Source organism: Nocardioides marmoriginsengisoli, assembly GCF_003725695.1.
Classification (GTDB): domain Bacteria; phylum Actinomycetota; class Actinomycetes; order Propionibacteriales; family Nocardioidaceae; genus Marmoricola; species Marmoricola marmoriginsengisoli.
Genome location: NZ_RJSE01000006.1, coordinates 1 through 52,448, shown reverse-complemented (window position 1 = coordinate 52,448; position 52,448 = coordinate 1). Strand labels below are relative to the sequence as shown.

At 67.2% G+C, this 52,448-nt stretch carries 73 protein-coding genes, 2 tRNA genes and 1 pseudogene (1 of these 76 running past the window's edge); 27 read left to right on the top strand and 49 right to left on the bottom strand.

Annotation, left to right across the window (positions count from 1 at the left end; translation table 11 throughout):
- The 13 genes from aroH to EFK50_RS08010 form a co-directional block, all read left to right on the top strand.
- On the top strand, window positions 1-281 hold the 3' portion of the coding sequence (gene aroH, locus EFK50_RS08070) for a chorismate mutase (RefSeq protein ID WP_123227179.1). It extends 103 nt beyond the left edge of the window; the window shows 281 of its 384 coding nt (coding positions 104-384); its start codon lies off the left edge, out of view; the stop codon is at window positions 279-281.
- Window positions 274-1,356, top strand: a complete 1,083-nt coding sequence (locus EFK50_RS08065) for a prephenate dehydrogenase (protein WP_123227072.1) — start codon at window positions 274-276, stop codon at window positions 1,354-1,356. The genes aroH and EFK50_RS08065 overlap by 8 nt, the downstream gene beginning before the upstream one ends.
- Before the next feature lie 96 nt (window positions 1,357-1,452).
- Window positions 1,453-2,136, top strand: a complete 684-nt coding sequence (cmk, locus tag EFK50_RS08060; protein WP_123227071.1) for a (d)CMP kinase — start codon at window positions 1,453-1,455, stop codon at window positions 2,134-2,136.
- Window positions 2,133-2,891: a lysophospholipid acyltransferase family protein gene (locus EFK50_RS08055; RefSeq protein ID WP_123227070.1), complete on the top strand. Its 759-nt coding sequence runs from the start codon at window positions 2,133-2,135 to the stop codon at window positions 2,889-2,891. The genes cmk and EFK50_RS08055 overlap by 4 nt, the downstream gene beginning before the upstream one ends.
- Window positions 2,888-4,246, top strand: coding sequence for a ribosome biogenesis GTPase Der (gene der / locus EFK50_RS08050; protein WP_123227069.1), 1,359 nt, complete (start codon window positions 2,888-2,890; stop codon window positions 4,244-4,246). Before EFK50_RS08055 ends, der begins: the two co-directional genes overlap by 4 nt.
- A gap of 111 nt (window positions 4,247-4,357) precedes the next feature.
- Entirely contained in the window at window positions 4,358-5,470 is a 1,113-nt protein-coding gene (locus EFK50_RS08045; RefSeq protein ID WP_123227068.1) for a ScyD/ScyE family protein, read from the top strand.
- 137 nt (window positions 5,471-5,607) lie between these two features.
- Window positions 5,608-5,681, top strand: a tRNA-Pro gene (locus tag EFK50_RS08040).
- Between the two features lie 308 nt (window positions 5,682-5,989).
- On the top strand, window positions 5,990-6,835 hold the full coding sequence (locus tag EFK50_RS08035) for a class I SAM-dependent methyltransferase (protein WP_183407731.1): 846 nt from the start codon (window positions 5,990-5,992) through the stop codon (window positions 6,833-6,835).
- Window positions 6,836-6,903: 68 nt separating this feature from the next.
- Entirely contained in the window at window positions 6,904-7,851 is a 948-nt protein-coding gene (locus EFK50_RS08030; protein ID WP_123227066.1) for an ABC transporter ATP-binding protein, read from the top strand.
- Window positions 7,848-8,630 carry an ABC transporter permease gene (locus EFK50_RS08025; protein ID WP_123227065.1) on the top strand — a complete coding sequence of 261 codons (783 nt, stop codon included), beginning with the start codon at window positions 7,848-7,850 and terminating at the stop codon, window positions 8,628-8,630. The genes EFK50_RS08030 and EFK50_RS08025 overlap by 4 nt, the downstream gene beginning before the upstream one ends.
- A gap of 20 nt (window positions 8,631-8,650) precedes the next feature.
- Window positions 8,651-9,769: a sensor histidine kinase gene (locus EFK50_RS08020; RefSeq protein WP_123227064.1), complete on the top strand. Its 1,119-nt coding sequence runs from the start codon at window positions 8,651-8,653 to the stop codon at window positions 9,767-9,769.
- Window positions 9,769-10,377, top strand: a complete 609-nt coding sequence (locus EFK50_RS08015; RefSeq protein ID WP_123227063.1) for a response regulator transcription factor — start codon at window positions 9,769-9,771, stop codon at window positions 10,375-10,377. The genes EFK50_RS08020 and EFK50_RS08015 overlap by 1 nt, the downstream gene beginning before the upstream one ends.
- A gap of 103 nt (window positions 10,378-10,480) precedes the next feature.
- The gene (locus EFK50_RS08010) at window positions 10,481-11,728 is read left to right on the top strand and encodes a deoxyguanosinetriphosphate triphosphohydrolase (RefSeq protein WP_123227062.1); all 1,248 of its coding nucleotides are present in this window, start codon (window positions 10,481-10,483) and stop codon (window positions 11,726-11,728) included.
- Here the strand turns inward: EFK50_RS08010 and EFK50_RS08005 are convergent.
- The 4 genes from EFK50_RS08005 to EFK50_RS07990 all read right to left on the bottom strand — a co-directional run bounded on the left by EFK50_RS08005 (window position 11,725) and on the right by EFK50_RS07990 (window position 12,958).
- Window positions 11,725-11,988 (bottom strand): hypothetical protein, encoded by a 264-nt coding sequence (locus EFK50_RS08005; RefSeq protein WP_123227061.1) that lies wholly within the window; start codon window positions 11,986-11,988, stop codon window positions 11,725-11,727. The two genes, EFK50_RS08010 and EFK50_RS08005, sit on opposite strands and share 4 nt — an antisense overlap.
- A 10-nt stretch (window positions 11,989-11,998) precedes the next feature.
- Window positions 11,999-12,247, bottom strand: a complete 249-nt coding sequence (locus tag EFK50_RS08000; protein WP_123227060.1) for a DUF3618 domain-containing protein — start codon at window positions 12,245-12,247, stop codon at window positions 11,999-12,001.
- A 67-nt stretch (window positions 12,248-12,314) separates the two neighbouring features.
- The gene (locus EFK50_RS07995; protein WP_123227059.1) at window positions 12,315-12,689 is read right to left on the bottom strand and encodes a VOC family protein; all 375 of its coding nucleotides are present in this window, start codon (window positions 12,687-12,689) and stop codon (window positions 12,315-12,317) included.
- Complete coding sequence (locus EFK50_RS07990; protein ID WP_183407730.1) at window positions 12,686-12,958, bottom strand: ribosomal L7/L12 family protein; 273 nt, start codon at window positions 12,956-12,958, stop codon at window positions 12,686-12,688. Before EFK50_RS07990 ends, EFK50_RS07995 begins: the two co-directional genes overlap by 4 nt.
- Before the next feature lie 49 nt (window positions 12,959-13,007).
- Between EFK50_RS07990 and EFK50_RS22955 the strand changes: the two are divergent.
- The 4 genes and pseudogenes from EFK50_RS22955 to EFK50_RS07975 form a co-directional block, all read left to right on the top strand.
- Window positions 13,008-13,193, top strand: a pseudogene (locus EFK50_RS22955) (CHC2 zinc finger domain-containing protein); the annotation flags it as partial.
- A complete protein-coding gene (gene dnaG / locus EFK50_RS07985; protein ID WP_425454378.1) occupies window positions 13,182-15,803 on the top strand; it encodes a DNA primase in 2,622 nt (873 codons plus the stop codon). The pseudogene EFK50_RS22955 and the gene dnaG, both read left to right, overlap by 12 nt.
- Window positions 15,800-16,315: a hypothetical protein gene (locus EFK50_RS07980; RefSeq protein ID WP_123227057.1), complete on the top strand. Its 516-nt coding sequence runs from the start codon at window positions 15,800-15,802 to the stop codon at window positions 16,313-16,315. Before dnaG ends, EFK50_RS07980 begins: the two co-directional genes overlap by 4 nt.
- Before the next feature lie 47 nt (window positions 16,316-16,362).
- Window positions 16,363-16,438, top strand: a tRNA-Asn gene (locus EFK50_RS07975).
- 51 nt (window positions 16,439-16,489) lie between these two features.
- Here the strand turns inward: EFK50_RS07975 and EFK50_RS07970 are convergent.
- Window positions 16,490-16,666 (bottom strand): YegP family protein, encoded by a 177-nt coding sequence (locus EFK50_RS07970; protein ID WP_123227056.1) that lies wholly within the window; start codon window positions 16,664-16,666, stop codon window positions 16,490-16,492.
- A gap of 135 nt (window positions 16,667-16,801) precedes the next feature.
- On the opposite strand from EFK50_RS07970, the gene EFK50_RS07965 reads away from it, so the two are divergent.
- On the top strand, window positions 16,802-17,575 hold the full coding sequence (locus EFK50_RS07965) for a hypothetical protein (protein ID WP_123227055.1): 774 nt from the start codon (window positions 16,802-16,804) through the stop codon (window positions 17,573-17,575).
- Between the two features lie 26 nt (window positions 17,576-17,601).
- On the opposite strand, the gene EFK50_RS07960 is transcribed toward EFK50_RS07965, so the two are convergent.
- On the bottom strand, window positions 17,602-18,345 hold the full coding sequence (locus tag EFK50_RS07960; RefSeq protein ID WP_123227054.1) for a PIG-L deacetylase family protein: 744 nt from the start codon (window positions 18,343-18,345) through the stop codon (window positions 17,602-17,604).
- Between the two features lie 71 nt (window positions 18,346-18,416).
- Here EFK50_RS07960 and EFK50_RS07955 point away from each other — a divergent pair, with 71 nt between their 5' ends.
- From EFK50_RS07955 to EFK50_RS07945, 3 genes are all read left to right on the top strand, one after another.
- Window positions 18,417-20,165 (top strand): DEAD/DEAH box helicase, encoded by a 1,749-nt coding sequence (locus tag EFK50_RS07955; RefSeq protein ID WP_123227053.1) that lies wholly within the window; start codon window positions 18,417-18,419, stop codon window positions 20,163-20,165.
- Window positions 20,166-20,335: 170 nt separating this feature from the next.
- Complete coding sequence (locus EFK50_RS07950; protein ID WP_123227052.1) at window positions 20,336-22,621, top strand: right-handed parallel beta-helix repeat-containing protein; 2,286 nt, start codon at window positions 20,336-20,338, stop codon at window positions 22,619-22,621.
- A gap of 379 nt (window positions 22,622-23,000) precedes the next feature.
- Window positions 23,001-23,204 (top strand): hypothetical protein, encoded by a 204-nt coding sequence (locus EFK50_RS07945; RefSeq protein WP_123227051.1) that lies wholly within the window; start codon window positions 23,001-23,003, stop codon window positions 23,202-23,204.
- Window positions 23,205-23,208: 4 nt separating this feature from the next.
- Here the strand turns inward: EFK50_RS07945 and EFK50_RS22140 are convergent, their stop codons facing one another.
- Both EFK50_RS22140 and EFK50_RS07940 read right to left on the bottom strand, forming a co-directional pair.
- Window positions 23,209-23,361 carry a hypothetical protein gene (locus EFK50_RS22140; protein ID WP_183407729.1) on the bottom strand — a complete coding sequence of 51 codons (153 nt, stop codon included), beginning with the start codon at window positions 23,359-23,361 and terminating at the stop codon, window positions 23,209-23,211.
- A gap of 7 nt (window positions 23,362-23,368) precedes the next feature.
- Complete coding sequence (locus tag EFK50_RS07940) at window positions 23,369-24,043, bottom strand: NYN domain-containing protein (RefSeq protein WP_123227050.1); 675 nt, start codon at window positions 24,041-24,043, stop codon at window positions 23,369-23,371.
- Between the two features lie 177 nt (window positions 24,044-24,220).
- Between EFK50_RS07940 and EFK50_RS21855 the strand changes: the two genes are divergently transcribed.
- The 3 genes from EFK50_RS21855 (at window position 24,221) to EFK50_RS07930 (ending at window position 25,383) form a co-directional block, all read left to right on the top strand.
- A complete protein-coding gene (locus EFK50_RS21855; protein WP_148046103.1) occupies window positions 24,221-24,439 on the top strand; it encodes a hypothetical protein in 219 nt (72 codons plus the stop codon).
- A gap of 76 nt (window positions 24,440-24,515) precedes the next feature.
- Entirely contained in the window at window positions 24,516-24,980 is a 465-nt protein-coding gene (locus EFK50_RS07935) for a hypothetical protein (protein ID WP_123227049.1), read from the top strand.
- A 1-nt stretch (window position 24,981) separates the two neighbouring features.
- A complete protein-coding gene (locus EFK50_RS07930; RefSeq protein ID WP_148046102.1) occupies window positions 24,982-25,383 on the top strand; it encodes a hypothetical protein in 402 nt (133 codons plus the stop codon).
- A 206-nt stretch (window positions 25,384-25,589) separates the two neighbouring features.
- Here EFK50_RS07930 and EFK50_RS07925 read toward each other — a convergent pair whose 3' ends face one another.
- The 9 genes from EFK50_RS07925 to EFK50_RS07885 form a co-directional block, all read right to left on the bottom strand.
- Window positions 25,590-26,306 (bottom strand): hypothetical protein, encoded by a 717-nt coding sequence (locus tag EFK50_RS07925; protein ID WP_123227047.1) that lies wholly within the window; start codon window positions 26,304-26,306, stop codon window positions 25,590-25,592.
- A 23-nt stretch (window positions 26,307-26,329) separates the two neighbouring features.
- Window positions 26,330-26,524, bottom strand: coding sequence for a hypothetical protein (locus EFK50_RS07920; protein WP_123227046.1), 195 nt, complete (start codon window positions 26,522-26,524; stop codon window positions 26,330-26,332).
- A 9-nt stretch (window positions 26,525-26,533) separates the two neighbouring features.
- Window positions 26,534-27,097, bottom strand: a complete 564-nt coding sequence (locus EFK50_RS07915) for a hypothetical protein (protein ID WP_148046101.1) — start codon at window positions 27,095-27,097, stop codon at window positions 26,534-26,536.
- On the bottom strand, window positions 27,094-27,774 hold the full coding sequence (locus EFK50_RS07910) for a hypothetical protein (protein ID WP_123227044.1): 681 nt from the start codon (window positions 27,772-27,774) through the stop codon (window positions 27,094-27,096). The genes EFK50_RS07915 and EFK50_RS07910 overlap by 4 nt, the downstream gene beginning before the upstream one ends.
- Window position 27,775: 1 nt before the next feature.
- Window positions 27,776-27,928: a hypothetical protein gene (locus EFK50_RS22135; RefSeq protein ID WP_183407728.1), complete on the bottom strand. Its 153-nt coding sequence runs from the start codon at window positions 27,926-27,928 to the stop codon at window positions 27,776-27,778.
- A 108-nt stretch (window positions 27,929-28,036) separates the two neighbouring features.
- Window positions 28,037-28,483 carry a hypothetical protein gene (locus EFK50_RS07900; protein WP_123227042.1) on the bottom strand — a complete coding sequence of 149 codons (447 nt, stop codon included), beginning with the start codon at window positions 28,481-28,483 and terminating at the stop codon, window positions 28,037-28,039.
- Window positions 28,483-29,511 (bottom strand): hypothetical protein, encoded by a 1,029-nt coding sequence (locus EFK50_RS07895; protein WP_123227041.1) that lies wholly within the window; start codon window positions 29,509-29,511, stop codon window positions 28,483-28,485. The genes EFK50_RS07900 and EFK50_RS07895 overlap by 1 nt, the downstream gene beginning before the upstream one ends.
- Window positions 29,508-31,292 (bottom strand): hypothetical protein, encoded by a 1,785-nt coding sequence (locus EFK50_RS07890; RefSeq protein ID WP_123227040.1) that lies wholly within the window; start codon window positions 31,290-31,292, stop codon window positions 29,508-29,510. The genes EFK50_RS07895 and EFK50_RS07890 overlap by 4 nt, the downstream gene beginning before the upstream one ends.
- On the bottom strand, window positions 31,289-34,312 hold the full coding sequence (locus EFK50_RS07885) for a hypothetical protein (RefSeq protein ID WP_148046100.1): 3,024 nt from the start codon (window positions 34,310-34,312) through the stop codon (window positions 31,289-31,291). Before EFK50_RS07885 ends, EFK50_RS07890 begins: the two co-directional genes overlap by 4 nt.
- Window positions 34,313-34,365: 53 nt before the next feature.
- On the opposite strand from EFK50_RS07885, the gene EFK50_RS07880 reads away from it, so the two are divergent.
- Window positions 34,366-34,575 (top strand): hypothetical protein, encoded by a 210-nt coding sequence (locus EFK50_RS07880; protein ID WP_123227038.1) that lies wholly within the window; start codon window positions 34,366-34,368, stop codon window positions 34,573-34,575.
- On the opposite strand, the gene EFK50_RS07875 is transcribed toward EFK50_RS07880, so the two are convergent.
- The 16 genes from EFK50_RS07875 to EFK50_RS21850 form a co-directional block, all read right to left on the bottom strand.
- Window positions 34,565-34,888: a hypothetical protein gene (locus EFK50_RS07875; protein WP_123227037.1), complete on the bottom strand. Its 324-nt coding sequence runs from the start codon at window positions 34,886-34,888 to the stop codon at window positions 34,565-34,567. The genes EFK50_RS07880 and EFK50_RS07875 overlap by 11 nt on opposite strands.
- A gap of 92 nt (window positions 34,889-34,980) precedes the next feature.
- Window positions 34,981-35,607: a hypothetical protein gene (locus tag EFK50_RS07870; protein ID WP_123227036.1), complete on the bottom strand. Its 627-nt coding sequence runs from the start codon at window positions 35,605-35,607 to the stop codon at window positions 34,981-34,983.
- A gap of 82 nt (window positions 35,608-35,689) precedes the next feature.
- Window positions 35,690-36,232, bottom strand: a complete 543-nt coding sequence (locus EFK50_RS07865; protein ID WP_123227035.1) for a phage tail tube protein — start codon at window positions 36,230-36,232, stop codon at window positions 35,690-35,692.
- A gap of 2 nt (window positions 36,233-36,234) precedes the next feature.
- Window positions 36,235-36,492 carry a hypothetical protein gene (locus EFK50_RS07860; protein WP_123227034.1) on the bottom strand — a complete coding sequence of 86 codons (258 nt, stop codon included), beginning with the start codon at window positions 36,490-36,492 and terminating at the stop codon, window positions 36,235-36,237.
- A 73-nt stretch (window positions 36,493-36,565) separates the two neighbouring features.
- Window positions 36,566-36,955, bottom strand: coding sequence for a hypothetical protein (locus tag EFK50_RS07855; protein ID WP_123227033.1), 390 nt, complete (start codon window positions 36,953-36,955; stop codon window positions 36,566-36,568).
- Window positions 36,955-37,350, bottom strand: coding sequence for a hypothetical protein (locus EFK50_RS07850; RefSeq protein WP_123227032.1), 396 nt, complete (start codon window positions 37,348-37,350; stop codon window positions 36,955-36,957). The genes EFK50_RS07855 and EFK50_RS07850 overlap by 1 nt, the downstream gene beginning before the upstream one ends.
- Window positions 37,351-37,359: 9 nt before the next feature.
- Complete coding sequence (locus EFK50_RS07845) at window positions 37,360-37,794, bottom strand: DUF6093 family protein (protein ID WP_281274007.1); 435 nt, start codon at window positions 37,792-37,794, stop codon at window positions 37,360-37,362.
- Entirely contained in the window at window positions 37,791-38,219 is a 429-nt protein-coding gene (locus EFK50_RS07840; RefSeq protein WP_123227030.1) for a Gp19/Gp15/Gp42 family protein, read from the bottom strand. Before EFK50_RS07840 ends, EFK50_RS07845 begins: the two co-directional genes overlap by 4 nt.
- A 36-nt stretch (window positions 38,220-38,255) precedes the next feature.
- Complete coding sequence (locus EFK50_RS07835; protein ID WP_123227029.1) at window positions 38,256-39,314, bottom strand: major capsid protein; 1,059 nt, start codon at window positions 39,312-39,314, stop codon at window positions 38,256-38,258.
- Between the two features lie 29 nt (window positions 39,315-39,343).
- Entirely contained in the window at window positions 39,344-40,039 is a 696-nt protein-coding gene (locus tag EFK50_RS07830) for a hypothetical protein (RefSeq protein WP_123227028.1), read from the bottom strand.
- A 56-nt stretch (window positions 40,040-40,095) separates the two neighbouring features.
- The gene (locus tag EFK50_RS07825) at window positions 40,096-41,019 is read right to left on the bottom strand and encodes a VG15 protein (protein ID WP_148046099.1); all 924 of its coding nucleotides are present in this window, start codon (window positions 41,017-41,019) and stop codon (window positions 40,096-40,098) included.
- On the bottom strand, window positions 41,012-42,427 hold the full coding sequence (locus tag EFK50_RS07820) for a phage portal protein (RefSeq protein ID WP_123227026.1): 1,416 nt from the start codon (window positions 42,425-42,427) through the stop codon (window positions 41,012-41,014). Before EFK50_RS07820 ends, EFK50_RS07825 begins: the two co-directional genes overlap by 8 nt.
- Window positions 42,428-42,458: 31 nt before the next feature.
- The gene (locus EFK50_RS07815; protein WP_183407727.1) at window positions 42,459-44,261 is read right to left on the bottom strand and encodes a terminase; all 1,803 of its coding nucleotides are present in this window, start codon (window positions 44,259-44,261) and stop codon (window positions 42,459-42,461) included.
- A complete protein-coding gene (locus EFK50_RS07810) occupies window positions 44,251-44,613 on the bottom strand; it encodes a hypothetical protein (protein WP_123227025.1) in 363 nt (120 codons plus the stop codon). The genes EFK50_RS07815 and EFK50_RS07810 overlap by 11 nt, the downstream gene beginning before the upstream one ends.
- Window positions 44,614-44,659: 46 nt before the next feature.
- Window positions 44,660-45,061, bottom strand: coding sequence for an HNH endonuclease (locus EFK50_RS22130; protein WP_183407726.1), 402 nt, complete (start codon window positions 45,059-45,061; stop codon window positions 44,660-44,662).
- Window positions 45,062-45,358: 297 nt separating this feature from the next.
- On the bottom strand, window positions 45,359-45,643 hold the full coding sequence (locus EFK50_RS21850) for an HNH endonuclease (RefSeq protein ID WP_148046098.1): 285 nt from the start codon (window positions 45,641-45,643) through the stop codon (window positions 45,359-45,361).
- Window positions 45,644-45,713: 70 nt separating this feature from the next.
- Between EFK50_RS21850 and EFK50_RS07800 the strand changes: the two genes are divergently transcribed.
- A complete protein-coding gene (locus EFK50_RS07800; protein ID WP_123227023.1) occupies window positions 45,714-45,923 on the top strand; it encodes a type II toxin-antitoxin system HicA family toxin in 210 nt (69 codons plus the stop codon).
- The gene (locus tag EFK50_RS07795) at window positions 45,920-46,282 is read left to right on the top strand and encodes a sigma-70 family RNA polymerase sigma factor (protein ID WP_123227022.1); all 363 of its coding nucleotides are present in this window, start codon (window positions 45,920-45,922) and stop codon (window positions 46,280-46,282) included. The genes EFK50_RS07800 and EFK50_RS07795 overlap by 4 nt, the downstream gene beginning before the upstream one ends.
- Before the next feature lie 11 nt (window positions 46,283-46,293).
- Here the strand turns inward: EFK50_RS07795 and EFK50_RS07790 are convergent, their stop codons facing one another.
- From EFK50_RS07790 to EFK50_RS22435, 16 genes are all read right to left on the bottom strand, one after another.
- Window positions 46,294-46,473, bottom strand: coding sequence for a hypothetical protein (locus tag EFK50_RS07790; RefSeq protein ID WP_123227021.1), 180 nt, complete (start codon window positions 46,471-46,473; stop codon window positions 46,294-46,296).
- Between the two features lie 58 nt (window positions 46,474-46,531).
- A complete protein-coding gene (locus EFK50_RS22950) occupies window positions 46,532-46,771 on the bottom strand; it encodes a helix-turn-helix domain-containing protein (RefSeq protein ID WP_123227020.1) in 240 nt (79 codons plus the stop codon).
- Entirely contained in the window at window positions 46,768-46,992 is a 225-nt protein-coding gene (locus tag EFK50_RS07780; protein WP_123227019.1) for a hypothetical protein, read from the bottom strand. The genes EFK50_RS22950 and EFK50_RS07780 overlap by 4 nt, the downstream gene beginning before the upstream one ends.
- Before the next feature lie 16 nt (window positions 46,993-47,008).
- Window positions 47,009-47,680 (bottom strand): hypothetical protein, encoded by a 672-nt coding sequence (locus EFK50_RS07775; RefSeq protein WP_123227018.1) that lies wholly within the window; start codon window positions 47,678-47,680, stop codon window positions 47,009-47,011.
- On the bottom strand, window positions 47,673-47,906 hold the full coding sequence (locus tag EFK50_RS07770; RefSeq protein WP_123227017.1) for a hypothetical protein: 234 nt from the start codon (window positions 47,904-47,906) through the stop codon (window positions 47,673-47,675). Before EFK50_RS07770 ends, EFK50_RS07775 begins: the two co-directional genes overlap by 8 nt.
- A complete protein-coding gene (locus EFK50_RS22125; protein ID WP_183407725.1) occupies window positions 47,903-48,079 on the bottom strand; it encodes a hypothetical protein in 177 nt (58 codons plus the stop codon). Before EFK50_RS22125 ends, EFK50_RS07770 begins: the two co-directional genes overlap by 4 nt.
- On the bottom strand, window positions 48,076-48,417 hold the full coding sequence (locus EFK50_RS07765; RefSeq protein WP_123227016.1) for a hypothetical protein: 342 nt from the start codon (window positions 48,415-48,417) through the stop codon (window positions 48,076-48,078). The genes EFK50_RS22125 and EFK50_RS07765 overlap by 4 nt, the downstream gene beginning before the upstream one ends.
- Before the next feature lie 310 nt (window positions 48,418-48,727).
- The gene (locus EFK50_RS22120; protein WP_183407724.1) at window positions 48,728-48,880 is read right to left on the bottom strand and encodes a hypothetical protein; all 153 of its coding nucleotides are present in this window, start codon (window positions 48,878-48,880) and stop codon (window positions 48,728-48,730) included.
- 44 nt (window positions 48,881-48,924) lie between these two features.
- A complete protein-coding gene (locus EFK50_RS07750; protein ID WP_221177321.1) occupies window positions 48,925-49,515 on the bottom strand; it encodes a DNA N-6-adenine-methyltransferase in 591 nt (196 codons plus the stop codon).
- A complete protein-coding gene (locus tag EFK50_RS22440; protein WP_221177320.1) occupies window positions 49,512-50,033 on the bottom strand; it encodes a hypothetical protein in 522 nt (173 codons plus the stop codon). Before EFK50_RS22440 ends, EFK50_RS07750 begins: the two co-directional genes overlap by 4 nt.
- A 120-nt stretch (window positions 50,034-50,153) precedes the next feature.
- Window positions 50,154-50,507, bottom strand: coding sequence for a hypothetical protein (locus EFK50_RS07745; RefSeq protein WP_183407723.1), 354 nt, complete (start codon window positions 50,505-50,507; stop codon window positions 50,154-50,156).
- Window positions 50,507-50,758, bottom strand: a complete 252-nt coding sequence (locus tag EFK50_RS22910) for an HNH endonuclease (RefSeq protein ID WP_342772409.1) — start codon at window positions 50,756-50,758, stop codon at window positions 50,507-50,509. The genes EFK50_RS07745 and EFK50_RS22910 overlap by 1 nt, the downstream gene beginning before the upstream one ends.
- Before the next feature lie 379 nt (window positions 50,759-51,137).
- A complete protein-coding gene (locus EFK50_RS21845) occupies window positions 51,138-51,353 on the bottom strand; it encodes a hypothetical protein (protein WP_148046097.1) in 216 nt (71 codons plus the stop codon).
- A complete protein-coding gene (locus EFK50_RS07735; RefSeq protein WP_123227011.1) occupies window positions 51,350-51,640 on the bottom strand; it encodes a hypothetical protein in 291 nt (96 codons plus the stop codon). The genes EFK50_RS21845 and EFK50_RS07735 overlap by 4 nt, the downstream gene beginning before the upstream one ends.
- Window positions 51,637-52,068 (bottom strand): hypothetical protein, encoded by a 432-nt coding sequence (locus EFK50_RS07730; RefSeq protein ID WP_148046096.1) that lies wholly within the window; start codon window positions 52,066-52,068, stop codon window positions 51,637-51,639. The genes EFK50_RS07735 and EFK50_RS07730 overlap by 4 nt, the downstream gene beginning before the upstream one ends.
- On the bottom strand, window positions 52,065-52,448 hold a 384-nt coding region (locus EFK50_RS22435), incomplete at its 5' end, for an XF1762 family protein (RefSeq protein ID WP_221177319.1). The genes EFK50_RS07730 and EFK50_RS22435, both read right to left, overlap by 4 nt.

Here is a 52,448-nt window from a genome sequence, read left to right as displayed (position 1 = left end):
ACCAGCTCGAGGTCGACGACTTCATCTCGGTCATCTTCACCGCCACCTCCGACCTGGTCGCCGAGTTCCCGGCGTACGCCGCCCGGAGCCTCGGGTTCGGCGAGGTGCCGCTGATCTGCGCCCGCGAGCTGGAGATCGACGGCTCGATGCCGCGGGTGGTCCGGATGATGGCGCACGTCGAGACGGACCGCGCCCGGGCCGAGATCACCCACGTCTACCTGCACGGCGCCGCCGCGCTGCGCTCGGACCTGACCAAGGTCCGGTCGATGCCGGATGAGTGAGCCGGCGGCTCGCACCCTGACCGGGCCGATCCACGTGATCGGCGCCGGACTGCTCGGCACCTCGATCGGCCTGGCGGCGCGCCGCCAGGGGATCACCGTTTGGCTCAGCGACGCGAACCCGGAGCACGTCCGGACGGCGATCAGCCTCGGCGCAGGCGAGGCGGCGCCGGCCGACGGGGTCGCCCAGCTGGTCGTGGTCGCCGTACCGCCGGTGCACATCGCCGAGGTCGTCGTCGGCGCGCTGGAGACCGGCGCGATGGTGACCGACATCGGCAGCGTCAAGGCCCAGCCGCTCGAGCAGGTCTCCGACCAGGTGGACGACACCGTGCTCTCCCGGTACGTCGGCAGCCACCCGATGGCGGGGAGCGAGCGTTCCGGACCGCTCGCCGCGAGCGCGGCCCTCTTCGACGGCCGTCCGTGGGCGGTCACGCCGCACGTGCACGCCGACCCGGAGGCGGTCGCGCTGGTCGAGGACCTGATCGCGCTCTGCGGCGCCGCGGCGGTCCGGCTCTCGCCGGTCGAGCACGACCTCGCCGTCGCCCGTACGTCGCACCTGCCGCACCTGCTGGCGGTGCTCGCCGCCGGCCAGCTCACCGAGGCACTTCCCGAGCACCTGTCGCTCTCCGGCCAGGGTGTGCGCGACGTCACCCGGGTGGCCGGCGGGGACCCGGACCTCTACGGCCAGATCATCCGGGCGAACGGCGTCACCGTGGCCGAGCTGCTCCGCGGCGTCCGCGAGCACCTGGACGCGTTGATCGCGGCGGTGGACGCACCGGCGGCCGACGACCTGGCCGAGATCCTCGCCCGCGGCGTGGCCGGCACCCAGATCATCCCCGGCAAGCACGGCGGGGTCGCCCTGGAGACGGGCCCGGTCTTCGTGCTGGTGCCCGACCACCCCGGCGAACTGGCCCGGCTCTTCGCCGACGTCGGCGAGATCGGGGTCAACGTCGAGGATCTGCGCATCGATCACGACCCGGGCCGTCCGGCCGGTCTGGTCGAGCTGCAGGTCGAGGCGGCGGCGGCCGAGCGGCTGCGGGCCGCGCTCGAATCGAGAAACTGGACCGCTCACCGGTAAGATACCCAGCGGCGCGATGCCGTGCGTGACTCCGTCGGGGTGGCGATACATGGTGAACGAGCGTGAACGAGGGGCACCAACCGAGGAGCAGGATCGATGAGCAGCAGTGTTGTCGTGGCGATGGACGGACCGTCCGGATCCGGCAAGTCCAGCACCTCCCGCGGCGTCGCCCGGAGACTCGGTCTGCGCTACCTCGACACCGGCGCCCAGTTCCGCGCGATCACGCTGTGGATGCTCCGGCACGACGTCGACATCCACGACCCTGCGGCTGTCGCGGCCCAGGCGGAGACCCCGGTCCTCGTCTCCGGCACCGATCCGGCGGCCCCGACGATCACCGTCGACGGCGACGACGTCGCCGACCCGATCCGCTCGGCCGAGGTGACCGCCGCGGTGAGCCCGGTCGCGACCGTTCCGGCGGTGCGCACCCGGCTGCTGGAGCTGCAGCGCTCGATCATCGCGGACGCGCTCGCGGCCGGTACCGGGATCGTCGTCGAGGGGCGCGACATCGGATCGGTGGTCTGGCCCGATGCGGCCGTCAAGCTCTACCTGACCGCGGACGCCGCGGCCCGGGCGGCCCGTCGTACGGCGGAGAACGGAAGCGGATCAGCGGCGGCCACCGAGGCCGACCTGCTGCGTCGGGACGCGATCGACTCCTCCCGGACGACCGCGCCGCTGGTGGTTCCGGACGGGGCCGTCCACCTGGACACCACGCCGTACGGACTGGACGAGGTGATCGACCGGGTGGTCGCCATCGTCGAGCGGGAATCGGTCGGATCATGACTGCCGGGGTTCGCGAAGGGCACCAGGCGCTGCCGCGGACCACGGACGTACGGCACCCGTCGCGGCTGATGCTGCACGGCTTGCGTCCGGCGTTCGCGGCCGTGATCAGGAAGCGCTGGGACGTCGAGGTCCGGAACGCCGACCGGGTGCCCGCCACGGGCCCGGTGGTGGTGGCGGCGAACCACATCGGCTTCCTGGACGGACCGATGATGGCGATCGTCGGCCCGCGCCCCGTCCACGCGCTGACCAAGGAGGAGCTCTTCTCCGGCCCGCTGGGCGCGTTCCTGACCGGTGCCGGCCAGATCTCGGTGAACCGGGACGCCCCGGACCCGCGGGCGCTGCGGTCGGCGCTGCGGGTGCTGCGCGACGGCGGGGTGGCCGGGTTGTTCCCGGAGAGCACCCGTGGCGCCGGCGAGATGGTCTCCGCGGCCGGCGGTGCCGCTTACCTGGCGCTGGTGGCCGGTGCTCCCGTCGTACCGATGGCGTTCCTGGGGACCCGGCTGCCCGGGACGGACGCGACCTTTCCGCCGGCCGGATCCCGGCTGGTGGTCAGCTACGGCGAACCGATCCCGGTCGCCCAGCAGGACTGGCCGCGGCTGCGGGCCGACGTGCGCGCGCTGACCGAGACGATCCGCCAGGCGATCATCGCCACCACCCGGGAGGCCGTCCAGGCCACCGGGATCGACCTCCCGGGACCTATCCCGGACCCAGCGCCCGAGGCCTCGGGCGCTGTCACGAGCAAGGACGAGAAGTGACTGAGCAGACAGAGCCCGACGAGGGCTCGAACGACATCCGCACCCCGATCCTGGCGGTGGTCGGACGTCCCAACGTCGGGAAGTCGACGCTGGTCAACCGGATCATCGGCCGCCGCGAGGCGGTCGTCGAGGACAAGCCCGGAGTGACCCGCGACCGGGTCTCCTACGACGCCAACTGGAACGGTCGCGCCTTCACGGTCGTCGACACCGGCGGCTGGGACCCGGATGCCGAAGGCCTGGCCGAGCGGATCTCCGCCCAGGCCGAGGTGGCCGTCGGGCTGGCGGACGCGGTCCTGTTCGTGGTCGACGCCACGGTCGGGATCACCGACACCGACGAGGCCGTCGTGAAGGTGCTCCGCAAGAGCGGCCGCCCGGTGGTGCTGGCGGCCAACAAGGTCGACGACCAGCGCACCGAGGCCGAGGCGTTCGCGCTCTGGAACCTCGGGCTCGGGGAGCCGTTCCCGGTCTCCGCGCTGCACGGACGCGGCTCCGGCGACATGCTCGACGCGGTCCTGGCGGCCCTCCCGGAGACGCCGGAGGAGACGATCGGCCACGAGCTCGGCGGACCGCGCCGGATCGCGATCATCGGCCGGCCGAACGTGGGCAAGTCCTCGCTGCTGAACAAGCTGGCGGGGGAGGAGCGGGTCGTCGTCGACGACGCGTCCGGTACCACGGTGGACCCGGTCGACGAGCTGGTCGAGCTCGGCGGGCGGACCTGGAAGTTCATCGACACCGCGGGCATCCGCAAGCGCGTGAAGACCGCTTCCGGCCACGAGTACTACGCGTCGCTGCGGACCGCGACCGCGATGGAGCGCGCCGAGGTGGCCGTGCTCGTCATCGACGGCAGCCAGTCGATCTCCGAGCAGGACATGCGGATCATCCAGACGGTCCGGGAATCCGGCCGCGCGCTGGTGATCTGCTTCAACAAGTGGGACCTGGTCGACGACGAGCGTCGCTACTACCTGGAGCGCGAGTACGAGCGCGAGCTGGTGCAGGTGCAGTGGGCACCGCGGATCAACATCACCGCGCGCACCGGCTGGCACATCGACCGGCTGATCCCGGCGCTCGACGCGGCGCTGGCCGGCTGGGAGACCCGGATCACCACCGGTGCGCTGAACTCGTTCCTGGGCCGGCTGGTCGCCGAGCACCCGCACCCGGTCCGCGGCGGCAAGCAGCCCCGGATCCTGTTCGGCACCCAGGCGCAGACGTCGCCGCCGACGTTCGCGCTGTTCACCTCGGGCAAGCTCGACGCCGGCTACGAGCGGTACATCGAACGGCGGCTCCGCGAGGAGTTCGGCTTCGTCGGTACGCCGATCGAGATCCAGGTCCGGCCGCGGGAGAAGCGCAAGCGCTGAGCGGCGCCCGGACCTGATCCCGGAAAGTCGGGACCCCGGGCCCGTGCGACCGGGACGTCGGGCGGGCCAGGCTCTGGTGACCAGTTCTCCAGAGCCACGAAAGGCACCTCGATGTCCCGCACCACGACCCTTCCTGCCGCCCTCGGCGTGATCGCCCTCGCCGGCGCCTGCCTGACGGCTGCCGGACCCGTGTCCGCGTCCGCTGCCCGCGCGGAAGCCCCGGTCACCACCGCTGCCGGATTGTTCAGCCCGCTGAGCGTCGCGGTGGCGCCGAACGGCACCCGGTACTTCTCCGAGAACTTCGCCGGTGTCCTCAAGCGCCAGAAGCCGGGGACGAAGCCGCGCGTCGTCTACCGCGCCAAGCCGGGGGTCGAGGTCGGTGCCGTCTCCGAGCGCCGCGGCAAGGTCCGATTCGCGCTGAGCAAGGACCAGAAGCTGGCCCAGCTGATGGAGCTCGGGCGCAACGGCAAGGCCCGCAAGGTGGCGGACCTGGGTGCCTACGAGACCAAGCGCAACCCGGACCGCGGGATCACCTACGGGTTCCGCGGGATCGACGCCGAGTGCGCCGCCCAGTTCCCGGAGGGGCCGCCGGCCTCCTACCGCGGGATCGTCGAGTCGCACCCGTACGCGACCGCCCAGGCCGCCGGCGGGACGACGTACGTCGCCGACGCCGCGGCGAACGCGGTGCTCGCGGTCGGCAAGTCGGGCCGGATCCGGACCGTCGCGGTCCTGCCGCCGGCTCCGCTGAAGGTCAGTGCGGAGTTCGCCGAGATGGCGAAGATGCCGGCGTGCGCCGTCGGTCGGACCTACCACTTCGAGTCGGTCCCGACCGACGTCGAGGTCGGCCCGGGCGGCATCCTCTACGTCTCCACCCTGCCGGGCGGACCGGAGGACGGCAGTCTCGGCGCGGCGGCCTCGGTGTACAAGGTCAACCCCCGCACCGGGAAGGTGGGCAAGGTCGCCGGCGGCCTGGTCAGCGCCACCGGGCTGGCGGTCAGCCCCAGCGGGAACGTGTTCGTCGCGGAGCTGTTCGGCGGCCGGATCGTCCGGATCCCGGCCGGCGCCTCGAAGGGCTACACCTTCGCGCAGGTGTCGATGCCGGGCGACGTCGAGTGGACCCGCCGCGGGATCTTCGCGACCACCAACGTGCTGACCGGCCTCTCCGGCCAGCCGGGCGACGTCCCGAAGGGCTCGCTGGTCCGGTTCCCGTTCTCGCGGGGCTGAGTTGATCAGGAGCGCTGCCCTGGCCCGGATCGCGGGCCGGGGCAGCGACCCGGTGAAGGGTGCGGGCGCTCCGGCCCCGATTCGGCCCGCCGGGGGAGCCTGCGATAAGGTTCCCACGCTCGTTCAACCGAGCATTTCGGGCTGTGGCGCAGCTTGGTAGCGCACTTGACTGGGGGTCAAGGGGTCGCAGGTTCAAATCCTGTCAGCCCGACTCAACGAGACCGGCTCTGATCCGCGGAAACGCGAAGTCAGAGCCGGTCTCTGGGTTCACGGGGCAGGCGCCCCGACCCCGGGTGCCCGAACGGTCTGCGGCGCATTCAGGACCAAACCGACAAAGCGTGTCGCACGGCGGGCTGAGACTTGGGGCGACCAGCCTTGGTAACGTCGCCTGACGGATTGTCCGATCACTGCGCCGAAGGTCTCCTGATGCCGCTGCCCTCCATCGCTGACCGCCTGGCGAATTACCGACAGAACGGACGAGATGCAGTCGGGGGGTGGTTCCTGGACGAGTGCGCCGAAATGATCGAGCAAGTGCTGCTGCGCCAGGTCGACTGGAACGTCGAGGGCAACATCGCCGAGATCGGCGTCCACTACGGCAAGTCGTTCCTGATGTTCGCCAACGGGGTACGCGACGGCGAGACGGCGATCGCGCTCGACGTGTTCGACGACCAGGACAAGAACCTCGACAGCTCCGGTCGAGGCAACCGGGCCATCTTCGAGAGCAACGTCGCGACGTGGGCCCAGGGGCTGGACATCAAGATCGTCCAGGCATCGAGCTTGGAGCACCACCCCGAGACGGCCCGAGAGACCTTCGGCGACGTCCGGGTGTTCTCGATCGACGGCGGCCACACCGCGGCGATCACGGCGCACGACCTCCGGCTCGCCGAGGCCGCTGTCGTCCCGGACGGTGTGGTCATCCTCGACGACGCGATCAACGCGCACTGGCTGGGCGTCGTGACCGGCCTCGCCGACTACCTGGCAGGGTCGCCGGGCCTGGTTCCGTTCGCGTACGGCGCCAACAAGCTGTTCCTGGCACCGTCAGCAGCCGTGGCGGACAAGTACCGGGAGGCCCTGCGCGAGTCCCTCCCGGACCTGCTGGGAAAGGTCGACGTCGAGTTCTTCGGCACGGTCGTCGACGTCTACGTCCAAGGATCGGCGCGCTCCAGGGCAGCCGGCCGCACGGCACGGGCAGCGGCTGCTGCTGAGGCGAAGCGGAAACGTCGCACCGCGAACAAGATCGCCCGGCTGGAGCGCGAGCTTGCCGAGGCTCGCGAATTGACGACGCTTCGGGGAATGCCCAGGTTGGCACGCCGCAAGATCCGTAGTGCCGTCCGTCGGGCCAGGGCCGTCGCCCACCGCTCCTGACAAATGTCATGCCGGAGACGTGACTCCTGGGCGAGGCACGGACGTCCGGACCGGGCCACGCTGGACGCATGACAACTTCTGCACCCGAGCATCTCGGATCCGGTGGAGACGCGGGCACCCTCGCCGCGGTGAGCCTCACCGGGGTGACCAAGGACTTCGGGGCCGTGCACGCGGTCCGCGGGATCGACCTGACGATCCGACCCGGCGAAGTGGTGGCCTTCCTGGGCCCGAACGGAGCCGGCAAGACCACCACCATCGACATGATCCTGGGCCTCTCCGCGCCCACGACCGGCGAGGTCCGGGTCCTCGGCCTGGAGCCGCGCGAGGCGATCGCCCGGGGACTGGTCTCGGCGGTGATGCAGACCGGGGGACTGCTCAAGGACCTGACCGTCCGCGAGACCGTCGAGTACACCGCCAGCCTCTTCGCCGACACCCGCCCGGTCGAGGAGGTGCTGGCCAACGCCGGCATCACGGGGATCGCCGACCGGTTGGTGCAGAAGTGCTCCGGGGGAGAGCAGCAGCGGCTCCGGTTCGCGATGGCGCTGCTCTCCGACCCGGCGCTGCTGCTGCTCGACGAACCCACCACCGGGATGGATGTCGAGGGCCGGCGGGCGTTCTGGTCGTCGATCCGGACCGACGCCGAGCGGGGCCGCACCGTCCTGTTCGCGACGCACTACCTCGAGGAGGCCGACCAGTACGCCGACCGGATCGTGCTGGTCAGCCACGGACGGATCGTGGCCGACGGCACCGGCTCGGAGATCAAGGCCCTCGCCTCCGGACGCACCGTCCGGGCGACCCTGGCCGCGGCGGACACCGAGGCGCTGGCCGCCCTGGCCGGCGTCGACGGCGTCGAGGTCCGCGGCGACAGCGTGCTCGTGCACACCAAGGACAGCGACGCGGTGGCCCGCTACCTGCTGAACGAGACCGACGCCCGCGACCTCGAGATCACCGCGAAGGGCCTCGAGGAGGCCTTCATCAACCTGACCGGCGACCACGCCGAAGGAGGAGACCAGTGAGCGTTCTCGACCCCACGGCCCGGAGGGTGCCGCCGCTGGGCGGATTCAACGTCACCGTGCTGACCATCGAGCTGCGGCGGCTGCTGCGCAACCGGCGCACGATCATCTTCACGCTGATCATGCCGGTGCTGCTCTACCTGATCATCGGGTCCAACGCGTCCTACGCCAACGACCGGGAGGGCTCGGGCAACGTCTCGGCGTACATCCTGATCAGCATGGCGGCGTACGGTGCCGTGCTGGCGGCGACCAGCGGCGGCGCGATGGTGGCCAACGAGCGCGCCCTGGGCTGGTCCCGGCAGCTCCGGCTGACCCCGCTCTCGCCGGTCGCCTACATCCTCACGAAGGCACTGGTCTCGTTGCTCCTGGGACTCGCCTCGGTGCTGGCGGTGAACGTCGTCGGCGTGATCAACGGCAAGGCCGAGATGCCCACCCACGTCTGGATCGCCGCCGGCCTGATCGCCTGGCTCGGGTCGATCGTGTTCAGCGCCTTCGGCCTCTTCATGGGCTACCTGCTGCCGAGCGAGAACGTGATGCAGGTGCTCGGACCGGTCCTCGCCGGCCTGGCCGCCCTCGGCGGGTTGTGGTTCCCGATCGAGCCGGGCACGGTGCTGGGCCACATCTCCGCGTGCACCCCCATCTACGGCCTGGCCTACCTTGCCCGCTGGCCCCTGTACGGCGGCGCGCCGCACCTGGTCTGGGTGCTCAACCTGCTCTTCTGGCTGGTCGTCTTCGTCGGCGGAGCGGCGTGGCGGATGAGCAAGGACACCGCGCGGGTCTGAGCGCCACTACCGTGACGACCATGACATCGAACCGCATCGACGTGGACTCCCCGGGAGGTCCGCGTCGGTGGGGTGCGGTGATGGCGCTGGTCTGGCTCTTCTACCTGCTCAACCCGCTGGAGGCCGGCTGGGAGCAGCGCGACACGGTCAGCGGCTGGGTCGGGATCGTCGCCACCGTCGCCTTCGCCGGCGTCTACGCGGCCGCGTTCCTGATGCTCCGGCTGAACCGGCCGGAGGGCGCGCCCTTCCGGATCTCGCCGAACCCGGCCGTCGGCATCCTCGCGCTCGCGGTCGAGGTCGTCCTCGGGGCGGTGATCTGCGCGGCCGTCGGCCAGTCCGGGACCGCGACCGCGGTCTACCTCGCGGTCACCAGCATGATCTGCCTGACGAGCGGGTGGGCCTGGCTGGTCACGGTGCTGATCGCGGCCACGACCTATGCGGCGACGCTGGTGGTGGACGGCTGGCACCAGGACCGCGGCATCCTGTTCGGGATCCTGGCTGCGGGCCTGGCGATCTGGGGGATCTCGCAGGCGATCAACCGCAGCACCGAGGTGCTGGCCGTCCGCGAGGAGAACGCCCGGCTGGCGCTCGACGAGGAACGCAACCGGTTCGCCCGCGACCTGCACGACATCCTCGGCCACTCGCTGACCGTGATCACTGTGAAGGCCGAGCTGGCCCAGAAGCTGATCGGCGTCGACCTGGACCGGGCGAAGGCGGAGGTCGCCGACCTGGAGCGGCTCTCCCGGGACGCGCTGGCCGACGTACGGCGAGCGGTGGAGGGGTACCGCGAGCTGACCCTGCCCGGTGAGGTAGCCCGGGCGCGGACGGCGCTCCAGGCCGCCGAGATCGAGGCGGACCTGCCGAATTCGACGGAGGACGTGCCCTCGTCGGTCCGCGAGCTCTTCGCGTGGACGATCCGCGAAGGGGTCACCAACGTGATCCGGCACAGCCGCGCCCGCACCTGCACGGTCCGGCTGACCCCGACCAGCGTCGAGGTCGCCGACGACGGCGTGGGTCCCGGGACGTCCGCCCCCGGCAACGGGCTGACCGGCCTGCGCGAGCGGGCGGCCGCCCACGACGGCGTGGTCGTGACCAAGGCGCTGGACCCCGGCTTCTCGCTCAGCGTGGCGGTGCCTTGATGACGATCCGGATCCTGCTCGCCGACGACCAGGCGCTGGTCCGCGGGGCCCTCTCGGCCCTGCTCGCGCTGGAGCCCGACCTCGAGGTGGTGGCCGAGGTCGGTCGCGGGGACGAGGTGCTGGCCGCCGTACTGGAGCACCGTCCGGACGTGGCCCTGCTCGACGTGGAGATGCCCGGGCTGGACGGGATCGCGGCCGCGGCGCTGGTGCGCGAGCGGTGCCCCGAGGTGCAGGTGCTGATCGTCACCACGTTCGGCCGACCGGGATTCCTCCGCCGGTCGCTGCAGGCCGGCGTCTCCGGCTTCGTCGTCAAGGACACCCCGGCGGCCGAGCTCGCGGACGCCGTACGGCGGGTGCACGCGGGTCTGCGCGTGGTGGACCCGGCCCTGGCCACCGACAGCCTGATCGCGGGGGAGTCGCCACTGACGGCTCGCGAGACCGAGGTGCTGCAGGCGGCGCAGGACGGCTCGTCGGTCGCCGCGATCGCCGGCAAACTGTTCCTCTCCGAGGGGACCGTCCGCAACCACCTGTCGGCCGCGATCGGCAAGACCGGCGCCGGCAACCGGGCTGAGGCGGTGCTGATCGCGACCGAGAACGGCTGGTTGTGACGGCAGCACTCGATAGCCTCGACTCGTGATCCTCGCTTCGCTCGTCAACGAGTTCTCGGCCACTCGACCTCGAGCAAGCTCGGGTACTCGATAGCCTCGACTCGTGATCTGGGACGACCTGTACGACGACGCCGCGCGCGCCCGACTCGTCGAGGAACCGGCGAAGCGCGTTCCCGCCCCGGTGCGCACCCCGTTTGAGCGCGACCGGGCCCGGGTGGTGCACTCGGCCTCGTTGCGCCGGCTGGCCGCCAAGACCCAGGTGCTCGGACCCCAGGCCGACGACTTCGTCCGCAACCGGCTGACCCACAGCCTGGAGGTGGCCCAGGTCGCCCGCGACCTCGCGCACCCGCTCGGCTGCCACCCCGATCTGGCCGAGACGGCCGCCCTCGCCCACGACCTGGGGCACCCGCCGTTCGGCCACAACGGCGAGCAGGTCCTGGACCGGCTGGCCGCGGAGTGCGGCGGGTTCGAGGGGAACGCTCAGACGTTGCGGATCCTGACCCGGCTGGAGGCCAAGTCGGTCGATGCCAACGGGCGTTCGATCGGGCTCAACCTGACCCGGGCGACGCTGGACGCGTGCACCAAGTACCCGTGGCCGCGCCCCGCCGGCGGGGGCAAGTTCGGTGCCTACGCCGACGACCAGCCGGTGTTCGGATGGATGCGCCAGGACGCGCCCGAAGGTCGCCGCTGCCTGGAGGCCGAGGTGATGGACTTCGCCGACGACGTGGCCTACTCCGTGCACGACCTCGAGGACGGGATCGTCGGCGGGCACATCGATCTGGCGGTCCTGGAGTCGCGCAGCGAGCTCACCGGGGTCTGGGAGACGGTGCGCGACTGGTACCTGCCCGATGCCGGCGATGACCGGCTCGCCGCCGCGCTCGCACGGGTGCGCGCCGTGGGGACCTGGTCGGATCGTGGCTACGACGGGACCCGGGCGGCGCTCTCCCAGCTGAAGAACCTGACCAGCGACCTGATCGGCGTCTTCTGCGGCAGCGTGCACACGGCCACCCGCGCCCGGTACGGCGAGGAGCCGCTCGCGCGCTACGCGGCGAGCCTGGTCGTGCCGGAGAAGACCGGTGACGAGATCGCGGTCCTCAAGGGGATCGCGGCGCACTACGTCATGCGCTCACCCGAACGCCGGGCCGTGATGGAGCGCCAGCGCACGCTGATCGAAGAGCTGTTCGCGGCGCTGGTCGCCTCGGAGGGGGCAGACCTCGACCCCAGCCTCCACGAGGACTACGCGGCGGCGGCCGACGATGCCGCCCGGATCCGCGTGGTGGTCGACCAGATCGCGTCGCTCACCGACGCCAGCGCCGTCACCTGGCACCAGCGGCTCTGCCGTTCCTCCTAGGGTGTTGCGCGCTGGAACGGGTTCGTCATCGCTTCGAACGCAGCGGTGGCGGTGTGGTCGCCGGGCGTCACCTTGTCGGCAAGCGCCGAGCCCTGCTGCTTCGCGAACCCGGCAGCCTCCCCGGCGAGCTGCTGGACGTGCGGGTCGTTCTTGATCCCGAGCACGAGAGCGCGGATCTGCTCGTAGCGTTCTCGCCCGGCGTGCGCCCCGAGCACGTAGCCGGCGGCGAACGAGGTCAGCGCGATCGCCTTCCTGATCATCCGGACCTCCTCAGCCGAGAAGGCGGCGGATCAGGATCAGCCCGATCAGCGCGGCGACGGCGCCGACGATCAGGCCCTTGCGGCCCTTGGCGTCGTTCGCGGTGTCTCGGAGGTCCTCGGCGCCGGCGCTGGCGTGCTCCTTGAGCGTCCCGGCGATCTCCTGGGCGTCTAGCTTGTCGGTGAGCGCGCTGACGGTCTCGGTCAGCCGATCACGTTGCTCGGCGATCTGGGCTCCGAGACCTGTGGTCGTGGTGTTCACGGGCGACTCCCTTCCTGGTCGTTACCCGTCCCCTACCCGTTCTGGTGCGTCGTACACATCGGGGTGCTCAGTCGAGGCAGAACTCGTTGCCCTCGACGTCCTGCATCAGCAGGCAGGACTCGTTCTCCTCGTCGGCCTCCAACAGCTGCAGGCGGACCGCACCGAGGGCGACCAGGCGCGCGCACTCGGCCTCCAGCACCGCCACCCGTTCGGGGCCCACCAGTCCGGTGCCGACCCGGACGTCGAGGTGCACCCGGTTCTTGACGACCTTCCCCTCGGGGACGCGCTGGAAGTACAGCCGCGGACCCACGCCCGTCGGATCCACGCAGGCCGCGGCGAAGTCGGGTGGGAGGACGTACCCGAGCACCTCGCACCAGAAGCGGGCGACGCGCTCGGGATCCGCGCAGTCGAAGGTGACCTGGACCTCCCTGACCGTCGTCACGTGAGCTTGGCCCGGGCCTGGTCGACGGCGAACTTCGCCTCGGCGAGCCCCAGCCCGGTTCGCTCACGCCAAGCCTTGATCGCGCCGATCTCGTTGCCGGAGCGCAGCATCTCCAGCACCTCGGGATCCGTCTCCGGGCCGCCAGGAGGTGCCGAGGGCACCGAGGGAGTCGGGACCGGCATCCCGGTGAACGCCGCGATCTGGGCTTCCAGCGCGGCAACCCGCTGCTGGAGGTCGTGCACCGCGAGCCGTACGTCGACATCGTCCATGTCTCGACTGTAGAACCGGCAGTGGGTGCTGAACAGTAGGATCGATCGCGTGGCCGGCCGCATCAAAGACGAAGACATCGCGACGGTGCGCGAAAAGGCACGCATCGACGACGTGATCGGCGCCTACGTCACCCTCCGCAACGCCGGCGGCGGCAACATGAAGGGTCTCTGTCCCTTCCACGACGAGAAGTCGCCGAGCTTCAACGTGACGCCCGCGCGCGGCATGTACCACTGCCTGGCCGGTGAGACCGAGGTGATGACTTGGGACGGCGTGCGTCCGATCCGGGAGCTCGCAGGCGGAACCCACCGAATTCTGGGGGCGCACGCCACCTGGATAGACGCGCCGTTCAAGTCCTACGGAATCCAGCCGCTCCTGAAACTCACGCTGACCCGGAATCGTCAGGTCAAGGAGATCTTCGCGACCGACGAGCACCGGTGGTTCGTCCGCAGTGACAGCACGAGTGCACCCCGACGCGAGGTCCTCACCAAGGACCTGAAGCCTGGTCATCGATTGGCGCACACCTTTCCGCGGAGTGGGATCAGGCGGACAACTCCCTCGCCGTTCGGGATCGCTCACGGGTTCACCTACGGAGACGGCACGCGAAACGCGAGCGGTTCGGTGGCCCTCATCTGCCCGCCCAAGGACGAGGCGATGCTCAAGTGGTTCCCCAACAGCGTGACCAGCGCTTCGGGTGACAACCTGCTCGTGCACCACCTGCCGCGGTTCTTCAAGGACCTGCCGAGCCTGGAGGAGTCCAACCCGTATCTCTACGGCTGGCTTGCCGGGTACTTCGCTGCTGACGGGTGTGTTGCGGCTGACGGAACCCTGATCCTGAACTCGGCCACACGGGAGAACCTCGAGTTCGTTCGTCTGCTCTGCACACGACTGGGAATTGCGACGTACGGGATCACCTCGCAACGCCGCTTGGGAATTCACGGTGTCGAAACGGACTTGTTCCGCGTCCATCTCGTCAATTCCGATGTGACTGATGAGTTCTTCCTCCTCGACGAGCACCGGCGTCGATTCCAGGAGAACGAGAAGAAGTTCGCGCGTCTCGGCTGGGTCGTCCAATCGGTCGAGACGACGGATCGCGTTGAAGAGGTCTTCTGCGCAGAGGTCGAAGACGGTCATGCGTTCACGCTCGCTGACAACATCCTGACCGGAAACTGCTTCGGTTGCGGGGTCGGCGGCGACGTCATCAAGTTCGTGATGGAGATGGACGGACTCTCGTTCACGGAGACGGTCGAGCGGCTGGCCGAGAAGGTCGGCGTGCCGCTGCGCTACGAGGACGGTCCGGGCCCGGCGCGCAATTCCGGCGGCCCGCAGCGACCCCGGTTGGTGGAGGCGCACAAGCTCGCCGCCGCGTACTACGCGGAGAACCTGGCCACGCCGGACGCCATGGAGGCGCGTCAGTTCCTGAGCACCCGCGGCTTCGACAAGGACGCGGCCGAGCACTTCGGGGTCGGGTTCTCACCCCGCGGCGGAGAGGAGCTGACCAAGCACCTGCGCGCGCTCGGCTTCAAGGACGACGAGCTGGTCACCAGCGGTCTTGCCGGGGACAACAACCGGGGCCTCTACGACCGGTTCCGGGGGCGGCTGATGTGGCCGATCCGGGACGCCAGCGGCGATGTCGTCGGGTTCGGCGCGCGCCGGATCTTCGAGGACGACCGGATCGCCGCGAAGTACCTGAACACGTCCGAGACCCCGATCTACAAGAAGAGCCATGTGCTCTACGGGATCGACCTGGCCCGCCGGGAGATCGCCAAGTCCAGCCAGGCTGTCATCGTCGAGGGCTACACCGACGTGATGGCCTGCCACCTGGCCGGGGTGAAGACAGCCGTCGCCACCTGCGGCACCGCGTTCGGCGACGACCACAGCCGGGTGATCCGCCGGCTGCTGATGGACCACGACGACTTCCGCGGCGAGGTGATCTTCACCTTCGACGGCGACGAGGCCGGCCAGAAGGCGGCCCTGCGGGCGTTCGAGGGCGACCAGAACTTCGCCGGTCAGACCTACGTCGCGATCGAGAAGTCAGGGTTGGACCCCTGCGACCTCCGGCTGCAGGAGGGCGACGCTGCGGTGCGCGACCTGGTCGCCCAGCGGGTGCCGCTCTACCGGTTCGTGCTCGGCAACGTGGTCGGCCGCTACGACCTCGACCGGGCCGACGGCCGGGTCGACGCGCTGCGCGAGGCCGCCAAGCTGGTCACCGCGATCCGGGACCGGTCCAAGGTGGACGCGTTCTCGCGCGAGCTCGCCGGGATGATCGGGATCGACCCCAACGACGTCCAGCGAGAGGTACGGCGCGCCGCCAACCGGGCGCAGCAGGCCGAGCCCAGCGGAGCCCCGGTCCAGGTCGCCACCGACCTGCCGGATCCGCGCGACTCGCGGATCGCCTTGGAGCGGGAGACCTTGAAGCTGGTGATCCAGCACCCGGACCTGATCGCCCCGGCGGTGACGGAGGTCAGCAGCGACGACTTCACCCACCCGGCGTACCGGGCGGTCTGGGCGGTGGTCACCGTGGTCGGGGGAGTGGGCGCGGCCGATGCGCTGTGGGCGTCGCGGCTGCAGGCCAACACCGTGGACGAGCGGGTCCAGTCGCTGCTGAGCGCGTTGAGCGTGGAGGCGATCCCGTCGAGCAAGGAGCCGGACGCGGCGTACGCGGCGCATCACGTGCACCGGTTGCGGGAGCTGACGGCCTCGCGCCGGATCGCCGACGTGAAGTCGAAGCTGCAGCGCACGAACCCGATCGAGGAGCAGGTGGAGTACAACCGGATGTTCGGTGAGCTGGTCGCCCTGGAGCAGCACCGGCGTACGCTCCGCGAGCTCTCGATGGACCAGCAGTGAGCTGGTTCAGCGGCGCCGAGAAGGCACCCGAGCTGGTCCGCGAGGCAGCCGAGCTGCGCCGCGGCGAAAAGGTGCTCGCCTTCGCCCAGGACGGCGACCGCTGGCTGCTCGGCACCCGGCTCGCGTTCGTCGTGGTCGATCCGGGTCAGCCGACGGTTCGACTCGCGTGGGAGCAGATCCAGGCGGCCGACTGGTCACAGGACGACTCCACGCTCAAGGTCAGCGAGGTCGGCCGGTTCGGGCAGTCGCGGGCGTCGTACGTGTTCACCCTGGACAGCCCCGCGCTGCTGCTCCAGCTGGTCCGGGAGCGGGTCACCGCGAGCGTGGTGCTCCAGCGGGGGTACCTGGTGACCGAGAAGGCAGGCTTCAAGGTGATCGGTCGGCGGGCCCCGGACGGCGGCCCGATCTCCTGGATGCACGAGTACGACGCCGGGATCGATCCGGAGGATCCGGAGGTCGTCGCGGCCGCTGCGGACGCGCTGCTCCGGGCCCGGGCCGACGTCGGGGAGTAGCCGATTGGCAACCTCGCCCGAGGCCTTGCTAATCTTTGCGGGCGCGATCCCCTGTAGCTCAATTGGCAGAGCATTCGACTGTTAATCGGAGGGTTGTTGGTTCGAGTCCAACCGGGGGAGCCAGCCGAAGGCCCGCATCCATGCGATGCGGGCCTTCGTCATTCCTGGAGTGGCTCAGACCTCGACGATCGACGCGCCGTCCGCGGCCCGCTGCACGGCCTCGCAGCCTGCCTTCGCGCCGGCCTTGGTCTCGTACGCCTCGCCGGAGGCGACGACCTCCCCGTTGCCGGCCTTGAGCCGGAACCGGTACTTCCCTGCCTTGTCCTCGTAGACCTCGAACTTCCCTGCCATGGCGGTGCCTCCTGAGGTGGATGTCCAGATGGGCCCACGTTAGGACTGCCGGGGACGCCTGACCAGGGGTTGCGCTCCTCGGCCTATCCGGGAAATAGTCCGCGCCGGTCGGGGGACTCCGGTAGAACCGTCCCCATGCCTGCACGCCGAATCGTCCTGATCGCCGCCTCGGTGACCCTCGCCGTCAGCACCCTCGCCGGGTGCAGCGGCTCCGACCAGCCGTCGAAGAACGACGACAACTCGACGGTGCGTCCGGGCTCGGATCCCGCGGAGAACGCGAACGTCGCGCAGCGCTACTTCGAGGCGGTCGTCAGCAACGACGCCGACACCCAGTCCGACGCCCTCGAGTTCGCGGCGCCGGACTCGTCCGCGGCGGCCTACCTGACGCACCTGGCGAACTCCTCGACGGCGTACGCCGGGGTCGGCAAGGAGCGCGCGCCGGATCGGCTCACCGAGATCCCGGGCGGCTACAAGGTCTGCGGCGCCGGCGGGGAGTGCGTGGAGTACTCGGCGCTGATCCTCGCGGACGGCAAGCTCAACAGCTTCACCGTCGGCGGAGCGGCGATCGACAAGGTGACCGTGCTCGGCAAGCGCAAGCCGGAACCGCTGGGCGACCTCGGCACGGTGGAGTTCCTGAGCCGCAGCTCGTCGGGCGGCACCTACGCGGTGAACCTGCGGGTGACCAGCGGCGACAGCCCGATCACGCTCGGCAACGCAACGGCCCTGTTCGAGCAGGAAGGTGAGCCGAAGATCAAGGCGGTCGAGCGGGTCGGCCCGAACCGACTGGCCGCGAACTCGGACGCCTACGTGACCTTGCTGTTCCTCGGCTCGAAGGCTGCGCCGGGATCGCTGGAGTACTCGGTGCGGGGCGCCGGCGACGTCGAGTCCGCGACGCTGCGGATCCGCTGACGCTCGAACAAGCCTGTCGGCAGGCGCTAGTCGCCCCAGCCCATCGGGATCACCTCGAACGGCGCCGCGAAGGTCACTCCGACCCGGCCGCCGGTCGCGCGTGCCATCCCCTCGAGGAACTCGCGGGGATCCCAGTTCTCCCAGCCGAGGCCGTCGATGTAGGCGGCGTGCGCCTTGAGCGACTCGACCCCGGCGTCGAAGGTGGCGGTGGTGTCGACCGCGTGGGTGGAGGCGGGGGAGCCGAAGGCCCAGACCTGCTGGACACCGCCCCAGGGCTGGAGCTCGTCGGTGATCTGCTCCGGGAAGATCCAGCGGTTCCCGGCGTCACGGACCGCGTCGAGGACGGCCTTGCCGACGGCGATGTGGTCGGCCTGGTTGAGGTTCTGCCCGCCCCAGGTGTCGCGGTAGTTGCCGGTGATCACGATGTCGGGGCGGTGCCGGCGTACCTCGGCGGCCAGCACCCGGCGCAGCTCCACGCCGTACTCGAGGATGCCGTCGGGGAGCCCGAGGAAGTCGACCGTCTCGACGCCGACGATCCGGGCCGAGTCGATCTGCTCCTGCTCGCGCACCGCCCGGCACTCGTCGGGGGCGAGACCGTCGATGCCGGCCTCGCCGCTGGTCACCATCGTGTAGCCGACCCACTTGCCCTGGCCGGTCCACCGGGCGACCGCCGCGGCGGCTCCGAACTCCATGTCGTCGGGGTGGGCGACGATGCAGAGCGCTCGTTCCCAGGTCTCGTCGAGCGTCTCCAGCGGTTCAGGGGTGTCCATGTGTCCGAAAGTACTGTCATCCGGGGCCTTGAGGAATAGGTGTGGGGCCGCGGCACCACTACCCTTGATCGGTGACCGAGACAACAGATTCTGTGACATTCGACGACCTCGGTCTTGACCCCAAGGTGCTCAAGGCCATCAAGGACGTCGGCTACGAGACCCCCTCGCCGATCCAGGCCGAGGCGATCCCGCCGCTGCTGGACGGTGGCCACGTCGTCGGTCTCGCCCAGACCGGCACCGGCAAGACGGCCGCGTTCGCGCTGCCGATCCTGTCCCGCATCGACCTGAGCCAGAAGACCCCGCAGGTCCTCGTCCTCGCCCCGACCCGTGAGCTCGCGCTCCAGGTCTCGGAGGCGTTCGAGAAGTACGCCAGCGGCATCCGCGGCCTGCACGTGCTGCCCGTGTACGGCGGCCAGGGGTACGGCGTCCAGCTCTCCGCCCTGCGCCGCGGGGTCCACGTCGTGGTCGGCACCCCGGGCCGGGTGATGGACCACATCGAGAAGGGCACCCTCGACCTGTCCGAGCTGCGCTTCGTGGTCCTCGACGAGGCCGACGAGATGCTCAACATGGGGTTCGCCGAGGACGTCGAGTCGATCCTCTCGGGCACCCCGGACGACAAGCAGGTGGCGCTGTTCTCGGCGACGATGCCGTCGCAGATCAAGCGGATCGTCAAGCGGCACGCCCCGGACGCCACCGAGATCAAGGTCAAGTCCACCTCGACCACGGCGGCGAACGTCGAGCAGCGGTTCCTGAAGGTCGCGCACCACAACAAGGTCGACGCGCTCACCCGGATCCTCGAGGTCGAGAACTTCGACGGGATGATCATCTTCGTCCGCACCAAGCACGCCACCGAGGAGGTCGCGGAGAAGCTTCGCGCCCGGGGGTTCTCGGCGGCGGCGATCAACGGCGACGTCGCCCAGGTGCAGCGCGAGCGGACCGTCGAGCAGCTGCGCAAGAGCAAGCTCGACATCCTGGTCGCCACCGATGTCGCGGCCCGGGGCCTCGACGTGCCGCGGATCAGCCACGTGATCAACCACGACATCCCGACCGACACCGAGTCCTACGTGCACCGGATCGGTCGCACCGGACGGGCCGGCCGGTCGGGCGTGGCGATCTCGTTCGTGACCCCGCGCGAGAACCACCTGCTCCGGGCGATCGAGAAGACCAACAAGACCACCCTCACCGAGATGCGGCTGCCGTCGGTCTCCGACGTGAACGCGTTCCGGGTCTCGAAGTTCAACGACGCGATCGGGCAGGCGATGAGCGACCCGCAGATCGGGTTGTTCCGCGAGCTGATCGAGGACTACGAGCGCAACAACGACGTGCCCGCCCTCGACATCGCCGCCGCGATCGCGGTGCTGTCCCAGGACGGCCAGCCGCTGTTCCTCGAGGACATGCCGGAGCCGCTGCGCCAGCCGACCAAGGAACGCAGCAGCGAGCGCAAGGGTCGCGAGCGCCGCGGTTTCGCGAGCTACCGCCTCGAGGTCGGCAAGCGGCACCACGTCGAGCCGCGCCAGATCGTCGGCGCCCTGGCCAACGAGGGCGGACTCTCGCGCGAGGACTTCGGCAAGATCGACATCAAGCCGGCGTTCTCGATCGTCGAGCTGCCCGTGGACATGGACCCGGCGGTCCTCGACAAGCTGAGCGGGACCCGGATCTCCGGGGTGCTGATCAACATCAAGCAGGACAAGTTCGACCGCGGCCACAAGCGCGGTCACACCGGTCCGACCGGGAGCCCGAACAAGACCTGGACCGCAACCGGCGGGTCGTCGTACTCGGGGACGAAGAAGCCGCGGCACAAAAAGCGCGACCAAGCGTAGTTCGTGCGGGTTCGCCCGGTGAGCGAAATCGCCGGGTTTGGTCGAGTGGTCTAACCGCGAGACGCGCCAGAACCGAAATGTTTGACACGTCTGCCTGCCCCACCTAGGTTTCGGGATGGGTTGAGGGACTCGACGCACCCCGGTGCACAGATGTGACAGGAACAGTGTTCATGCGGCGTTTCCTCCTTGCCCTCGCCATCGGACTGTCCGCCGTCCTGGTGTTTCCCCAGGTGTCCTCGGCGCACGTCGAGAGGCCGTCGTACTGGCCGGTACCCACGGCGGACTGCAGCGTCAGCCCGTGCGCGGGCGGAGCGGTGCCGAAGATCCGCACGCTGAGGTCCGCGCTGGACAAGAAGGCGGTCGGCAACACCCGGGTGGTCTGCAAGTCGAACTCGGTGACCCTGGTCAAGCGCGCGATCAACCGTGCGGTGGCGAAGGGCTACAACGTGCGCCCGACGGACCACCGCAAGCTCAGCGCGGCCTCGGGCCGAGCACTGCTCAAGACCAACAAGGCCCTGTTCAAGCAGTGCCGCTACCACCAGATCCAGGCCGCGGTGACGGCCTCGCGCAACAACGACCGTGTCGTCGTGATGCCCGGCCTGTACACCGAGCCCACTTCGCGGTCGAAGCCGACGTACGACAAGTCCTGCGCGCAGTACCACACCAAGTCCGACGGCGGTGACCCCGGCGCCCTGTCGCACGAGTACCAGATCATGTGCCCGAACGACGCGAACCTGATCGCCGTGATCGGCCGTGACCGAGGCAAGGGCATCGCCGGCGACCCGAAGACCCCGCTGGTCGACCGGCACGGGATCCCGAACCCGGGCAAGTGCATCCGCTGCAACTTCCAGCTCGAGGGATCGGGCGTCAGCGCCGACGACGTCATCATCGAGGCCGGCGACGCGAGCAAGGGCAACGGCGGCCCGTCCGCGGTCGGCCACAAGAAGGACGTCGGCATCTTCGCCGACCGCGCCGACGGTTTCGTGCTGCGCAACATGACCGTGCGGCACGCCCGCGAGCACGACATCTACGTCGTCGAGACCGACGGCTATGTCCTCGACCGGTTCAAGACCTACTACGCCGGTGCGTACGGCGTGCTGACCTTCGTCGGCGACCACGGCCTGATCCAGAACTGCGAGGCCGTCGGCAACGGCGACTCGGGCCTGTACCCGGGTTCGGGCGCGCAGACGCTGGTCGACCGGAAGGTCTCGTTCTACCCGACCGCGCGCTACAGCCAGACGATCCGCTGGTGCGACTCGCACCACAACACCAGCGGCTTCTCCGGCACCAACAGCCACGGCACCCGGATCATCCAGAACAACTTCTACGACAACGCCCTCGGCTACACGACCGACGTCTTCACGGCGGCCGGTCACCCGGGCTTCCCGCAGTCGGGCAACGTGGTGGAGGAGAACAACTTCTACTCCAACAACTTCAACCCGTACAAGCCGGGCTCCGACGTCTCGCCGTTCATCCCGGCGCCGGTCGGTACCGGTCTCTGGTTGGCCGGCGGCAACGACAACGTCGTCCGCAACAACCGGTTCTTCGACAACTGGCGTCGCGGCACGATGCTGTTCGCGGTGCCGGACGCCACCGTCTGCGGTCCGATCCTCGGCGACACCAAGACGCCGATCCCGGGCTGCAAGATCGCGGGCATCTCGACGTCGTACGGCAACGACCAGTACGGCAACAAGATGGGTGTCGCGCCCAGTGGCGCGGTCAAGCCCAACGGCCTCGACTTCTGGTGGGACTCGTTCCCGGGCAACACCGGCAACTGCTTCTGGGGCAACACCGCCGCCCCGGGCAAGAAGGTCACCAGCAACCCGGGATCGCTGCCCAACTGCAGCAACGGCACCAAGCCGAACACCAGCATCGGTCTGGGCAACCTGACCGGTGAGGTCGAGCTGCTCGCGTGCCTCGCCGGCCTCCAGCTGGGCAAGTACCCCGGTGGTACCGACGCCATCTGCAGCTGGTCGAAGACGCCCGCCAAGCCCGGATCCGCCGCGGCCCGTACGTCGGCCTCGAGCGCTGCGGCGGAGACCACGGCGAACCAGAAGCAGGTCTTCACCGACTTCTGCGCCGCGGGCCTCGGCAAGCGCACCTGCAAGCCGTACAAGAGCCAGTACTCCGGCCTGTCGATCCTCAACGACCTGGTCTCGGCCCTGACGCCGCCGAAGGTAGCGCCGGCCCCGAAGTCGAACAAGCCGCTCAGCCTCTACACCTGTGGTTGGTGGCGCAAGGCGAACCCGGCCCAGAAGGCCGAGCTCGTCAACCGTCTTGAGCACTTCGTCTCCGGCTCCGTCGACGGCGACAAGCGGGTCGGCTACGGAGCCACCCTCCAGCCCGCCCAGGCCGCCGCGCTCTTCGACGGCCGCTGCAGCACCAGCTACGCCGGAGCCTTCGCGCTCTACAAGCTGTACGGCGCGGCAGCAGCCTTCACGGCAGCCAACTCCTGATCGCAGCTGACTCGGCAGGCTCGACCGAACTGGTCGGGCCTGCCGAGGCGCGTGGGGCCGCAGCACCTCGGTAGGCTGCGCTCTGGGCTTCGGCCCGTACGGCGGTGCGAACCGGACGTCGAGCCTGTCGAGGCGCCCGGAGGTCATCGCAAAGGGCGGTAGCTCAGTCGGTTAGAGCAGAGGACTCATAATCCAATCAGTCCCCCGATGCCCCACATTCTCAGACGCTATCTGGCTGGCATACGCGCAGGTCAGGCGGTGTTTTACAGTCGAACGGCGATGTCTTGGAATGCCACCTGGTGTAGACCGTTGCCCCATGTTTGCCCCACGAAACGGACATGGGTAGACGCGGGCCTCTCCGACCTGTCACGCTCACGTCATGACCAACAAGCCGAGCGAGCTCGTTCAGTCGACGCGCGGGCTGCTGGTCTCAGTTGCAGTGATCATCCTTGGTGCACTTCTGAGCGCGACCAGCGTTGGCCCGTACGTCATCCTGGCCGGGATCATCGGGTTCTTGTACTTCGGGCTTTCGGCTCTCTGGGAAGTCGCCATGGGCCGGCGTCGCGGCATCGCCAAGGACTGACTCGCTACTCCCGTCGCACGTACAGCAGCACCCAGCCCTGGGGAACACTGGCCTTCGCTTCGGCGAGCAGTGCGTCGTAGTCGTCGCCTTCGAGGGTCCAGTGGTGGGCGTCGGCGGTGGTGTCGTCGGTTGGTCGCGAGGCGGCGTGCAGGATCACGGTGGAACTACGCCCGAGCCTTGGGTGGGTGGTCGGCGGGACTGGGGTGGGTGTAGTTGCGGTCGTCCTGTAGTCCCCAGTAGGTAGTTTGATCAAGCCAGTGGCAGTAGATGTTCTCACCGGGCATCCGCATCCTCGGAGATCGGCGGATAGGACTTTGCCAGGCTGCGAACTCGACACGTGGCCCTTCGCCGCGAGTCTTGCGCCGTTGAACGACGCGTTCGACTGCGGGGAGGAGGTCGTGGTCGCAGCTCATCAGGATTCCGGCGTCGTACCGGTTGTCTGAGGCCATGACTGCGAAGTCGAGCGCTAGCGCGACGTCGATGCCCTTCTCCTTGACCAAGGCGGGATCGCTCGTCCCGTGCCTGTAGCCGGGTGGGTACTTCAGGGTGCGGTCGATGACGACGACTCGCTCATCCTTGGTCCAGCGCGCGATCTGCCGGCGAGCGGCTGCGTAGCTCTTCGGGTCGTGCTGCTGATCGGGCATGCCGCGGTAGACGCGAACACAGGTTAGTTCGCGCTCGATGCCTGCCGGGGCCATTGCAGCGAGGGTTAGGCCGAGGTCTAGCGGATGGACCTGTCCGAGGGTGTGGGCGTCGCTGCGGCTGTGGAATGCCTCACGCGCATGGTTGTAGACGTTCTGCCAGTCCAGAAAGACTGTGACGCGCTGCGGCTCGGGCATGCCGGCAAGGGTACTGAAAACAAACCCCGCCGTGCGGCCAATGGCCGGACGACGGGGGGCATTGGTTGAAGAGTAGGGCTAACGAGCAGCAACGTTCAAGCGGAATGACCGTATTGGATCTCACAGGTTCAGTTCGGGATCAATCGGACACCCGAACACCTGTTCTACCCTGGCTCCATGCGCACCCGCCACGTCTGGCTGATCCCGCCGCTTGGTGTGGGCCAGTGTCGCCAGGGGTACGTGCTCGCGTGGCGGCGTGGGAATCGTGGTCACGAGGCGCAGGTGATCTGGGTTGATGAGCGCCGGGACATGCAGACGGTGGAGTGGATCCCGTCTGTGTATCTGGTGCCGGTGCGTTCGGAGCGGCCTGCTTCGGGCGGGCGGGGGGATAGTTGACAAGCCGACCTTCTTCAAGTCGGGGACTTCTCAAGAATCCGCCGACGATCTGCAGCATTCGGTATGCTCCGCGGCTATGTCAGGGCGTAGCAAGCAAGACCTCACCAAGAGGGACAAGCGGTCGGTGGACATGTCCCCGACTGCTGAGGAGCTCGCTCTCGCGGACATGTGGAAGCGACCTCCCGAAGATGAGTGTGAGGAGTCGAACTATCCGTCCGCACTCCCCGGTGCGGATGAGGCGAAGATCCGGCTGAATATTCGGATGGTGCGTCATCAGGTGACCTGGGCGCTGGTTGAGTTCTCCATCGTGCTGCTGACCATGTACCGGGGCAGGTGGCGGGAGGTTGCGGAGATTGACTCCTGTCACGATGACGACTTTCACGTCCACCAAAACGGACGGTCGATCGACGCGCGTGTTGGAGATCCCGTCACACTTGGAGTAATTCGGACACTCGAAGACGTTCAAGAGGCATACAATTTGGCGTTGACCAAGGTGGAAGATGAGTGGTCAACCTTGAAGGACAGGTGGCACCATGGGTGACATGAGGAACCGGGACGACCTTCTGCGCCAGGTGCATCGACGCCTGGCTCACCGGGACTTTGCGGAACGATTCTCGGTGATGACCGAAAGTGGAGAGCGTCCGATCGTAGTCGCCCTGCTTGAGGATTCAATCAACGAACTGTGCGTGCGGGTCCGCAACGCTGGTGGGGCTGCCAACGTCGTGACCCAGCACCTCGACGGCATGGTCGTGTTCAACATGGTCGCTGGGGAGGTGACGACCGTTCGACCCGAGCCTCCGAGCGTCAAGGGCGACGCGACGGTGGGCGTGATGCTGCAGCAGCTCATGTTCGACGGCGGTCGCGCTACTTATCGCGTGTGCACGACCAAGAATGACTCTCAGTCCGGTGTTGCCGACAACCCGCGCCTACTGCCAGTCGGTTAGTTCTGAACGCACGAAAGCGCCCCCACCCTCGACTGAGGGTGGGGGCGCTTTCGTGTCGGGGGCTCGTGCTAGCCGTTGCTTACGTCCAGCCACCGAACCGCACGGTCGAGCCAGTGGCGATCGACGGCGTTCCAGACCAGGCACCCGAGCAGCACGACCAGCGTTGGCGCTGAGACTGCGAGGGCACGCTGCCGGGGCGTCATGGGTCAGTGGTCGATGGGCTTGATCGACAGCGATAGAGCGTCATGGAAGGGGCCGGACGCGACCTCTGCGCTGCCTACGAGATGGGCACTCGTACCAATGGCGATCACGTCGCCCACGTCGAAAGGCTGAGGGAAGGTCACGGAGCAGCAGCCCAAGCGCTGGGCCGACTCTTCAACCCAGGTGGAGATCACTGGGTAATAGTCCCAAGCTGGACCCTTGTCCTCGTTATTGACCGAGATCCAGGTCTTGATCTCAATGACACCGGGAGTCGTGACACCGCCGTCGAGTCGGCAGGACGCGAATAGGTTCACCTCGTAGAGTCCGGCAGCCAGACAGACCAGCGTGTTGTCGACCAGTTCAAACTGGTCGGTTCGCAGGTCCATGTCAGGGGTCGCGATCAGGCCAAGGTTCACGCCAGGCTCGTCTGGAACCAAGGTGGCGCCGACACCGCGGAGGAGGGTCGGAACTGCCGAGCCACCGCCGCCAGCTGCGATCGAGGCGGGCAGGTTGAGGACGCCCTGGGTCTGAGCGTTGTTGAGGCCGAAGCGCGGACTCGATGTCACCGCGTAATAGGAGCCCTCTTCCAGGTTCAGAGAGAACCGGCCCGACGCGTCCAGGATGACCGGAGACTCTGAGACCTCGACCCCGCCGCGCCCATAGATGCGTGCGGTCGTCCCTGCGTAGTCGGCGGCGGTGAAGATGAAGTCGTAGACGAACATGAGGTCTCCTTGGTCGAGTTGGGTCAGTCCTGCTCGGGCGCGGGAGCGACGTCCTTGGGGGACAGGTGCAGCAGCGCCAGCAGCAGCGGTGCGGCGACCACGGCGGACCAGGCAGGCAGCCTGCCGTCGATGATCAGACCTGCGTCGAGCGCGACGCCAGCGGCGTACAGCGATGCGCGGACGGGACGCGGGAACAGGATGCGGAGCGTGTTGAGCATGGCGTCCTCCTAGGACTTCGGCAGCTTGGTCAGCCGACGACGCGTGAGCGTGATGAACGCGCGCACGACGGGGCGGCTCTTGGGAATCGCCTTCGCGGCCGGCGAGTTCAGTGCGGCGAGCAGGTCGGATCGGACCTTGCTCCAGTTGGACGGGCGACTCGGCTTGGGCTTGACGGGTGCAGTCCAGATGCGGACCCCGTTCACATCCTCAGCCCAGCCGACGAGCTTCAGGCCCCACTTCCGCTCGATCTCGGCGATGCGAACGTGATCGAAGTAGCCGGGTCGCTTGATGTCCGTTGACCAGCACTCACCATTCCCGGTCGAAATGGCGATGTGTCCGTGGCCCTTGCTGCCTCCGGTCCAGAAGACCGGGGCGCCATAGGGGATCGCGAGCGGGTTCGCCTCGGGGTGCCTGTGTTCGGCGTCGGCCCAGGCGGTTGCCGCGTCCTCAGCCTTCGCGGGGACGCCGTAACAGCCGCGGACCATCTTCAGGCACATGCCAGTCTCTGCCTTTGGTCCGACCGTGGACTGCCGATCTGCCAGGGCGATGGCTTGCTTCGGGGTGTTCGTCATGGTCGAAACCTCTCTGCGTTGGCGCCCCAGTAGGCGTCGATGAACGGGCGCCACGTGTCGAGGTCGACGGGCACGGGGTAGCCGTGGGTGAGCAGTGCGGTCTGTGCGCCAGTCGCGTGGAAGGTCCGCAGCTTCTCGCCAGCTACGGCCATGGAGTAGCCGGGTTTCGGCGGCGAGTAGCCCTGGTGGACGAGCGTCATCACAAACGGGGGCATGTCCAGACGCTTCGCGGTCCGGGCCATCAGCTCAGCCGTGCGACGCGGGAACGCCTTCTTGATCTCCGCGCACATGATCGCTCCGTTGCGCTGGTGGATCGCCAGCATCTCCGCGTACAGGTAGGGCCGGACCCGGGTCACGTAGCGGATCCCTGGGCGCTTGGTGCGGCGGAGTCGAACGAAGTCCTTGCGCGACCACTCCTCGAACGGGCGATCGAGCTCGGCCCTGGTGAGCGCTCGCCGCTTGCCCTTGCCGACTGCCAGGTAGCGCCAGCCGCCCTTGCGCGGGGTGCCGTCGTGGATGCACCCGGCACCGTCGAGCAGCGGTCTGGTGTTGATGTCCGTGTACGGCGACCCGCCGCGACGAGCCGACTTGCCTGCCGCCTTCGCCGCTCGAGGAGAGTCGCTGCGCCAGTCCGGCTTGGAGTGCTGACGTCGCGGGGAGCGCTGCGGGATCTTCATCTCAGCCGCCCATGACCTTCGCGAGCAAACCTCCCCCGACACCACCGCCAGCCGCCGCCGCTCCGGTTGCCAGCCAGATCCATCGCTCTAGGCGACGGATGCGGGTCTCGTGGTCGCGGTCGTTGGCGAGGATCAGGTCCAGTTTGGTGTCCATGACGGCAAGCTGGGTCTCGACCGTTGGAGCGGCGGGAGGCGTCATCGGCAGACCTGCGATCCGGAGCGCTTGGGCATGGGGTCTCCTTGGTCGAGCGGGGCGGGAGGGCTAGGCGGCTTCGTAGGTGAACTGGCCGCTGATCCAGTCGCCGGCAGCCGGTACGACGGGGGCAGTGGACCCGAGGAGCGTGCTCGTGCCGGTCCCCGAGAGTCCGCGGATGTTCAGGGTCGACGCGGTCGGGAGGATCACGAACCCCGTGGGGTAGTCGAGGGACGCGGAGACGTCGCGGAACCAGATGTTGCCCCGGGCGATGTTCGAGGTCGGATTGTTCAGCGCGGGGATGGGCACTGTGAACGTCCAGGTGCCGGTGCCGATGTTCAGGCCGGTGGTGCCGAGCAACATGTAGAAGTCGACCGTGACGAGGTTCCCGGGCTGGACGTTGTACCGCATCGAGAGGACACCGCCGGACCCGATCGCCGGGGAGCCACTCGCGGCGGTCCACACAGGTGTGAACGGGGTGTACCCGGCTGCTGAGTTGGTGCCGTCCCAGACCATCAGGACACCGCCAACGAGAGCACGTCGCCGAGGTTGCGTGCCGCGAGCTCGGTGGGGGCCAGCTGGATCGTGTCGGACCCGGCCTCGTACTCAGCCTTGCCGATGATCCAGTCGACGTAGGGGAGCACGATGCCCTGCTCGTTGATGACGCTGAACGATCGGACCATGTCGCCGGCCTTCACGAACGACAGGCAGGCAGGGGTTCCTCCCGGGGTAGTGAGCTGCAGTCGGGCCGGGTTGACCGCGTTGGTCCAGGCGTAGCGAGCCTTGCCCTTCGCGAGCATCCCGTTGCCGATGTTCGTGACGTTGCCGCTCGTGGTGACCCCGAGGCTGGTGACGTCAACCGGGACAGCGCGACGACGGGTCGCGGTCGCCGCCGAGTCGTTGACGTGCACGGTGGCATAGGAGGCGGACCCGGACTTGTAGCGCAGGTAGAGGTCGGAGGCGTAGTCGTCGTCAGCCAGCCCGATCTGCGTTGCCCCCGGCGCCAGATACCAAGTCGGGGTCGTCGGGTCAGCGACGGCGATGACCTGCCCGTACGGGTCGACGCGCCACCGCTTGCTGACACTGGTTGCCCACACGTCGAGCAGGTCACCGACGTAGTTCAGCTTGTCGGTGTCATCGGAGCCGGAGAACGGGACCGCGGAGAGGGATGCTGGCCGTGACCCTGCGAACCCGTCTGTGATCGCCTGGTCCACGGCCACGTCCGGAGTCGATGTGGTGTCGCCGCCCGAGTCCAAGCACAGGTGCGCGGAGTAGAACTCGTCCGCAAGCCCGATCGCCGAGAACTCCCAGCCGTCCTCGGAGACCTTGGGCTCGTTGAGCATGCCCTTCCACACGTTCGACGGACCGACCTTGATCTCCACGACCTTGCCCATCCGCAGCGACGGGTGCGTGAACGTCGGCGGGAGATCCATCTGCCAGAACGCGTCCTCTGATCCGCCGTCGGCGGTCGAGGACCACTTCAACCCGCCCCAGGTGCCGATCGTCGAAGCCCAGGTGCCGCCCGAGACGATCTGCTCGCTCATGCCGCGGTCACTCGGGTGTGGAAGTTGCGGTAGTGGCTGAGTGTGATCGCCGCGGCCTGCGAGTTCGACGTGATCGTGAAGATGTTCATCTGAGGTGGGGCGAACTCGTGCGCGCCGAAGGAAACCATCTCGTTGCCAGCATGGAAGGCGTCGGAGCGGTCAGCCGCCGTGCCGAGGTAGACGGTGTATTCCGGATGCTCCAGCGTGGGGGAGTCCAGGAAGAGCCGATTCGCCGAGCCACCAGCCGCAGGCGTCGCAGTGCCGCACTCAACCCAGGTCAGCCGACCGATGTCCGTGTTGAACAGCCACAGTTCGTCGAGCACGACGCCAGTTGAGCCAAGAAGCTCGATCCGAACCTTCCCCGAACTGCCCATCTTTCTCGGAGGGAGGTTCAATGAGGCGACGACGACGAACTTCCAGGCACCCGCAACCAGGGTGACCGGAGTCGTCCCTGTTTGAGCATCGCCGAGACTGGATGACCCCTGCCGCGACCGGGCTCCCCAGGTCAGCGTGTATGCGCCACTGGATGCGTGCTTGACCCGCGCGACCAGCAGGTGCCCACCTTCCTGGAGGCCGCCGACCGGCACATCGAAAGAGTTCTGGGTGCTCAGACTGGACGTGGCCCCATAGATGGTGGACGCATCAGTCACAGGCGACGGACCGGACGCCAAGAAGCGCCGAATGTTCGGCTGCTCCATTCCGGAAGCAATCGGGCACGTGTAGATCAGTGCGGTACCGAGCGCGACCGAGGCATCCTCGATCGCCAGGCTCGCCGGAGTTCGAGCTGAACCAGCAACATCGACCAGCCGCGGGATCTGCCGGTTGGTTCCCTGAGTCCCCAAGACGTTCGACTGCGAAACATCCAGCACGCCAAGGTTTCCCTGCCCAGGCCCAACATAGTGTCCAGTCATTTCGATCGAGTTCAGCGTCGTGACGCCAGCCGCGGCAGCGTCGAGCCAGTAGATGTATCCCTCCTGGGTGGCGACCGGAACATCCACGCCGTTCAACTTGAAGGTCGGTGCCGTCGTACCAGGAGCAAAGGTCGCGCCACCGCCACGTCCGGCATACCCATCGACGCGGACGAACGGCTTTGCGGCCATGCTGGTAGCCAGGCCCGAGCGAGTCAGTGCGAACCGAGTCACAAGCCACGGATCCAAGGTCGAATTCGTCGTATAGAGCGTCTGGCCGTCCGACCCTGGGGCCGACGTGACGGGGCTGCCTGAACCCTCCTGCTTCGTCTGAGTCCAGTTCGTAGGTGACGAACAGTCATCGATCACAGTGAAGGTCTGGGGCGTCAAGCTGGGGGCCGGGATGGTGACGCTGACCAGATCCTGGGAACGCACGTACGGCAGCGCCTGGATCTTCAGCCCGTACGTCGCGATGACCCGCAGGTCGTCCAGGTCGTCGGTCACTTCATCGAAGCTCGACATGACGACCGTGAACACGCACGGCTCACCCAAGCCATCGGGCGGCGTCCACGTCAGGAGGTTCCGCCGGTAGGACTCGAACATCAGCGCCTGCTCAGCCAGTGCCAGACCGTTCGAGTCGTCCGCGAGCACCTGGATGCGCAGGAACATCTGTCGGTTGTCCTGGCCGGTGAGTGCGACGATCGCCCCGTCCTGCAGCCAGGACGTGATCTTCTGCTCGATCGGGACCGGGTTGCCCCAGTCGCGGTCGTCGCCGAGTGCCTGGAACTGGTACCCGTTCGCAGCCTGGTCAGCATCCGTGCCGATCAGGTTCAGCGCTCCGAACGTGAGGGCATGCTGCGGGTTCGAGATCATCGCTTCCCCTTCGGGCGCTTCGGGCCGACACCGTTGATGGCGCGCGCGATCGCAGCGCCGGTTGCGTTCGGGTTCTTCTCCAGCAAGTTCCCGACGCGCGTCAGGGCGGCGGTCATCTTCTTGGCCTCTAGGTACTGCGCCTTGGCGACCGCGAGCTGCGGACCGAAGGCAGCAGACGCACCCGCGTTCCCGACCTCGACGCTCAGCCGGTCGCGCTGGTTGAACAGCGACTCGTACTTCGCCACATCGGCCTTCGGGCCAGTCGCGAAGTTCTGAACGTCCTGCAGCGACCCCTCGCTCAGCAGATACGCCAACGCATCGCTGTCGAGGCCCTTGGACTTCAGCTGCCCGATCGCGCCCTTGAGCGACGTCAGGTTGCCGATGTCACCGGTCAGCGTCGAGAACACGTCGCCCTTGCCAGCCTTCATGCGGTCAGCAGCAGACATCCACACCGAAGAGTCCGTCTTGCCGAACAGGTCCGACTTATAGTTCGACGAGATCGAGTCCCGAACCGACTGCGCCTGATCAAGCAACGCCTGACGCTTCGAACTCTCCTTCTCGAGCAACTTCGTCGAGGCCGCGATTGCCTTGTTCCACTGCTTCAAGGTCGACGGGAACTTCATGTCCAGGTCGTCGCGGATGTAGGCGTTGAGTGCCGGACGATTGCCCACCGTGCCGCCGCCAGCAAGGCGATCAGCGTTGATCGCCTTGAGCAGACCGCGGTGGCGGTCAGCCTGGCCGTGACGATTCGAGATGACCTCTTCGCCCGGAGCCGCCAGGATCAGCGTCTTGTCGGCGTACGGGAAGCGCGGACCGAGAACCGTCGCTCCGTCCGCCGGCGTCTGATCGACAAACAGAGGGTTGCCCTGGTCGCCCTTCGGAATGCCGCCGACGCCACGCACAACCGCCCGGAACGCGATCGTCGAGTTGTTGTACTTCTTCACCAGGCGATCCAGCGCGGACATTGCAGGAGTGACATTGATCTGGGGCGTCTTCGGGGTGAGCTTGAAGTCCTCGTACTCCTTGATCGCCAGACGCCCACTTCGCCAAGCCCGATTCGCGCGACGAATCTCCGCCTCGGTCGCGTTCGCCAACTCCCTCATTCGGAGTGCACCAGCCGGACCGGCGGCCTCAAGTTCCTTGATCAGCCCTTGGCGCAGCCCCTTCTCGCCCGCCTCCTTGGCGTTCGCCGTGAAGTCGCGTAGGGCGGCAGCTTGGTCTTCGAGTTCCTTGATCCAGTCGTCGAGGCTGACCTTCGAGTCGCTCAGCGACGCGCCGAACTCCAGGAAGCTCGACGCCGTCTCATGGGCTGCTTGCTTCTGGGCGAGCACGGCCTGAGACTGCTTCTCGGCCTGCAGGGTGAAGTCGGCGGACTTGCCGGTCGCATTCTCGACCGCCAGGCCGTATTGCTTGAAGCCGTTCGCGACGTCGGACGAGCTAGCGCCGGCCTCAAGAATCTGATCAACGATCGCCTTGGCGGCATCGGCCTGACCGCTGTCGACCAGGCCAGCCAGTGCCTGATCCAACTGCTTCACGTTGTCTACGGCAGTCTTGTAGCCAGTTCCGCCCGTCAGCTTCGACGGCAGGTCGAAGAGAGTGCCGAGAACGGGGACACTTGACGCCTTGCGATTGATCGCGTCGAGGCCACCGCCGGTCGCGAGGCCGAGCTCGTCGACCAGCCCCTTGAGATCCTTGCCGAACTTGTCCTTGATCTCGCCGACCACGTTGCCCGCCGCGAGCGCCTCCAGGCTCCGCCCGAGATTGGAGCCGTCCAACTGCTTGTCAAAGATGCTGTCGACGGCCATGTCGATTGCCTCTAGGCCGAGCACGACAGCTCCAAGCTTTGCGCCAGTGCTGAAGTTTGCGAATCCACCCTTGAGGCGTGCTACCCCAGCCTCGCTGGCCTGCATGGTCCGGTTGAAGATGACCATCGCAGCGACCGCCGTGTAGATCGGCGTTCCGAGATCTGAGCCCGCAATCGCGGCGACCACGTTCGAGAGCGCGGTCAGAGTTTCCAGGACCGGCCCTGCCAATGGAGCGGCAGCCTCGATGATCTGGAGGAAGGCGTTCGCGATCGCGCCGATGGTCTCCTGGAGTTGGGGTCCGGTGCGCTGGATATAGGCGACGAACTCCCTGAAGCCCTGTGTCTCCGACAGGCCAGCGGCCCATCGATCCAGGTCCGCAGTCGAGGAGACCAGCCAGTCGGCGAAGCTGCGGTTCAGTGGCGTGAAGGCCATCCACAACTCAGCGAACGCGTGCGTCGTGTTTCCGATGGCGGACGCTAGATCGGACAGCGCAGGGGGAGCCTCGGTCGCAATGAACTCGAAGAACGGCATCCATCGCTCCGAGGCCAGAGATGCACCGGCATCCTCGGCAATCGAGCCAAGTTCGGCCGCGATGGCCCCGATGATCTTCTCGACCGCCGGAAGCGTTCCCTCCAGCTCGTGCAGACCGGCGGTCAGTCCAGGGAACAGGTTGGTTGCTGCGAGCGCCTTCAGTCGCGACAACTCGGGCTGCATGGCCCGGATCTCGCGTACAAAGTCTTGGGCTGCCGGAGTCAGCGACTCCATCGCAATCCGCGCAGCCGTCAGGTTCGCCTCGGTTGGCTCCAGTGCGGCCTTGTTGACCGCCTTCAGCGTGTCCCCGATGCCCTGGAATGCCAGGACGGCAGTGCCGGCGGCGATCGTCGCGAAGCCGATCTCCGAGGACAGGCCGGCGATCGCCGCAACGCCGACGCTCCCAATGGGCGCAACGGTCGGCAACAGGACCGTGAAGGCGTCACCGAGAAGGCGGATCCGCCCAGAGAGGCGATCTACTTCGCGCCCAGACGTACCAGAGGTGCGTCCGACCTTGTCGATGCCTTTCTCAAGTTCCCGCGTGGTCCGCTGCGCCTGAACTGAGTCCTTCGAGAGTGAGTTCAGCTCCCTGTCGAGCAATGCAGCAGCAGCAGCAGCCTTGACCATTCCGGTTGAGAAGTGGTCCTCGAGTTCGAGACGGACTGCTTCGCGACGTACGGCCACAGCGCCTCCCTCAAGGTCGAGACAGCGGCGACCAGCCGCGGTACGGTCGGGAAATGAGTCAGAAGGTGAAGCGCGGTCTCGGCCTGCTGGTGGCAGCGCCGTTGCTACTGGTCCCGATGGGACTGCTGGTGGCGCTCGTGAATTCGGCCGGGAATGACGCTGCGACGATCGCGAACCTGATCTGGTTGCTCGCGATCGTCGGCGCGATCTGCGTGTTCCTCTGGGGGCTGACGCTCATCGCCTGGTCGCTGCTCAAGGAGTAGGACTGGCCGCCGGACCCTTGTAGCTCAGGATCACGCTGCGTCCATCGGACGGCCTTGGTGCACCAGCTGGGGGCTTCTCGCCGAGCGCGTGAACCTTCTTCTCGTCCTCGGCGTCGAGGACGCGCATCTGCTTCTTGAAGTCCGCGCACACTGGGCAGACTGGGAGGATGATCTCCATGTCCGGGTCCGTCCGAGCGATCGACTCGTGCAGGCCACAGGAGCAGATCTGCGACTCGTACAGCACGAGGCCAGCCATCTTCGCCCGCTCGGTGTCGTCCCACTCGGGCTCGCGCGTCACGACGGTCCGGATCAACCGCCCAGCGCCGTCGTACTCGTGGACCTGGATCTCGGTGGGCTCCCAGCCCAGTAGCCGCTTCTCACTGATGCCCAGTGAGCGGGCGAGCCTCAGTCGTTCCCGGAGTTCTCCGTCTGCGACGAGGAGCTCGGCAATTTTGGGGCGCGGGCCAGCCCCTGCTCATGCATCCCGACGACGACGGTGATCATGTCGCGGCGGTCGGAGTAGGTGATCCGCTCGGCCAGGTAGGAGTCCCAGTCGCCCTCGGGGACCGGTTCGCCGTTCCAGGACACGACGTAGCGGGCCAGGTCGTTGAACACGGCGGTGGCGTTGCAGTACCCACCGGTCAGGCGGACGTCGGCAGCGTTGTCGAGGCGCGGCGGATTGTCGTCCTTGAAGCGCTGCCAGTCGCCGCCACTCAGGCCCTGCAGGCCGATCTCGCCCTGATGGTCGGCCAGGGACACTCCGACAACATCGAGTTCGCTGGCGATCGAATCGAGGCGCGCGTTCCGGTCCTTGGATTCCTTCGCGCCAACACCAGCCTTCGCGGGCGGCCCGGTCGGCTTTCCCTCGTCGTCGGTGCGACGTCCGGCGGCGAGAAGGTCAGAACGCTCCTGGTCGAGACGCTGCGCATCGTCGAGCAGGTGCTGCCCTTCGATGAGGGTGACCGTCAGAGTGGCCTTCGGCAGCGGCATGGGGCCGCTCTGGGCACGCAGTTCCGCAAGGGTCTTGGACATGGCTTCTCCTGCCGAGTGGTTGCCGAGTTGAAGACGCGGGCGACGGACTCGGCAGCCGCCACCCGCGCCGTTCAGGGGTAGGTCAGGCAGCCGGTGTCGCGTAGTTGTGGATCAGGCGACCGCCGACCGGGGCGAGGGTCTGAGTCGTCGAGAACTCGTCGTACTCACCGTCGCCGGTCTGGCCCTCGCGGTACTCGCCCACGGTCACCTTGAAGCCCTGGTTCACCACGTCGGCGGTCGCCAGGGCCGCAGTGGCCTGACCGTCCAGCCCGTCGCAGATGTAGACGTAGCGGGTCGTGGCCGGGACGAGCTTCTCGTAGACCTCGTTGCCCGGGGTGGTCGGCGTCGCGGTCTTCTGGGGGATGTAGGAGTACTGGATCTCGAACGACGGGAACTTCGTCAGCCCCAGCCGGTCCTCCTCGATCTTGGAGCACAGCTTCTTCGGTGCCGTGCCCACGTTCTGGGTCGGCTGAGTCGCCGGCAGTCCGTAGATGTGGCACTGAGCGAACAGGCCAGCGTTGAGCTCGGCCTTCGTCGGCGCGGTCAGGCTCGCCGGGGCGGTCGAGAGGATGATGACGACCTTGTTGCCGAGGCTGGTCGTGGTGACAGGCAGAGAGACGGGCATGACTACTCCTTGATGGAAGGCGGGTTGTCGGTGTTGCTGGCCGACGTCGCGGCCTTCTCCGTCGCGGCATCGCGAACGGAAACCTTGGGCTTGATCGGGCGACCGTCGAGCCGCGCGTCGGGCAAGATCGCGCCAGTGCGGTCGTGGGTCGGCTCGTCGAGCACGTCCCACCCCTCCGACGCCGCATGGATCGCGCTCGTCGTGGTCGCGTAGTCGTAGGCACCGTCGCGAGGAACGCGAGCGCGGACGTATTCGGTCATCAGGACTCCTCGGTTGGGAATGACAAAGCCCCCGACGTAGGTCAGGGGCTTGCGGAGGTCGAAGGCGGTGGAGTTACGCGCCGATCGCGAACGTGAAGGTCATGTACTCGGCGAACCAGCCGGAGCCATAGTCCGCGTCGTCGTTGGTCTCGAACTGGATCGGGGTCGTCTTCGCAGGCCCGACCGACAGCCGGTTGAACTCCAGGGCCGCGCGACACTCCTCCAGGTCAGTGCGGACGCTCGAGACCGTGGTCTGCGAGACGGCGGCGACGGTCAGCCGGTAGCCGACGATCCCGGTAGAGGCGGACCGCTTGAGGTTGGCTCCAAATCGGCGGGCCAGCGTGATCTCCACGTACTGCGGCGGGCGCGTCGATGGAACCTTGTCCAGGTCGTACGCCTTGCGCGGCGACAACGCCGCGTTCAGGACAGTGAGGATCGCGTCAACGTTCGCCTGCGCAGTCATCAGAACCCGTGCGCCTTGAACATGTCGCCAACCTCGTCATTGACCGAACGCGAGAACGACGGCCCGACGATGTCAGCCGCACGCGGCAGGTCAGTGTTGATGCCGTGGCGAAAGCCTGCGCCGACGAAGTCCGACTTCGGGACGCCGTCATAGCCGAACTCGCCACTGATCGTGTTGCCGAACAGGCCGAGGCCACGGTCCATGTTCGAGTTGATCCGCTTCCAAATCCGTGAGCCGTGCGGGCCGGCCTTCTCCCTAGCGAACTGTCGTGAGAGCTGGGTGCCGACCTTGATGCCGTCGCGGACCACGCCACGCATCCGTGGGCGAGTCTGGACGGCGATCTCGGTGAGGTCCGAGGAAAGGTCACCGATGCTGTGGGTTACGCGGATCCGCATGGCGACCTCCTAGAGCTGAATGACGTCGAGGCGGCGTGCGGTCGCGAACGACTTCGCAGGAACGCCGACGACCATGTAGCGGCGATTCAGAAGCGCCGGATCATCCGCCTGACCGAGGCCGCTGACGACGTACTCAGTCGCCTGGCCGCGCTGCTCGCTGGCAACCGGGATGGGTGCGCCGACCGGGATGTGCAGACCAGCCGCGAGCACCGGGCGATCGACACCAGCGACCTTCACGTAGCGGGTCGGAGTGTCACTGCCCGCCTGAGTGCCGGACTGGACCTTGCCGGCGTGCGGCGACTGGGTGTTGAAGGCCGGGACCTCGAAGCCATCTGGGTCCGTCGTGAAGGACGGCGGATCCATGGGGGCCTGGGGGGTCAGGGTGAGGGTCATGTCCCGCTCAGCCGCAGCCTGACCACGGCGTACGGCAGACGCGGAACTCACGAGTCGAACCGCGATGCGTAGTCGGCCAGCGGGTCGATCATGTACGCGCGGCCCTTCTCGCCCGAGCCAGGGATCAGGCCATCCAGCTCGTCGTCGGTGAAGTAGAGCAAGCCCGCTGCGACAGCCTCGTCACGCTTGTAGGTGTAGTCGTCGATCGACTCCTGCGACAGGCCGTCGGGATTCTTCATCGTCCGAAGTACTGCGGCGACGAGCACCCGGACAACCTCAGCCTGCAGAGTGCGCTCCTCTGCAGGCAGCTCGTTGTCGGTGTCGATCAACTCGTCGAGGTTGATCCCGAGTTGCGTGAAGTGACGACGCAGCATCCGCCACGCGTCGTCCAAGAAGGTCTGAGCGTTGATCGTCTCCTGAGCGGAGAGAGGGCGCCACCGTGCTTCCACATCAGCGGTGGTTGCTGGGTTCGGCATGGTGACGCCCTCCTCTCAGGACTAGATGGCGAAGGGTCAGGCGACCTTGACCGAAGCCACGACGAGCGCCTCGGGGCGGACCACCTTGGAGCCGTAGAGGTGCAGGCCCTTGAGGGCGTCCGCGAACCGCTTCTCAGGACGGAACGCCTCGACCTTGGCAATCTGCTCGGCATAGGAGGTGCCCAGTGCCGATCCGGCGACCGCGGCGCGACCGCCGCCGCTCAGCGCCACGTCCGCCACCGTCGCCGAGGCAGAACTGTTCGTGGTGACCTCGATCGAGGAGCCGTCGGCGTTGACCGACGCCACCTTGTTCGAGGACGCGCCGACGCCAGTGCCGGCGATCGAGAGGCCGACGTCGGCCTGCGAGAAGGTCCCCGCAGCCGCCGTGATCGTCTTGTTGCCGCTGGTGGTGGTCGCGGTGATGGCGGTCCGGTTTCGCTGCGACGCGTTGTTGGACAGCATGATGGTGAAGCCGCCAGCGGATCCGACGATGCCGTTGCGCAGCCCCTCGGAGGTGCCGGACTCGTTGACCTTGACGAAGCGGCTGTCGAGCAGCAGCTTGCCGTGGGTCGCAGGGTCGATGACGAGCCAGCGACCCTCAGTGGGCACGTTGACCTCGTCGAGCTCGACCTTGGCCGGCACGATGAGGGTGTCGTACACGTTGCTCGCCGTGGTGGCGTCGACGACACCGAGGGCGCTCCCGGCGCCGCCGATCATCTTGGCGTGGACGAACTGGTCGGCCTTGTCGCGCAGACCGAATGCGGCCCGGCGGGCAGCCTCGGACATCAGGGCGCCGCCACTGCGGGCCTGTCGCAGGTCGATGTCGTCGATCTCGAACGCGAACGCCTTGGCCTGGTCGATGAGCAGGGTGCGGTCGGCGTCCGTGAGGGTCTCGACGGTGAGGTCAGTGTCCTTGGTGTAGTCCACGATCGACACGTCCGAGATGGACGCAATGTGGACGGTGTCACCGTAGGCAGCGATCTCGCCCTCGTAGTCCCGGTTCACGCACGGCGAACCGGCGTACACGAGGTTCTTGTCGAGGATCGCGAGCAGCTGGGCCGCCCACACCTCGGGGATGAAGTTGGTGATTGCCATGATGGCGTCTCCGTTCTGGGGTCAGTGGTTCAGGACTTGATGCCGAGCAGGTTGTTGAGGCGGCCCTCTTCTCGGGCCTTCTCAATCTCGGCGTGCTTGCCGTCCCGGCCCATCTGCTCGACCTGCTCGCGGGTGAGCTGGTCGACAGCAGTGGATCCGCTGGCACTTCCGCCCTGTGCGGGGTTGGGTGCGGGGGCCTTCGGGTCGGCTGGCGCGGCACCTAGCCGCGGATTCGCCGTGACTGCCGCCTGGATCGCAGCTGCGATGGCAGCAGAGTCAGACGGGTCAACGGCAGCGAGCGACGCCAGGAAGCTCGAAGAGTCCAGCAGGGCGGCGGGGTCGCCTCCTGCGGCTGCAGCGTTGCGGAACACGGCGAGCTCAACTCGCGCTTGCTTCGCTTCGGCCTGCGAGGTGGTCAAGCTCTCGGTGAGCTTGGCCGGGTCGTTCGCGTCGTCCTCGACCAGTCCAAGGGACTTGCCGATGGACTGTGCGAGCTCCTTGCGTGCTTCCTCGGCGGCCTGCGCCTTGGCGGAAGTGCGGTCCTTCGCGTTTTCCGCTCGGAGGCGCTTGATCTCGGCCTCCGCTGCGGCAGGGTCGGCCCACGGGTTCGCGTTGGGCTCGGAAGCCTTCGGCGGATCGACGGGCGGGGTCGGCGCTGGGGGAGTCGTCGCTGCAGCAGGCGGCTCAGTCGGCGTCGGGGTGGGTTCTGCGGGTGCTACGGACATGACGAGCCCTCCTGGGGCGTTGTGGTTCCCCCGCGCCAGGCGGGATGATCTTGGGGCTACGCGGCCATCTGCGCGTTGAGCCGCGCGAGCAGGTCGGCATAGGCGGACGCGGCGGCGGGCTGGATGGTCGGCGTCGGCAGGACCGGGGTCGGATCCGGGGCGGGCTCGCCGTTTCGCTGGGCGTTCAGCCTGCGGCGGAAGTCGTTCGTGCCGTCGCTGTCGTCGTACAGGACCGCCATGTCCTGCAGCCATGCCGGGATTGCGAAGTCGGTCGAGAAGATCGGCTCGACCTCGCAGTGGCATTTGTTGTGGAAGCGGTTGATCTCACCCGCCTCGTTCGGCGGGATCTGGCCGGCGGACTCGCGGGACTTGTAGACGCCCCAGTGCTCATCGCCACCCAGGCTCACACCCGGTGATCCGTACCGCTTGAAGTCCTTCGCCAACCCCTTGCGGGACGTCTTCCGGAGAGCCTGCTCGATGCACCAGTAGCAAGCATCAGGACGAGGGACGCGGCGGTAGCCGAGCGCCTGGTCATCACCCTCGACCACCAGCACGGTCGTCTCCCGGGCTTCGTCCAGCATCGCCTTCTGCATCGACACCTGAACTCGCTCGAGGATCTGGGCCTCGATCTCCGACAGTGCCTTGGCCTGCTCTTCGCTGATCTGGTCGAGCGCACTCTTGGCCCAGTCGAGACCGGCATCGATCTTGGAGACCGGCGGCGGCGTGATGCTCGGTAGTCGCGGGACCGTCTTGATTCCGGCCTCGGCGCGAGCAAGCCGATAGTTGTCCAACGTCACGACCGTGAGCGACTGCGAGAACTGCGGCACGACGGCCCGGATGGCTGCCGTGAACGCGTCCCATGACGGCGTGGAGGGCGTCGGAGTCAGCGATCCCCACAGTGTGCTGATCGCCTGCGCGAGGGCCGCGGAGTAGGCGAGCTGACTGACGTACTGACGCTGGGTGGCTGGGCTCTCAGACACCCTCGGTGTCGCCACCAGTACCTCCCTGCTGCGGGAGCAGGCCATGCGCAAGAGCCATGCCCATGTTCCGGGCGTCATCAGCGACACGGTCCTGCGCGAGACGCTGACGGTCCACGGCGTTGTACCCGAGCCGCTTCAACGTGACGTCGGAGGTGGCCGGCACCGCGCCCGCCGAGATCTCCTTCGACACAGCATCGGAAACCAGCGCGGGAGAGAACATCTCCGGCGGCGTCCAGTCGATCGCCAACTGCTCGTACTCGGCGGGCAGCTTGCCGAGGTTGTCGAAGCGGACGGCCATCTTCGCCACCTCGCACAGTGGCCCGGTGAACTGGCGCTGCATCCGCTTCGTGCGGCGGTTGCGACGGTCATCGGCGACCAGGCCGGCCTCCGCCGATGCCGGGTTGCCCTGTGTGTACAGGCCCATGTCGGTAGGAAGCGCAGACACGATGCCCGCAGCCGAGGAGGCGAGCCAGTCGAGCACCTTCGTGAACACCGAGGGGTCGTAGGCAGTGAACTGGAACAGGGTCGGCAGGTCGCCGTTCTCGTCCCGCTCGATCGCGAGCACCTTCGTCATGTAGGTCTCAAGAACCGACGCAACCGAGCCGTCCGCCTTGGTGAAGGCAGCCTCCGCGGCACCGAGGATCGCCTTCTGTGGAGCGGAGTAGACCTCGCGGCCAACGGCTAGGCACATCAGCGTCCGGCACGCCTCGTCGATGATCGCCTGGAGCGGGATCGTGATCTCCGAGGAGCCCGAGCGATTGTTCGTGCGCGGACGGTTCGCCATCCGGACGACGGGAACGAAGTTGAACCCGTGCTCGTCGCGCCCGGTGACGACCCACTCGCCCTTGTCATTCTGAGCCATGTGCACCGTCTTGCCGGGGACCAGCAGGGCGCCGCGACGACGCCCGTCCTCCGACCAGTACTCCTGCATCATCGCCCGGGGCGAGGTGCCGCGCAGATCCCACAGGACCGCGGTGTTCAGCGGCGACTCCACCGTCACGACCGGAGCGTCACCACGCGAGGCGGGGGAGCCGACAACCCAGTACGCCGGCCCCATCGACAGGGCGTCAGTGAAAGCCAACGTCTGCTCCGAGGCGAAGTTGTTCGCGTCCATCATCGCCATCAAGTACTCATCGCCATCTGTGGCATCGACCCGGCGGAAGCAGTCGGCGTTCAGCCGCTCCACGTAGGGGTCAACTGCCATCGCGCCCCAGCCGACGCGCGACTGGATGTGGCCCTCGAGCTCCTTGGGGACGGCGATCCGCAGGTTCTTGATCTCCTGCTCACCGAAGTAGTACTTCTCGGACTGCAGCATCGTCGCCGAGTTGCGCTGGTACTGGTTCCGGAGCTGCTGGATCAGCAGCTGCTCTTCAAGGCTCAGCGACAGCGACGGAAGTGTGGGGATCACAGCGGTAGAGAACGTCACGCGAGCCCCTCTCTTAGTCGCGAATGAGCACCCGACCCTTGCCGGGAGTGCCCTTGTTCTGGGACAGGCGGACGATGCGCCACAACATGCGGGCGCCGACGAAACAGACAGCTAGGTCGACCTTGCGAGCGCTGGAGCGGCTTTCTTTGCCGATCGTGATGCCGAACCGGCCCTCACGGCGACGCGCGTTCTTCAGGTGACGCCGCAACACGTCGCTAGTGCGGTACGGAGCCTCGCCGGCCTCCATGTCCTCAGCCACCTGAGTGACCGCGGGCTGGAACAGTTGCTGCGCCGCACTGGCCGACATGTCGAACGCGATCGAATGCAACTTCGGACCAGACTTCACCGGCCAGAACTTCTTATCCAGGCGACGGTGGTAGCGCTCGTGCCAACGGTCGACCATCGGCCACCAGAACCGGTCATCCTCGACCGCATCATCAGCCTTCGCGTGCGACGGGTCGAAGTAGAACGCGACCACCTTGTACGTGTCGAACGCGACCGTCACCGCAAGATCGACCTGATTGCGATCGACCAGGATCGGCTTGTTGTCCGCGTCAACGCCAGGGTGCTGATGGTGCAGGAGCTGCGCGAGGCCGTCAGAGATGCGGATGGCTATCAGGCCGGTGTCGTCTCCAGACTTGGAGCCATCGCCGAAGAGTGCCACCCGATCGCCAGGCTGCAACCCGTCGTCACGGCGGCGGTTCTCGGGACGGTCAATCCAGTGCGGCTGAGCCCACGCGTCCTCGGTGCCGACGATCTGGTTGTACCACTTGCGCCGCGACTCACTCGGGGAGTTCTCGGGGTTGAGGATCGACTCCATGATCGTGCCCTTGGGGCGGACGTCGAGCCACGAAGCATCACCCGCGATGCAGCGGATGACCTCTGGGGCAGCCTCGCGAGTAAGAGGCGCTTCGGGAGGCGCTTCGAGCGAATCCCACAGCACGCCGTACCCGACGTTCGTCGCATTGTCGCCCTGGGTGGACTCCCACGCTTCACGAGCTCGCTCGGCAACCGAGTCGCGACCAGGGCGGTAGGCATTGAAGATGTCCAAGACTCGGGCCGGCGTTCCCTGCTCGGCCTTCGCGGCATTGCCGTCCATGGCGCCAGCCAGGTCATGCCCACCGTTGGTCGAGAGCCAGTTCTGAGTCTCGGCACGGATGATCAGGTGAGGTCGCCCACCCTCGTTCGAGTCCGCCGCAGTCGAGATGCCCTCGATCTGACGCTGATCGCCATCGGACCAGACATTCAGCTTGCCGACCGAGATGCCGTACCGAGTTCGCGTCGCCCTTGGGATCAGGCTCGGGAACAGCTTGAAGGTGTTCTTGGTCTGATCCTGAGAAACCGCAGCGATCTGCGTCCACGCCTCCGGGTCATCCCGCCCGATCGGACGGTCACCCTCCCAGTGGTCGAACATGATCGGCGCGTGAAGCGACCCGATCGAGATACCCGCGGCGGTCGGATCCTTGCCCCAACCCTTGAGGCGCTGCAGTCGACCACTCCGGTAGAGAAAGTCGCCGTCCGAGTCAACCGCGTAGTACCAAAGCAGGAAGCGCGTCTGCTCGGCAGTCCACCACCAAGGCTTCGTTCCCTTGCCAGTCAGGTGCCGAGTCGTCCACGAGAGGAAGCCCCATCCAAGGGACGCCTCCGGGAGCAACCAGCCGTTGTCGTACTGCCAAGTCGGGCCGATCTTGACCGGCTCCCACTGCAGATCGACCGGCGGCGTCGACCGCTCTAGGAGATCGCGATACTCCTGCTCGATCGCCCGGTAGTCGGCACCAAGATCCTCGACGAACGCGGGGCCACTACTACGCGCCATGCTTCCAGCGCGTATCGGCAGCAGCCCGAGCCGGGTTGACCACCGGACCACCAGCCGGCGCTTCGTCGGGAAGCTTGAGCTGCCGAATGAACGCCTGCCGCGACTTGCGCATCTTGTCGATACTGCCGATCAGCGGGTGCTCAACCTCCTGACCCATGCTGCCCGTGCTCATGAACGGACGGCCAGCGTCGCGCCACTCCTGCTCCAGGGTGGCGAGCATGTCCGTGGTCGCACACGCATCCTCAAGGCAGCGGAGTTCGTCGGCGCGCAGGGTGTACCTCGCGACGACCTCGGTCCACAATGCCTTGCCGGCGGTCGAGAGGTTGGTCGGAGGCTTCGGCTTCGCGGTCATGACGCCCTCCTGGGGCAAGTGGTGAGCCGCGCCTGGCGGCCTGAAATCAAGCGGCCCGCGCGCCCTTGCGGACATTGCAGGCGAGATGTGCGCACTGAGTGTTTGCGCGAGAGTGATCGCCACCAAGGGCAAGTGGGATGATGTGATCGAGACTGACGCTCAGCGGTTCCGGCCACCTGGCTTCGCGGTCAACGAGCTCGGAGCAGATGCCGCAGGTCCAGTTGTCGCGCTCGAACACCTCGACGTGCGAGAACTTCTCAACCGTGGCGCCCTTCTTGATCGCTCGACGACGGTGGTACGCCTCGGCGATTGCTTCGGTGTAGCCGTAGCTTTCACGGCCTTGGCGTGCGCGGCGCTCAGCAGTTTCAGTCGCCCTGCGTGCGAGAAAGCACTCTGGCTTCGGGCAGTACTTCCGGCGCGCGTGCCCAACCGGTTCACCGCAGTTCAAACACGGTGACTGTCGGCGCGCTGTTCGGTCGGCTTCTAACTCAGCGCGAGCCGCGACGGAGAGTGGATCCGCCTCACGCCCCCATCGCGCAAGGGCCGCATGGCGGGCGGCAGCCGAACGCTCACTGGATGACGCGTTTGCCCAGCGAGCAAGGGCGGCATTGCGTGCCGCATTGGGCGAGCTCGTCACGCACGCCTCCCCGAAAAAATGAGAAAGTCCAACGCACGCATTGGCAGGTGCTACCCCAGTCACTTTTCGAACACCCGTTCGGGGGCACCTACCCCATATCGGACAGGGTTAGATCGCTCCGGGGTGCTTCTCTCGGGGCAGCGTCAGCTTCTTGCCTGCGCCGTTGTCGAGTCGTGTCTTGCGGTCGTGGCATGGGCGACTGAGCCATTGCAGGTTCTCTTGGCTGTGGTCGTCGCCCTGCTCGATGTGGTCGCAGTCAGTGCCGATGCCGTTGCACTCGGGTACGTGGACCTTGGCTTGGCATCGCCCCTTGGCTAGCCGCTCGCACTCGGCCCGAAGTTCATCCCAGTTGTCGGGGAGTCTGTCGTGTCGGGTGCTGTTGGCCCAGGACATCGGTTCGGTCTCACCGCCAACTATCTAGGCCCCCTTGACATTGACTATCTAGGGGGTCTAAACTATTCTCATGGTTAAGGCGATCACGTACAGGGAAATCACCAAGGCGCTGCGTGCCTACGGATGCACGCCCAAGCAGGGCAAGGGTGACCACGAGAAGTGGTACTGCCCGTGCGGGAAGCACATGACCCCGATCACTCAGACCCGGGAAGTGTCGCCGGGCCTGGTTCGTCAGGCGATCGTCCGACTGGAATGTCTACCGAAGGGGTGGCTCAAGTGAACGTCACAGCAAAGCAGTGGGAGCACGGTTGGGAACTCCACGTCGAGGGCGTTGGAGTGACTCAGGTTCGGACGCTCGCGAACGCCGCACAGCAAGCCGCCGATCTGGTCGAGACGATGACCGGCGAGGCGGTGAGTGCTGATGCCATGGTTGTGCGCGTTGAGATCGAGGACGGTCTAGCTGAGCGGGCAGAGCGGGTGCGTGTCCTGCTGAAGGATGCCGAGTCTGCGAGCGCGCTGGCGGCGAAGGAGTCTCGGGAAGTTGTAGCTGCACTTCGCGCCAAGGGGCTCAGTGTGACGGACGCCGCGGTGGTCATGGGCGTCTCGCGCGGTCGAATCTCTCAACTCGCGGCCCGGTGAGGTGAGCGCCATCAGCGTGGGACTGAGTCCTGCTTGATCATCAGGTCGAGCAGGTCATCGATGTCTGCGCTGAGCCACGCCTTGACGATCGGGTCGGACTCGTTGACCTGTCGTGCGCGGAGGTGGCGTGCGGCTTCGGCGATGTCTTCGCGGGTGCTGTCGTCGGTGATCCGAATGAAGCGCACGGTCACCTCCGGGCATGAAGAACGCCCCGGGTTCATGACCTCGGGGCGCAACTGTCCTGCACGGCTATCGTTGCATACCTGTCGCGATCAGGCCAGCGTCCCACCGAGCGACGGCCTCGGCGTGTCGTGTCACCCAGGCCCCTGAACGCTTCTCTCGCTGCACTCGGGCGACGTCCTCGTAGTGGAATCGCAGCGGCTTGGCGCCTCGACGCACGGGCTCCAGGTCTCCGCGAAGCACCCATGAGCGGACCGTCACCGGACTCACGCCAGCGATCTCCGCAGCCTCGTCGGTGGTGACGGTCACGGTGAGTGTGCGCCGTTGAACAGCGCCAACACCTCATCGGTCGGCAGATGGGCAACCAGGTTGACCGACACTTTGGCGTCGTCGCCATCGGTCTTGAAGTCGACCGAGAAGGTATCGCCCTCGATGATCTCCTGATCGAGCCCAAGCCGATCGGCGATGGCTCGATGGAACTTGCTCTGCTGACTGTCGGAGATGTAGGCGGGCTTGGTTGGACTACTCATCGGACATTCACCGTCGTCATGCGATCGCCGCCTCTGCCTTGAGAACCTTCTGCCACAGCTCGAATTCGTCCTCTCGCATCATTCCAGAGCACGACCCGCAAGACACGTCCGACTCCCCGCCGTAGATCCGCAGGTTGGTCTCCGAGCAACGCGGACACGGCACACCAGGAACCCGCCGCATGGCCGGCCTCCATGGTGCCAACGCGTGCGCAGCGGAGGTGTGCTCGGCGAGCTCTTCCCACCAGTCCGCGATCGGGTCCAGGCGTTCAATGCTCGTGAGCCAGGTCAGCAGGAACCGCGAGTCCTGCTCCGGCGTGTGTGCCAGGGGACCGGTCACGCCGAGCGTTTCAGCCACGTCGTCAGCCCATGCGGCCAGCGCGTCGCAGATCGCCTGCCGCTCGTCGTAGATGCTCGCCTTGATCGGTAGCGGCAGATCCTTCGATCCGCTGACGTGCTCGCCATCGGTCGATGCGCCTTGCCCGGTCGCGAGGTTCCCAGTCAGCCAGTTCACGACGGTCGGCGCATCGTGAAGCATCAGCTCGAGCCTCCGGTGGCAGGTGTGGCAGAGCCCACCGTGGTCCGCACGCCTCGGCAGACATCCCTTGCAGATCTCACGGTCCTCGCAGTCGGTCAGGTGCTGGCTGTAGAGGTTGCAGCCGCGCACACAATCGGCAGTCTTCTCACTCATGCGTCTTGCCCTTCTTCATCGCGTCACCGATCCCCTGAAAGCTCGCGGCTAGGTCATCAATCACCCCTTCCATCGCACGCATCGACTCCACGAACGACTTGCTATTGATCCGAAACATGACCTGAATGCGACGCCGCAACCGCTTCTCGTCGGCGCGCTTGAGATCCCGGTGCAACAGGGGCAGGAAGGCAGCCAGCAGGACGGCGAACAGGACCATGGTTGTCATCCCCCAACCACCTCACTCGGCTCAGCTTTGGCACCCCAGCGAGCAACGCACCAGCGGCTGCACAGGGTGGCGATCAGGTCGTCCCCGGCGTAGATGTCGAGCCAGTCGCCGGGGTTCTCGACGCGCTGCCAGGAGTCGCATCCGGGTGCGTCGCAGTGTCGGGCCATCATCATTGCTCCTCCTCCCACAGCGGCGTCTCGTCATCGTCAGCGAGGTAGGCATCGATCTCGTCGGCGAGCCGTGACCAGAGTGCGCGGTGGGCGTCTGAGTTGCAGCCACCGCAGATGCCGGCGCATCGCCATTCGGGCGCGTAGTCCGAACCGAATTGGGACTCGCTCTTCCATGCGTGCTCGTCGTGGGCTTCGTTGTTGCCGCACCATTTCCAGCCGACATTCTTGGCGTCGAACGAGTGCGCCTTGGGTGGCTTCGATCTGACCACCAGACATCCCAGCGCGTGCTCTCGTCCGGCCATGAACCGGGCGTGGTCGCGGAACTGGGTCAGGTCGCTCATCGCGCCTCCAAACCCGGCGCAGCGTCAGAGCCGATCTGAGAGCCTTTCAGCCCGCCATCGTCCCCGAGTGCCACCGAACGCGTGTTCGAGCCCGAGAGGGCATCCTGAATTGCCTGAGCGTGCTCTGTGGCCTCGGTGGCGAGGTCCAGTAGCAGCGATCGGGTGCCGGGTCGGCGACGTGGGTCGCTCGCGACTCGGCGAAGTAGTTTCGCCACCCGCACGTGGTCGAGGCGATCGGACTCCATCTCGTCGCGGTTCAGGTCGCATCGGAAGCAACCCGGGTCCAAGATGAGGCACTGGTGCTCGCTCATCACGCACCAACCTCTCGCCGCTCGGGCAGCACAGTGGGCGCGGGGTTGGGTGTCGCGACGGTGATCTGACAGAACCAACTGACGTTGTCGTGGAACGCCGCCTCAGATGACTGGTGGACCCACTGCGGCCCGAGTGCGTAGTTGATCTGCACGATGCGAGCGTCGCAGTGGACGCACCTTGTTGGCTCGGTCTCACTCACGATGCGCTCTCCTTCGGCACGGACGCGTTGGGTGCGGACCAGATCAGCGGCGCGCACCCGAATGGCGGTCGGTCACCCTTGGGTCCGATGACTGCATTGGGTCGGTCGAAGCGCAAGCGTCCGCGAAGGAACTCGACTCGCAGTGGCGATCCAGGTTGGTCGCGATACGGCTCGACCCAGTCCTGCCACCACGCCTGCTCGACGCGGTTCGCCGGCACCAACATCACGATCTTGAAAGGCGCAGTGTCGCGGGCGAGCTGCAGCGAATGAACTGGTGGCATCCGGAGGTCTTCGCCATTCCATGCGTCCCAAGCCTTGAGTACCCAAGCGCCGAGGTTGCTATACGGCGGATTGCACCAGACGGTTCCGGTCCAAGGCTGCGTCAGTCCGTCGTCCTCGAGCGAGTAGAACCGCTCGCACTTCGCATTGTGCTCGGCTGCGGCGACGTCGAGATCGAAGCCACCGAAGCGCGTCGAAAGCTCGTCGAAGAAGTTCTGGTCGGTGCCACGGTCGTCGACCGCGGCTCGAGCGCCTCGCTTGCCCGTCTGCTGGGGGTGGTTGCTGGCCTTGAATCCAACCAGGCTCACTGGCCCGCCTCCTCGTCTGCAACACGCTGCTCGTGCTCGTGGAGTTGCTGGGCGGCGTAGATCGGTGCGTACGCAGCCTCCTGAGCCTTCGACATGCCTGCCTCCTGGTTGGTTCCAGCGACCGCAGCCCGACATTCAGCGAGCGCGGCGGTCTTGGTGGTGGGGTCTGCTGGGCGGGTCTTGGTCGCTCGTTCCCCGCAGATGCAGGCGTCGAGGTGGCGCCCGCAGGTCATGCACTGGTCCTCGCGGCGTGGGGGGGTGGGTCGCACGTTCGCGGTGCCGTTCATCTCTGCGGCCTTCCACCATGGACCTGACTCAAGTACCCGCTTCGGGGTGTCGGTGATGTACTCGCCGGCACCGTTGCAGTCGAGCGCGACCCAAACCAGTGCCATCGCGACGTCTCGGAAAGGGCGGTTCGTCAGGTTGCGGCTGATGAACGTTGTCAGCGACGAGATGGGCCACGTCGGACGCAGCTCGTTGATCGCGTGGGCGAGTCGCCTCACTTCGACGTCATTCATCTCCAAGTCCAATCCGCGTAGCGGGCGCGCCTTGGTGAGGTCTGCGCTTGGTCTTGGTGGAGATCCATTTCCATTCCCTGATCCCTGTTCCCTTCCCTGTTCCTTTCCTGTCGTGAGTCCTCACTGATTCCTCCATGAGTCATCACCGTCTGGTGGTGGAAACTTTGATGGGCTTGGCCTGTTGATTCGCTGATGCGTCAGCCACTCGGTGATGAACAGAAATCGACGTCCTGCGTTGGTGTAGCGGTGGATCTTGTCACTCTCGGCGAGTTCGTCGAGGTCGGACTCGATCGCCTTCACAGAACGTTCCAGCGGCCAGACCGCGGCCTTGATCAGGCGGGCGTCGTCTACGCATCGGCCCTCGTCGTCGGCGTGGGTCCAGAGTCCAATAAAGGTCAGCCGTGCGGGGATGCTCAGGTCTGCATTCGACAAGCTGGTGAAGAACTCCGGCTTGATCGTGCGGATGCGTGCCACTAGATCCGCGCCCCCTTCCGAGAGTTGCAGGACCGGCAGAGGGTCTGCAGGTTGGCGAAGTCGTCCGTGCCGCCGAGTGACCATGGGTGGATGTGGTCGAGACTGAGCTCGTCGGTGGATCCACACTGGATGCAGGCGAAGCCGTCGCGTCGGTAGACGGCCTCGCGGAGTCTCGATGAGATGTAGCCGCGTTCGTCAGTTCGACCCACGGTCCAGAGCGAATCTCGAATCCGACTTCCCGCGAAGTCCATGGTCTCCCGGACCAGGTATCCGGAATTGCCGTCGCGAACTGACTCAATCCACAGCCCACTTGCTACGAGATTGCGGATGTTTCGAGCCGTCCCGAAGTGGCGAGTCATGTGTGCTGGAATGAAGCCGCGCTGCTTTGGAAATGTTGCGAGCCAGCAGCCAGCAAGCACCCATGCGCCGAGGTCGGACCGACTCACCCTGGCTGTCACTGGGTGACTACTGAACCGACAGTCGATGTTGAAGGTGCGGCTCATACGCCACCGCCCTGATGACAGTCGCAATCGCACGTGATCCCGTCCGGCCCGCCGATCTGCCAGGGGCATCCGGCGTGGTCGGGAATCGAGTGCTCGGGGCCAGGGAGACACCAGCCGAATCGGTGGCTCATGCGGCACCCTCCTGTCGCAGTTGGTCCGCCACCTTGCGTACGGACGACGTGATGAGCACCTGGCGGATGAATGCGCTCCGGTCGACCTTGAGGCCGTAGAGACGTCGCAGCTCCAGAAGGGCGTGGTCGACGCTGAGGAGTTCGCCAGCGGTGAGGTAGACCGTCACCTTGGCGTCGTGCTTTCCGCGTGGTGAGGCTCTGCGGGTGCTCACGTCCCGGCTCCCTTCTCAACTGAGTCGGCCCGGTCGCGGAGTAGGTCTGAGGCTGACTCGCAGTAGCCGCAGTGCTCCGGCTGACCCTTGTAGCGGTCGAAGTGGCTACAGGCCAACAGGAGGGCGTCAGCTGCGTCGCGCAGCGCGTTCGCCTGCTGATCGGCAACGATGGCGGCGACTGCTGCGGTGAGTACGTCTTGTGCCCAAGGTGCGTGCATGTTGGCGTAGGCGAGTTCGAGATCGTTGGACAGAAGGCTCTCTCGCTGCTCGTCCGTCAGCCCGCTCACTGGGCACCCCGCTCAGCGCGAGCGATCTGGGCGGCATCGCTGATGGTCCCGGCCTTGATCCAGTCAGACGGCATCGCCTCGATAGCGACTGCGATCCGTTCCCGCTCGGCAGCGGCGGCCTTCTCGGCGGCTGCACGCTCCCGCTCAGCGACGAGCTCGTGCTGACCCGCCCCGCAGTCCTGGCAGAAGGGGTCGTCGTCCAACGCGGTGCCAGAGGGAGTGGCGGGTACAGGCGGATCGGTCGCTGGTACCCACGGCGTGACGGTCACGGTGCGCTGGACGATCCGGCACGGGCCCATCGCACAGTCCGCGATCGCGGCGTCCAGGGTGTCGTAGAAGACGTCCGGGCCGGTGGCGTTGGGCAGCACCGACCCGAACTCGATGCGCTCGCTCGTCTCGTCTGCGGCTGGGGGCGACTGGTCGGTCATGCGGCAGCCCTCCATCGGATCTTGGGTTCGACGGGGTGCTTGTCCGTGCGTGCTCGGTTGGGTCGGTCCCAGGTATCGCCCTTGACCTCGGCGTCGCGGATCCACCCAGCTGCGTGCAGAGATCGGCCCGATTCGCTCGCGAGGGTGTAGGTGATGATCCGGCGCGGCGGGTAGCCCATCGCGATGCCAGCTCGCCGGACAGCGCCGTAGAGCATGGAGCACGCGTTCGGCGTCCCGTCCGTGCAGACGCGGAGGACTTCGAGGGTGATCCCGTCATCCAGTAGGCGTGCTACCGGGCGGCCGGCGATCGCGACCCCTCGAATCACTCCGTCGCTGGTGCCAACGGCGATCGAGAACTTGTGACCTCGGGTCGATCCGTG

Bases quoted from the DNA above. Each gene is read 5' to 3' on its own strand.
- EFK50_RS07830 (WP_123227028.1), bottom strand. From the start codon at position 40,039: ATGTCCGTAGCACCCGCAGAACCCACCCCGACGCCGACTGAGCCGCCT.
- EFK50_RS22135 (WP_183407728.1), bottom strand. From the start codon at position 27,928: ATGGACACCAAACTGGACCTGATCCTCGCCAACGACCGCGACCACGAG.
- EFK50_RS07850 (WP_123227032.1), bottom strand. From the start codon at position 37,350: ATGCGGATCCGCGTAACCCACAGCATCGGTGACCTTTCCTCGGACCTC.
- EFK50_RS08055 (WP_123227070.1), top strand. From the start codon at position 2,133: ATGACTGCCGGGGTTCGCGAAGGGCACCAGGCGCTGCCGCGGACCACG.
- EFK50_RS07880 (WP_123227038.1), top strand. From the start codon at position 34,366: ATGAGTCAGAAGGTGAAGCGCGGTCTCGGCCTGCTGGTGGCAGCGCCG.
- EFK50_RS07865 (WP_123227035.1), bottom strand. From the start codon at position 36,232: ATGCCCGTCTCTCTGCCTGTCACCACGACCAGCCTCGGCAACAAGGTC.
- EFK50_RS07815 (WP_183407727.1), bottom strand. From the start codon at position 44,261: ATGGCGCGTAGTAGTGGCCCCGCGTTCGTCGAGGATCTTGGTGCCGAC.
- EFK50_RS07970 (WP_123227056.1), bottom strand. From the start codon at position 16,666: ATGGCAGGGAAGTTCGAGGTCTACGAGGACAAGGCAGGGAAGTACCGG.
- EFK50_RS07950 (WP_123227052.1), top strand. From the start codon at position 20,336: ATGCGGCGTTTCCTCCTTGCCCTCGCCATCGGACTGTCCGCCGTCCTG.
- EFK50_RS07860 (WP_123227034.1), bottom strand. From the start codon at position 36,492: ATGACCGAATACGTCCGCGCTCGCGTTCCTCGCGACGGTGCCTACGAC.
- EFK50_RS07960 (WP_123227054.1), bottom strand. From the start codon at position 18,345: ATGGACACCCCTGAACCGCTGGAGACGCTCGACGAGACCTGGGAACGA.
- EFK50_RS22440 (WP_221177320.1), bottom strand. From the start codon at position 50,033: ATGAATGACGTCGAAGTGAGGCGACTCGCCCACGCGATCAACGAGCTG.
- EFK50_RS07930 (WP_148046102.1), top strand. From the start codon at position 24,982: ATGAGGAACCGGGACGACCTTCTGCGCCAGGTGCATCGACGCCTGGCT.
- EFK50_RS07810 (WP_123227025.1), bottom strand. From the start codon at position 44,613: ATGACCGCGAAGCCGAAGCCTCCGACCAACCTCTCGACCGCCGGCAAG.
- dnaG (WP_425454378.1), top strand. From the start codon at position 13,182: ATGTACCACTGCCTGGCCGGTGAGACCGAGGTGATGACTTGGGACGGC.
- EFK50_RS08020 (WP_123227064.1), top strand. From the start codon at position 8,651: ATGACATCGAACCGCATCGACGTGGACTCCCCGGGAGGTCCGCGTCGG.
- EFK50_RS07890 (WP_123227040.1), bottom strand. From the start codon at position 31,292: ATGATCTCGAACCCGCAGCATGCCCTCACGTTCGGAGCGCTGAACCTG.
- EFK50_RS07935 (WP_123227049.1), top strand. From the start codon at position 24,516: ATGTCAGGGCGTAGCAAGCAAGACCTCACCAAGAGGGACAAGCGGTCG.
- EFK50_RS07990 (WP_183407730.1), bottom strand. From the start codon at position 12,958: ATGGACGATGTCGACGTACGGCTCGCGGTGCACGACCTCCAGCAGCGG.
- EFK50_RS07900 (WP_123227042.1), bottom strand. From the start codon at position 28,483: ATGGTCTGGGACGGCACCAACTCAGCAGCCGGGTACACCCCGTTCACA.
- EFK50_RS08005 (WP_123227061.1), bottom strand. From the start codon at position 11,988: ATGATCAGGAAGGCGATCGCGCTGACCTCGTTCGCCGCCGGCTACGTG.
- EFK50_RS07945 (WP_123227051.1), top strand. From the start codon at position 23,001: ATGACCAACAAGCCGAGCGAGCTCGTTCAGTCGACGCGCGGGCTGCTG.
- cmk (WP_123227071.1), top strand. From the start codon at position 1,453: ATGAGCAGCAGTGTTGTCGTGGCGATGGACGGACCGTCCGGATCCGGC.
- EFK50_RS07765 (WP_123227016.1), bottom strand. From the start codon at position 48,417: ATGAGCGACCTGACCCAGTTCCGCGACCACGCCCGGTTCATGGCCGGA.
- EFK50_RS07940 (WP_123227050.1), bottom strand. From the start codon at position 24,043: ATGCCCGAGCCGCAGCGCGTCACAGTCTTTCTGGACTGGCAGAACGTC.
- EFK50_RS07965 (WP_123227055.1), top strand. From the start codon at position 16,802: ATGCCTGCACGCCGAATCGTCCTGATCGCCGCCTCGGTGACCCTCGCC.
- EFK50_RS07920 (WP_123227046.1), bottom strand. From the start codon at position 26,524: ATGCTCAACACGCTCCGCATCCTGTTCCCGCGTCCCGTCCGCGCATCG.
- EFK50_RS07910 (WP_123227044.1), bottom strand. From the start codon at position 27,774: ATGAAGATCCCGCAGCGCTCCCCGCGACGTCAGCACTCCAAGCCGGAC.
- EFK50_RS07870 (WP_123227036.1), bottom strand. From the start codon at position 35,607: ATGTCCAAGACCCTTGCGGAACTGCGTGCCCAGAGCGGCCCCATGCCG.
- EFK50_RS22125 (WP_183407725.1), bottom strand. From the start codon at position 48,079: ATGATGATGGCCCGACACTGCGACGCACCCGGATGCGACTCCTGGCAG.
- EFK50_RS08065 (WP_123227072.1), top strand. From the start codon at position 274: ATGAGTGAGCCGGCGGCTCGCACCCTGACCGGGCCGATCCACGTGATC.
- EFK50_RS07780 (WP_123227019.1), bottom strand. From the start codon at position 46,992: ATGAGTAGTCCAACCAAGCCCGCCTACATCTCCGACAGTCAGCAGAGC.
- EFK50_RS07925 (WP_123227047.1), bottom strand. From the start codon at position 26,306: ATGTTCGTCTACGACTTCATCTTCACCGCCGCCGACTACGCAGGGACG.
- EFK50_RS08035 (WP_183407731.1), top strand. From the start codon at position 5,990: ATGATCGAGCAAGTGCTGCTGCGCCAGGTCGACTGGAACGTCGAGGGC.
- EFK50_RS07800 (WP_123227023.1), top strand. From the start codon at position 45,714: ATGGTTAAGGCGATCACGTACAGGGAAATCACCAAGGCGCTGCGTGCC.
- EFK50_RS07840 (WP_123227030.1), bottom strand. From the start codon at position 38,219: ATGCCGAACCCAGCAACCACCGCTGATGTGGAAGCACGGTGGCGCCCT.
- EFK50_RS07775 (WP_123227018.1), bottom strand. From the start codon at position 47,680: ATGAGTGAGAAGACTGCCGATTGTGTGCGCGGCTGCAACCTCTACAGC.
- EFK50_RS07835 (WP_123227029.1), bottom strand. From the start codon at position 39,314: ATGGCAATCACCAACTTCATCCCCGAGGTGTGGGCGGCCCAGCTGCTC.
- EFK50_RS07895 (WP_123227041.1), bottom strand. From the start codon at position 29,511: ATGAGCGAGCAGATCGTCTCGGGCGGCACCTGGGCTTCGACGATCGGC.
- EFK50_RS08015 (WP_123227063.1), top strand. From the start codon at position 9,769: ATGACGATCCGGATCCTGCTCGCCGACGACCAGGCGCTGGTCCGCGGG.
- EFK50_RS22910 (WP_342772409.1), bottom strand. From the start codon at position 50,758: ATGGACTTCGCGGGAAGTCGGATTCGAGATTCGCTCTGGACCGTGGGT.
- EFK50_RS21850 (WP_148046098.1), bottom strand. From the start codon at position 45,643: ATGTCCTGGGCCAACAGCACCCGACACGACAGACTCCCCGACAACTGG.
- EFK50_RS08045 (WP_123227068.1), top strand. From the start codon at position 4,358: ATGTCCCGCACCACGACCCTTCCTGCCGCCCTCGGCGTGATCGCCCTC.
- EFK50_RS07730 (WP_148046096.1), bottom strand. From the start codon at position 52,068: ATGACCGACCAGTCGCCCCCAGCCGCAGACGAGACGAGCGAGCGCATC.
- EFK50_RS07770 (WP_123227017.1), bottom strand. From the start codon at position 47,906: ATGACAACCATGGTCCTGTTCGCCGTCCTGCTGGCTGCCTTCCTGCCC.
- EFK50_RS07915 (WP_148046101.1), bottom strand. From the start codon at position 27,097: ATGACGAACACCCCGAAGCAAGCCATCGCCCTGGCAGATCGGCAGTCC.
- EFK50_RS08030 (WP_123227066.1), top strand. From the start codon at position 6,904: ATGACAACTTCTGCACCCGAGCATCTCGGATCCGGTGGAGACGCGGGC.
- EFK50_RS07855 (WP_123227033.1), bottom strand. From the start codon at position 36,955: ATGACTGCGCAGGCGAACGTTGACGCGATCCTCACTGTCCTGAACGCG.
- EFK50_RS21855 (WP_148046103.1), top strand. From the start codon at position 24,221: ATGCGCACCCGCCACGTCTGGCTGATCCCGCCGCTTGGTGTGGGCCAG.